We start from the raw sequence: 57,671 nt of genomic DNA on the forward strand, positions 1-57,671 counted from the left end.
AACTCATAGCCACGCAGGCGAATCTCGAGCGGGTCGCCCATGGGGGCGTATTTCATCATGGTGACTTCGGTGCCCGGCGTTAGGCCCATGTCCAAAATATGCTGTCGGAGTGCCTGGTCGTCCGATGCCACCGATGCGACAACGGCGTCCTTTCCTATCTCGAGTGTATCGAGCTTCACGTCCGTGTTCCTCCCCCGGCGCCCACAGGGCGTTGCATTTTGTTTACCTTGGCCAACCGTTTGCCAAGGCTAACCAATTTAACCATGCATGATAGCGCGAACATGCAACGACGTTCAATCGACAGATTGGCGCAGGGGGGATTCTGGGCCATTGCTTCCCAGACGGGCCTGCTGCGGAAACCGAATCCCACTCCGGAACACCTAAACGGGATGGGCTTTCCGGTTGAGGCATCTAGCGGAAACTGCAGCCCGGAATCGGCGCTCAGACTGGGATGCAATTTCCCAATGGAGCCCTCGGGGAAACTGCGGCCCGGAATCTGCTCTCGAAACGGGACGCGGTTTCCCCGAGGACCGAAGCAGCCGCCCGCCCCTCGACAAAATGATCCGTTCCCTCCGTCGCATGCGGAACATCCAAGGAGTGTCCCAGGGTGCCGGCACAATAGGAACGTCCCCAGCTGCCGGCAGCATTTCGCCGCAACAACAAAAGCCCGCGCTGGCAACAAATGTCACCTGCGCGGGCTTGGTGGGCGCTCACAAAGGCACGTTACAGAGGCCCACGTCAGTTATGGATTACCGAACGGCACCGGCACGCGATGCCTCCGTCGGCTTACCAAGCGATGAAGCTTGCCGCAGTCTTAGACTATCGGCGCAATGCCGGCAAAGTGCAGATACAGCGAAATGATTGCCACGACAATGACCACCGCTGCGATCAGCTTGTCGTGCAGATGCGGAAGCACCGGTTTACCGCGGCCTCGCTCGCCCAGCATATAAACGGGAATGGCCGGAGCAAAAAGAATCGTCGTGATCATAACGCCCTGAAGACCCGTCGACCACACCAGGAACAATGTGTAGATGAAGCCGAGCGTACCGAAGAAGCGGGCTTTGCCGACGCTGGGCGCATGCGGCCCGTCCAGATGCTCGTTCTTCCAGCCAATCACCATGTAATAGGCAGCCGAGCAGACATACGGAACCAGAATCGTGTTGACTGCGCAGCTATAGAAGAACTGGTAGGTGCTCGCCGCCACATACGACACGATCAAGAAGAGCTGCGTAATGCCGGAGCTCACGAGAACCGTTACCACCGGGGCGTCGTGCTTGTTCGTCTTGGCAAACGCCAGCGGGAAGGATCCCTGGCGCGCCGCCTCGAACGGCGTCTCGGACGCAATGATGACATAGCCCAGCAGCGCGCCGACCAACGAAAGGATAACGCCAAGGTTTACGATGGCAGCACCAACCGGACCGATTGCGCACTCGAGAATTCCCGCCATGGAGGGCGTTGCAAGCTGTGCCATCTCCTCTCGCGGCATAATGCCGAGCGACAGCATAGAAATAATCAAATACAGGACAAAGACCGCCGCAAATCCGAGCGCCGTCGAGCGACCGACGTCACGCACGTACTTTGCGCGGCCCGAGATGACAACGGCGCCCTCGATGCCCGTGAAGACCCAGACAAGGGCAATCATGGTCGAGACAACCTGCTCGCCAAAGCCAGGACCAGCCGGCTCTCCCCAGAAGTTGTCCATAAAGATATCGACGTTGAACTTGCCCAGGAGCACAATGCTCAGCACAAAGAGTCCCAGCGGCACCAGCTTCGCCAAGGTGACAATCGTGTTAATGCCCGCAGCCTCCTTAACGCCACGAAGCACAAGGGCGGTAAGGAACCACAAAAACACGCTGGCGCAGACGATAGAAAGCAGGTTGTTGCCCGCGCCAAACGCAGGGAAGAAATAGCCCAGCGCGCTAAACAGCAAAAGTGCAAAGCTCACGTTGGAAAGGCATGCGCTGATCCAGTAGCCCCAGGCGGAGTTGAATCCAATGTAATCGCCAAAACCGGCCGCAGCGTATGCATAGATGCCACCGGTCAGGTCGGGACGGGCTTGAGACAAACCGTTGAACACCATCATCAACGCAAAGACGCCAATAAAGCAAATTCCCCACGAGACGATAACCGCACCGGTATTGGCTCCGCCTGCCGCCATATCGCCGGCAAGAGAAAAGATACCGCCGCAGATGCTCGCAGTGATGACCATCATGGTCAGACGGAAGAGATCCAGACCATTGGGGTCGATAATCTCGTCGTTAGAAGTTTTAGAGGCCATTGTATGTGCACCCCCTTCATCATGTGATCGAACGAAAGATGGCCCGGACGTCCCGAATCGGGTGCCGGGCCATCGGTCAAGCGATCATCAGACTGTTACAGCTATCGCGTTAGAAGCGCAGCGACAGGCAAGAAAGGCCGCCGTCGACCTTGCGATACTCGGAGGTGTCGACGACGAGTGTCTTGTAGCCCAGATCCTGCACGGCCTTGAGCACAGTCGGATAGCCCTCGGCAACGATGACCGTACCGTTGACCCAGATGCAGTTGGCGCCGTACGCCTCGTCCTCGGGCACGACGATCTTGTTGTACTGGGCAAAGTCAGGCTTATCGATGAACTCACCAGAGACGAGCATGTTGTTGTCCTCGATGTAGTTGACGCCCGTCTTGAGGTGCAGGACCTCCTCCAGCGGAACCTCAGAACCCTCGAGGCCCCAGCCCTCGAGAATCTCACAGAACTGGCGAATGCCCTCTTCGTTGGTACGAGCGGAGCGACCGACGTAGAAATGGTCACCGACCATCATGACGTCGCCGCCGTCAAGCGTGCCCGGAGAAACGATGTGCTTGACATGCTCGTCGTCAAAGAAGCGACGGACGGCCGGCTCAATCTCGTCCTTCTCGCCGTTGCGGCTATCGGCGCCGGGGTTGGTAATGATGGCGCCGCAGCGAGTGATAACGGCCGGATCTTCGACGAAGCAGCTGTCGGGATACTGCTCGAGTGCCGGCAGCACCGACACGTCAACGCCGCACTGCTCGAGCGCATGCTCATAATCGTAGTGCTCCTCGATGGCGCGCTCGTAGATGGGCTGGCCAAGCTCGGGGGCACTCGTGATGCCATTGCTCAGGGACTTGCCGGGGCGGCGGATGATGACGTGGCTGAACTTGGTCATGATGATCCTCCTTGGATCTCTTAGCAGAGAGCGGGACTTCTTCGCGCCCGCCTTCCTTTCGATGGCTTTATCTTAGGGCGGTTTTCCTGTTTTGTATATTGTATACAATCCTGAACGGTAGGTATTCTTCGGTAAGCGTATTCTTACGTATCGGCGCAAAGTAGCATGATTTAGCCGGTCGTTCTATAATTCAACTGAGCTATTCAAGTGAAACGTATTTGCTTTTAGAAATATACCGTTAAGGAACATAGGCTCATGGAAACGCTCAGAAAGCCCCTGAAGGACCACGTATACGACTATATTTCGAGCCGTATTGACGCCGGCGAGCTTTCGGCCGGCGACCGGCTGAGCGAGCAGGCGATCTGCGATGCCATGGGCGTGTCGCGCACGCCGGTCCGCGAAGCGCTCATCCAGCTCGCAAGCGACGGCTATCTGGACAATCTCCCCCGCCGCGGATTCCGCGTCCGTGGGTTCGATCAGCAAAACGCCGTTGAAGTCTTTGAGATTATGGGGCCGCTCGACGGGCAGGCCGCATATCTCGCCTGTCCGAATCTAACTGACGACGATATTACGCAGCTGAAATTTCTCGTCGGCTCCATGGACCTCGCGATCCAAGGCGGTCTCATCCGTAAGTATGACGACATTCAGCGAGACTTTCACCTTACGTACTTCAACCGCTGTGGCAACGACCGTCTGCGCGATATGATCTCGCAGCTCGAGCGTTGCTTTATCAAGCGCGATTACGAGACTGTTGACCAAGAGACGGCTTGCAAACTGCTCAATAAAGCCAACAACGAACATGCTCATATTCTTGAGTTGTTCGAAGCACGAGACGCGACGGGCGTGCGCGACTACGTTCGCGATGTCCATTGGAACACGGAAAACGCCCAGTTCACCGTTTGGTAGAAATACAACAAGGAAAGCTATCAGACGCCCATCTCACGAGAGTGGATAATCCCCCGTTTTTGTCGAAAAGCAGACCAAAAAATGGGAGATTATCCACTCTCGTGCTGCGCGGTCTAGAAACCGTGGCGCTCCAGGAAGCGGAAGGCTAGGCGGATCCAGGGACGGACGGAAACCTGCTTGTCCTCGTTGTCGACCGCGGTGTTGGCGTTACCGAGCGAAAGGCCGTGGCCGCCCTGGTCAAAGACGTGCATCTCGCATGCGACGCCCTCCTCGGCCATGCGCTGCGCAAACGGGTAGACCTGCGCGACCGGCGCCGTCTTGTCGTCCGAAACGCCCCACACAAAGGTCGGGGGCATCTGGCGCGAAACGTGCGTGGTAGGGCAAATGTCGGCCAGGTGCTCATCGGTCGCCTCGCCGCCCGTCACCATCGACAGATAGTCGTTGAGCAAATCGCGCCCTGTCTTGCCACCCGTCTTGGGCACGCGCAGGTCGATGCGCGGGTCACGCGTCTGCATATCGCGCACATAGGCAAGGTCGAGCAACGGATAGCCCAGCACCACGGCGTCGGGACGAATATCCTCCGGACGAGCCCCGGCAAGGCCCGCGAAAGGTCCGGTCTTCCACTGCGTTGCCAACGAGGCGCAGATCATGCCGCCCGCCGAGAAACCCACGATGCACACGCGCTTGGGATCGACATGCCACTCGTCGGCGTTGGCGCGAACCGTGGCGACCATCTTGGCAAGGTCTGCCTGCGGGTGAGGAAAGCTCACGTCGCCCGTGCCACTTGTCACATAGTTGAGCACAAAGGCCTGGTAGCCGCGGTCCAAAAACGCAAACGCCACGGGATCCTGCTCATGCGGAGCGATATGCGTAAACGCACCTCCGCCGCAGATAATCACGGCAGGGCGGCGGCCATTCGGCTTATCGGGCAGCGGCTCGGCACCCAAATACGTAAACGTCGCCGGATACTCCTCGGTCGGCTCCTCGCCCCACAGCGCATGGTTCTCGACAATCATATGTGCTCCCTTCGCGCAGATTATGCGCCCTTGTTTTTCGCGTCTAAGCGTACCCCACTTGAGCCCGTGGCGAAGAAACACTCCAGCAATAAGTTTCCCTTCAACTGATATATCACATAATCCCAGTTCAGAGGTATCGTTGAGCAGCGTAAAATAGGGGCGTTGACCAAGCCGCGAAACACATATGAAACGTTTCCGGCAAACCAAGCGCGCGATATGCGCCTATTTAAGTTGGAGGCAACTATGGGTCTGCTCGATTCGCTTAAGTCCACCTTCACCTCGACGGGCGAGGCATCCGTTCCGCCCGCAGCAAGCTTCGCCACCCGCGAAGGCGTCATCTACGCCCCCGTCAACGGCGTGCTCGTCAACCTCGATGAGGTTCCCGATGAGACCATCGCCTCGGGTATGCTCGGTCAGGGCTACGGCATCGAGCCCATTACCGGCACCATCTATGCGCCCGCCAACGGCCGCATCGGCGCCACCACCGTCACCAACCACTCCATCGGCATGATCACCGAGGACGGTCTTCGCGTGTTCATCCATGTTGGCCTGGGCACCGTGGAAATGAACGGCAAAGGTTTTGCCCGCTTTGTCGAGATGGGTGACACGGTCAAGGCAGGCCAGCCGCTCATCAGTTTCGACCGCGAGGCCATCAAGGCCGCCGGTCACGAGGACATCGTGACCGTCATCGTCTCCGAGCTCGATCGTCTTAAGAGCATCGACCATGTCGGCGAGTCCGGCACGCTTATCGGCGGCAACCCGCTCGTCAAGCTGGGCGACCCGCTGCTGGTAGCCAAGACCAAGTAGCCAGGCCCCGCGCCACACAGCCAAAAGGCATCTCGTCAAGCGCCCGCGACCATTTGGCCGCGGGCGCTTTTCGTTTGAAAAACCATCCCGTCAATGCCTTATCTGTATAGCCCAAATGAGCCGAGCTGCTAGAATATCGAACTGTATGGATAACTATCATTCAACCGTTATGGGAGGATACGTGAACCGCACCAAAATCGCGCAGCTTTACGCCGATGCCGAGTCGCTTGGCGGCCAGACCGTCACCGTCGCCGGCTGGGTCAAGTCCGTCCGCGACATGAAGAACTTTGGCTTCGTTACGCTCAACGACGGCAGCTGCTTCCGCGATCTGCAAGTCGTCATGAACCGCGAGGCACTCGACAACTACGACGAGATCGCCCATCAAAACGTCTCGGCCGCACTCATTTGCACCGGCACCGTCAAGCTGACCCCCGATGCGCCCCAGCCTTTCGAGCTTTCTGCCACCTCCATCGAGGTCGAGGGCGTCAGCGCCCCGGATTACCCGCTGCAGAAAAAGCGCGCAACCGTCGAGTTCCTGCGTTCCCAGCAGCACCTGCGCCCGCGCACCAACCTGTTCCGCGCCGTGTTCCGCATCCGCTCTGTCGCGGCTGCCGCCATCCACCGCTTCTTCCAGGAGCAGGGCTTTGTCTACGTCAACACCCCTATCATCACCACGAGTGACTGCGAGGGCGCCGGCGAGATGTTCCGCGTGACCACGCTCGACCCCAAAAATCCGCCCCTCACCGAGTCCGGCGAGGTCGACTGGAGCCAGGACTTCTTTGGCAAGCACGCGAGCCTTACCGTGTCCGGCCAGCTCAATGCCGAGAACTTTGCCATGGCCTTTGGCGACGTGTACACCTTTGGCCCCACCTTCCGCGCCGAAAACTCCAACACCACGCGCCACGCCGCCGAGTTTTGGATGATCGAGCCCGAGATGGCCTTCGCCGACCTTAACGACTACATGGATAACGCCGAGGCCATGCTCAAGTACGTCCTTAAGGATGTTATGGCCACCTGCCCCGACGAGCTCAATATGCTCAACAAGTTTGTGGACAAGGGTCTGCTCGAGCGCTTGGACCATGTCGCCAACTCCGACTTCGCCCGCGTCACCTATACCGAGGCCGTCGAAATCCTGGAGCAGGCCGTCGCCGCCGGTCACAAGTTTGACTATCCCGTGAGCTGGGGCATCGACCTGCAAACCGAGCATGAGCGCTTCCTGACCGAGGAACACTTTAAGCGACCGACCTTCGTAACCGACTACCCGGCCGAGATCAAGGCGTTCTACATGCGCATGAACGAGGACGGCAAGACCGTCGCCGCCGCCGACTGCCTGGTTCCCGGTATCGGCGAGATTATCGGCGGCTCCCAGCGCGAGGAGCGCCTGGATCTGCTCGAGGCCCGCATCAAGGATCTGGGTATGAATCCCGAGCAGTACAAGTACTACCTTGACCTGCGCCGCTACGGTTCCTGCAAGCACGCCGGCTACGGTCTGGGCTTCGAGCGCTTGGTGATGTACCTCACCGGCGTGGGCAACATCCGCGACGTCCTGCCGCACCCGCGCACCGTGGGCAACGCCGACTTCTAATCGCCACAGCGCCACCAAACGCGTTCCAGCGCATCACGCCAGCGCCTCTCGGCAAGCCGAGGGGCGCTTTTTTCAACAGCATCCGTCAAGCTTTTGGCAAGTTTTTGGTCAGTTGGGCAGGGCTGTTGAAAACTCGACCCGCCGCTTGCCGACGGCCACCGACCGCCCAGAGTGCTCTGCGCCCCTGGGAAAGCCCCGCGTCCTAGGCTCCATACCGTCGCCACCCAAAACGGAAAGGACGTGGGCGCCATGACCGAAACCGCTGTTGATACTTACGAGACCACGACGAGGGGCGCCGCCTCGATGGCAGCCTATCGCGCCGTTCGCATCCTGCAACTATTAAGCGAAAACACCGGCGAGGACAAGGCCATGCTTTCCGATGAGTTGATCCGGCGCCTCGCCCATCCCGACGACCCCGCCCGCATGCCCATCTCGGCGGCGCGGCGCAGCATCTACACCGCCATCTCCGCACTTCGCCATGCCGGATACGAAATTGAGTACAAGCGCGGCGTGGGCTATCGACTCTTGACCCGTCCGCTCACCGACGAAGAGATCATCCGGCTCCACGGCATGGTCATGCGCAACCGCTCCACGCCCATCGCCATTCGAAAGAGCATGGCGCAGCACCTGGTCGCCATGGCGAGTGCCGACGTTCGCGGCTACCTCGATGCACCCGAGCCTGCTCCAAGCGCAGGCGACAAATCCACCAAGGCCACACGCACGCCCGTCAAGCGCATCGATGCCTGCGAGCTCATCGAGCAGGCCATCGACCACGGAACCACGGTGAGTTTTGATATTTCGAGTGTCACGGCACGCGGAGAGGTCGAAGTGGCACGGATGACACTCCGGCCCTTTGCCATCAAGCAACGAGACGGCATCTCGTATTTGCTGGGAACGGTCTATGACGCGCGAGGCGCCGACGACACGCTGCGTACCGTTGAGATCGGCCGCATGAGAAACGTCACCACACGTCTCCTTGACGGCAAGAAGCTCTTCGCCGTCCTGGACGAGGACGATGCCTCCTCCGCCGCATAAGACCCTCCGCCGCCCATTCGACTACCCGTACCGCCCATCCGATTCTGTATTAAAAAACCCGCCAGGCTGTTGTAAAAATGGACATCAGCGCTACTATAGTTCCACTTGCACTTTGTCCCAGTGCAGTGTTTCCAGCCATTTCTATACTGGGGGTAATGATATGAAGGACATCACCATCAGCCGCAGGAGCCTTCTGGTCTCTGCCGGCCTGCTCGCGCTCGCTCCGCTCGCCGGATGCGGCGGCAACTCTGGTTCCGGCTCCGCTGCCGCCGGTTCCGACTACACCGTCGGCGTTCTACAGCTCACCGAACACTCCGCACTCGACGCCGCCAACGACGGCTTTGTCAAGGCCATCAAGAAGAGCGGTCTCAAGGTCAAGATCGACCAGAAAAATGCCCAGAACGACCAGTCCACGTGTAAGTCCATCGCCGACAAGTTTGTGGGCGACAACGTCGACCTGATCTACGCCATCGCCACGCCTGCCGCGCAGGCCGCCGCCGGCGCCACGGCCGATATCCCCATCGTGGGCTGCGCCATCACCGACTACGCCGCCTCCGGCCTGGTCCAGGACAACGACAGGCCCGGCACCAACGTCACCGGTGCCTCCGACCTCACCCCGGTCGCCGAGCAGCTCGAGATGATGCAGAAGGTCCTGCCCGATGTAAAGAAGGTCGGTCTGCTCTACTGCACCGCCGAGTCCAACTCCGACGTCCAAATCAAGGCCGCCAAGAAGGAACTCGGCAAGCTGGGCCTGGAGTACACCGACTTCACCGTCTCGAGCTCCAACGAGATCCAGTCCGTCGTCGAGTCCGCCGTGAGCAAGGTCGACGCGCTCTACTCCCCCACCGACAACACCATCGCCGCGGGCGCTTCGCAGGTGGGCCAGATCTGCAAGGAAAACAAGCTTCCCTACGTGACTGGCGAGGAGGGCATGTGCATGGCCGGTGGCCTGTTCACCCTCTCCATCAACTACGAGGATCTGGGCTACGCCGCGGGCGAGATGGCCGTCAAGATCCTGAAGGGCGAGGCCAAGCCCGAGGATATGCCGATCAAGCACCTCTCGAGCAAGGACCTGGTCGTCGTCAAGAACGACGAGATGGCCGAGGCTCTGGGCATCGACCTTTCCGCTCTGGACGAGTAACGGCATGCGCGGCGATGTGCCTAGGGCCCATACTCGCGCCGTTGCCGTGTTATTCAATATCTGAGCCACAGGGGCGAACGCCAAAGACCGGCGTTCGCCCTGCTTGTTACGGATGAGACAAAACATCCGGCCACAGCTCTTTCATGCATTGTTACCGCTATCATGGTGACTCACGTGTCCACCCTATCCTAGGAGGTATGAAGCATGCTCATTGCATTGCAGGGCGCCGTTTCGCAGGGCGTCCTCTGGGGCATTATGGTGCTTGGTGTGTTTATCACGTTCCGCCTGCTCGACATCCCCGATATGACCTGCGACGGCAGCTTTGCCCTCGGCGGCTGTGTCTGCGCCGTACTCATCGTCAACAATAACGTCGACCCGCTGCTCGCCGTGCTTGCCGGCATGTGCGCCGGTGCCATCGCCGGTGCCGTCACGGGCATTTTGACCACCGTCTTTGAGATCCCCGCAATCCTTGCCGGAATCCTAACGCAGATCAGCCTGTGGTCCATCAACCTGCGCATCATGGGCAAGTCCAACACGCCCATCCTCGCCAAGGGCACCATCTTCTCGTCCGTCAGCAACATGACCGGCCTGCCGCAGTCCACCGTTGCCATTATCTTGGGCATCTTGCTCGCCGTGGCTATCGTTGCCATCCTGTATTGGTTCTTTGGCACCGAGATCGGCTCGGCACTGCGCGCTACCGGCAACAACGAGTACATGATCCGCGCCCTGGGCGTCAACACCAACTCCACCAAGATGATCGCCCTCGTGCTCTCCAACGCCCTCATCGGCCTCTCTGGCGCGCTTATCTGCCAGAGCCAAAAGTATGCCGACATTGGCATGGGTACCGGCGCCATCGTTATCGGTCTTGCCGCTATTGTTATCGGCGAGGTGCTCGGCCGCCTGCTGCCCGGCGGTCTCACGCAGTTTAGCGTCCGTCTTGCCTCCGCCGTCTTTGGCTCCGTGGTGTACTTCCTCATCCGCGCCATCGTGCTGCAGTTGGGCATGGACGCCAACGACATGAAGCTGCTCTCCGCCGTGATCGTCGCCGTGGCCCTGTGCGTGCCCGTGGTTTGGGAGCGCTACAAGCTCCGCAGCTCCTATACGAGGGGAGATGAGGCAGATGCTTAAGCTCTCGCACGTCAAGAAGACCTTTAACAAGGGCACCGTCACCGAGAAGCGCGCGCTTACCGGCGTCGACCTTACCCTCAATGATGGCGACTTTGTAACCGTGATCGGCGGCAACGGCGCCGGCAAGTCCACGCTGCTCAATATGATCGCCGGCGTGTATCCGCTCGATTCGGGTGTCATCGAGCTCGACGGCACCGACATCTCGCGCCTGAGCGAGTCGCAGCGCGCAAAGTACCTGGGCCGCGTGTTCCAGGACCCCATGCGCGGCACCGCAGCCGACATGCAGATCGCCGAGAACCTGGCCCTCGCCAAGCGCCGTGGCCAACGTCGCGGTCTTTCGTGGGGCGTCACCAAGGCCGAGAAGGACGAGTACGTTGAGTTGCTCAAGCGCTTGGACCTTGGTCTGGACACGCGCCTCAACGCCAAGGTCGGCCTGCTCTCGGGCGGGCAGCGCCAGGCACTCACCCTGCTGATGGCCACGCTCACCAAGCCGCGCCTGCTGCTGCTCGACGAGCACACCGCGGCCCTCGACCCCAAGACGGCCTCTAAGGTGCTCAATCTGACCGAGGAGATTGTCGACGAGAACCACCTGACCACGCTCATGGTCACGCACAACATGAATGACGCCATCCGTCTGGGCAACCGCCTGATCATGATGCACGAGGGCCACGTGATCTACGACGTGGCAGGCGACGAAAAGAAGTCGCTCACCGTGGCCGACCTGCTGCAGAAGTTCGAGGAGGTCTCGGGCGGCGAGCTCGCCAACGACCGCATGCTGCTGAGCTAAAACCTGCCAAAAAGAGACAGATTTATTTTGGTAGGTTTTACCTGCGCAAACGTTAAAACCGCCGCAAAGGGACAGACACCTTTGCGGCGGTTTTCGCATATTATGTCGATAATCCAGCATCAGCAGGGACCACTGGTTAAGAACTAAGGAAACTGCCATGAGAAGACCTCTTCCCCGTCTTGCCTGACCGCCGCACTCCTTGCCGGCGTGCTCGCCGGCGCCCCAGCTTACGTCACCGCGGCCACCCTATCTCAAGTTATCGGCGCGTCCGATGTGATCGAACGGGCTTCTTGATGGGTATCATGGTTGAACGATCATTAGGAGGTTTTCCCTACATGGAATTGTTTGAGCCAATTCTTCATTTCTTTGCACAACGATGGGTCCACAACATCATCTGGGCCGGTATCTTGGCCATCGGCACCGCCGTTGCCGCCAAAATCGCGTCCAAGACCCTGCACCACCTGCTTAACCGCGATGATAACCCGCTCCCAGCATCGAGCATCTTCATCAACATCACACGCGCCGTCATCTGGATGATCGGCGGCAGCTTTATCCTCGACAACTGTTTTGGCATCAACGCAAACGCCCTCGTCGCCGCTCTTGGCGTCGGCGGCATCGCCATCTCGCTCGGCTTTCAGGACACGCTGTCGAACCTTATCGGCGGTATGCAGGTGACCTTCATGGGCATCATCAAGCCCGGCGACAATATCGAGGTCGGCGGCGTGTCGGGCGTGGTCCAAGACATCACCTGGCGCCACACGACCATCGAGGATGCCTGCGGGCAGACCATCATTGTGCCCAACTCCAACATCTCCAAGAACACGCTCGTGCATCTGATGCCCTTTGGGCGCGTGGCCGTGCCCGTTGCCGTAAAGGACACGTCTAAGTGGGCCTCGCTGGACGCGCTGGCAGATGAGCTTACCGACGCCACCAAGGCCGCGGTGCTTCCCATCTCTGGCTTTGACAAGGAGCCGTACGTGCTCTTTAGCGAGATCGGCGACTTTGGCGTCAAGGGCAAAATCATCTTTATCGTCAGCGACGATAGCACCACCTTCACGGCAGCCGACGCCTGCATTCGTGCCATCGCCCCCATCATCGCCTAAACTACCACAAAGGGGACAGGCACCTTTGTGGTAGTTTCGCATCGTGGTACCATGGTTCATATCGTTGTTTAAACGACTAAGGGAGTAGACACCATGGAAGAGGCCTATCGTCAAGCACGCAAGCGCGGCGAGCAGGGACGCCGTCGCGCCATCAGCCAAAGCGAGCACCCATACCTTACGGACCTCGACAGCTTGGTTGCCCAGCTCCCCTTAGGTCAGCGAGAGAGCGTCGGCCTGCGGGATATTCCGCTCGAAATGGTCGTCGGCACGGTTACCAAGGGCCGTCAGTCTGCCTTTTCGTGCAACTTTATGCCCCTGTTGCCATTTAGCACCGAGTTCGCCCGCAAGTGGTCCAACCTCTACGACATCCAGGTAACCGAGGGCTATCGCGACCCCATCATCGTCACCGAGTTCATGCATCGGTTTTACGTCCAAGAGGGCAACAAGCGCGTCAGTGTCCTCAAATTCCTGGACGCTCCAACGGTTTCGGCTAAAGTCACCCGTCTCTACCCCGGCAAATGGGATTCCGTCGAAAGCCGCCTGTACGGTGAGTTCTGCGCGTTTTGGCGCGTCTGCCCCCTATACGAGATCGAGTTCTCGCGTGAGGGAAGCTACGAAACGCTCGCCAAGATGCTCGGTCAGAACCTTATCGAAAAATGGCCGCAGAAAAAGATCGACTACCTGCGCCATACCTTCCTGCTCTTTAAGCGCGCCTACCTGCGCGCCGGCGGCGACCATCTGGACATTACGCCCGCCGACGCCATGCTCGTCTACCTCAACGTGTACAACCAAGACCGCCTGCTGGACACACCGACGGACATCGTCGTAAACCGTCTGTGTAAGATTTGGCGCGAGTTGGTCATTGCCGGCAAAAGTGATGAGGAGAAGGTCGATCTTGTCGAGGCACCGAGTGTCGATGAGGAAGAGGCGCCCGCCAAGTCCACCTCCGGCGTGCTCAACTTCTTTATGGGCAAGACCGTCTACTCGGCGGCCAACCCCCTGCGCATCGCCTTTATCCATGAGTTCCCCTGTGCGACGTCGAGCTGGGACAGCCTGCACGACCAAGGGCGTCAGTATCTCGATGAGCACTTTGGCGGTATCGTGCACACCGAGGCGTTCGAGGACTGTCACAATCCGGACGTGTTCTACGCCGCCGTGGAAACGGCTGTCAAACATGGAGCTAACGTCGTCTTCTCGACCTCGCACCGCCTGATGGAATACACGCTCAGAGCTGCCGTTGAGTATCCCCAGGTGCGGTTCCTTAACTGCTCTATCGGCCTTCCCCACCAAAGCGTCCGTTCGTACTTTGGCAAGATGTACGAGGCCAAGTTCCTCCTGGGCGCCCTTGCCGCCAGTATGGCGGACAACCACCGTATCGGCTACCACGCGTCGGTCTTCGCCTCGGGCGCGCTTAGCGAGATCAACGCCTTTGCCATCGGCGCCTCGCTGCTCGACCCCCGTGCGCAAATTATCCTGACCTGGGGCGATGTGCCCGCCGGAGGCCTTGCCGAGGCCATGTGCCGCGAAGGCGTGAGCGTCATGACCGGCGCTGACATGTCAAAGTCGCTCGTAGACCCTACGGCCTACGGACTCCACCGCCTGGTCGATGGCAAGGTCGTCGGCATCGCCATGCCGGTCTGGAACTGGGGCCGATACTACGAGCTTATCGTGCGAAGCCTGCTGCATGGCACCTGGGATGAGACCAGTGACGACAGCCAGGTTCGCGCCGTCAACTACTGGTATGGCATGAGCTCGGGCGTCATCGACATTCGCTACGCTCCGGGCCTACCCTATCAGACGCGCAAACTGGTGCAGCTGCTCCGCAATGGCATCGTCGAGGGCTCCATCAATCCATTTGGCGGCGAGCTTCATAGCCAAGACGGCGTGGTGCAGATCGAGGGCTTTCCCCCACTGCCGAGCGCGCAGATTGTCGAGATGAATTGGCTGGCGGACAACGTGGTAGGCACCATTCCGCAGCTCGACGATGAGCCGGGAGTTACCGCCCTATGAAGATCCTTGCCATAGCAGATACCGAAGAACGATGCCTTTGGGAGTGCTTTCGCAAGGAGCGCTTTGAGGGTGTCGACCTGATTCTGTCTGCCGGCGATCTGGACCCGGACTATCTTGAGTTTTTGGTCACCGTCATCAACAAACCGCTCATCTACGTTCGCGGCAACCACGACGACCGCTACGCACGTCATGCACCGGGCGGATGTATCTGCGTGGAAGACAGCGTGTACACGTACCGGGGGATTCGCATTGCGGGCCTTGGCGGGTCCATGCGTTATCGCGACGGCGCCAACATGTACACCGAACGCGAGATGTCCAAGCGCATGCGTAAGCTGTCGCGTAAGGTTAGGATGGTCGGCGGGTGCGACATTCTGCTTACCCATGCACCCGCCGCCGGTATGGGTGATCTGGACGATCTGCCGCATCGAGGGTTTGAGTGCTTTAACACAGCGCTTGAGTCCTGGGGGGCCGACTACATGGTGCACGGGCATGTGCACCAATGCTATGGTCGCGACTTTCAGCGTGAGCGCCAGCATGCATGCGGGACAACAATCATCAACGCGTGCGGCTATACGCAGTTTGAGCTGGATGAAGCGCGCTACCCCATCCGTGGCTGGCAGGCAGCCTGGCTCAACTCGCAAACCATGCGCCGCGAGCTCAAACGCCACGAAGCAATCGAGTCTTCAACCGCCAGAACCCCCTGGTAACTGCCAACAACCACCACGAAGGGGATAGGCACCTTTATGGTGGTTTTGCTGACTCGTCCGACCTGTCCATCACGGTGCTTGTGTAATTAACGAGAACACTCATTGTTTTGTAAGGACGGCGCTCACATGCCGTCTTTTTTTGTCAACTTATGCAGTCTCGACCGTGTTGTATGTAGAGGGACCTCGCGAGACGCCTTCCCTATATCCACCACGACCAATTGGAGGTGACACTATGCCTGCACGCCGTAACCGCAATAGCACGCTCCGATGCGATGCCGATCAGATCGAGCGGGAAGCAAAGCGCTTGGTCGACACGTATTCCGACCTCATCCTTCGATTGTGCTATTCGGCCCTTGGATCCGCTGACGACGCTCAAGACATCTGCCAGGACACGCTGATCAAGATTCTCCAACGCACTCAACCGTTCGACTCGCTCGAACACGAACGTGCTTGGGTGATCCGAGTCGCACTGAACGCATGTCGCGATATCGGCCGTACGCACGCGAATCACCCGGTTGTCGACCTCGATTCGCTCCCCGATTTCTGCGCACCCGTAACACATACCGAGCAAGAATTCGCGCAACGCGACTGCGCCATTCTTTCCGCTGTCACGGCCCTGCCTCAAGCACAGCGCATCGCCATCTTTTTGCACTACTACGCAGGCATGAGCATCAGGGAAATCGCAGACGCCGTTCACGCGACGCCAGCTGCAACCGCCCAGCACCTTAGCCGCGGACGTGCGTCACTTCGGCTTTCCTTGAAAGGAGACCACAATGACTACGAATTCGAATGACTATCGCCACGCCCTGGAGCACATTTCGTTTACCGATAATGCGAAGCAGCACATGGCAAACTCGATTGCTCAGTCCGTCGCCTCGAGCGATGCGGCGACCGCTCAAAGCAACTTTAATGGCACGCGACGCAAGCCGCGCATCGCCCGCCATCCCGTAAGAACAGTCGCTCGCATTGCCGCTGTAACGGCAGTCCTCGCTATCGTCATTGGAGGCGCTGGCACGGCTATGGCAACAGGCGTCCTGCCGCTTCCTTCTGACATGCTTTCCGACATCTTTGACGGACCTGCTTCTCAAACCGAGATCATCGACCGTATTGGCCGGCCCGTCGGTGCTAGCTGCTCCAACAACGGAGTCACCGTGACCGCCGACGCCATCATGGGCGACAAGGATATGGTTACCATCGCCTATACGCTTACGTTCGACGATCCCGCTGCCCTGAAAAAGCTTTCCGAGCCGGGCGAGAACGGAACTATCGCCGGAAGTGTCGATGGAAACGTATACGTTGATGGCGAGCATGGCGGCCAAGGCCAATCATGGCTCATTGACAAGAACCCCAATGACTCCAGCATTCAATACTTTGCACAGTTCAGCGTTGAATCACCCGGCCTTATGGGCAGGACCGTCCGCACGCATATCAACTCTCTCGTTGTGCCACGTGCTGGCAAAGAGCTTCCCGAGTATAAGAAAATACTTACGGGCCCATGGGATCTTAAGTTCCAGCTGAATTACGAAGATACATCCGTTACGATTCCCGCGCCCAAATCGGTCAACTTTAACGGCACCAAGGCGACGATTCAAGAGGCCACCGCATCCTGCGTTGGCGTTTCAGTCCGCTACAACATAGATCGTTCCATCGAACACGACAACAACAGCGGCAAGATGTCTCAAAACATGGAGGAGTCTATGGATGCCGTTGGCAACATACCCCTCATCGTGACGTTCAAAGACGGTCATGTTGAGGACGCAACCAGCCACAGCGGCTATTTCGCAAATAAACTGGATAACGGCACCACTGATGTCCACAAGACCTGGCCGTTCTCGCAAGTTTGTGACACAGACAAGATTGCAAGCGTACAAATTGGCGATACGGTCATTCCCATGAATTCGTAACGCTACGCGGCTCGTATATGCACCCGGTTCCGCACTTCGCGTCTAAAGATGCGCTGTCATCGAGCAGCGTGAGCGCAAGGCCGCCCGTATGGTCGGCTGGGAACACCTCGTTGCGCTAAAAACCACCACGAAGGGGACCGGCACCTTTGTGGTGGTTTTGCTGACTCGTCCGACCTGTCCCAACGGTTTGTCTCAATCTGTAACAGGTAGGGCCCAAATAATCGGTTAGCTGTTACAGATCGAGACAGACCACGGATGCTCAGCCGAAAATCTCAATCTGTAACAGGTAGGAACGATTTTGCCCCTTAGATGTTACAGATTGAGATATTTGACAGCTTGAATCGGCATCGCCTACAGCGCGGCGACGACCTTGTCGCCCATCGTCGTGGTGCCGAGGATCTTATCTGCCGGGGTGTTGACATCGGCGATGTCACGGGTGCGCCAGCCCTCGTCGAGCACGCGCGCCACGGCGCTCTCGATCCACGCGGCTTGCTCGCCCATGTCGAGCGCGTAGGTCAGCAGCATCGCCACCGACAAGATTTGAGCCAGCGGATTGGCCACGCCGAGCCCCGCGATGTCAGGAGCGCTGCCAGCGCTCGGCCCAAACAGCGATACGCCATCATCCAGCGAGGCAGAGGCAAGCATACCGAGCGATCCGGTAATCTGAGCCGCCTCATCGGACAGGATGTCGCCGAACATGTTCTCCGTCACCACGACGTCAAAGTCTGCCGGTCGACTGATGAGCTGCATGGCGGCGTTGTCGACGAGCAGGTCCTCAAGCTCCACGTCGGAGTACTCCTCGTCTTGCACGCGATGCACGATCTCGCGCCACATGCGGCTCGTCTCCAGCACGTTGCGCTTATCAACGCTCGTCACCTTGCCGCGACGTTTGCGCGCCGCCTCAAATGCCTGGCGCGCAATGCGCTCAATCTCGTACTCGCGATACTCCATCACGTCGACCGCACGCTGACCGGCCGCACCCGCAGCGCCCGCGCAGGTCACGGATGCGGGCGCCAAAGTCCCACGGCATGTTGTAGCCCATCGTATCGGGGATGTTCACGACCGTGGCACCGGCCTTTACGGCCGCCTCGATAATGCGCACCAGAAACTCCTGATCGGAGCGGCCGGCATCCTCGGCATAAAACTCAACATCGTCAACGAACTTGCGAGCATGTTTGATGGCATGGATCGCTCACTCAATTGCCCTTTCCTCAGTCATATGGAGCTTGTCGCGCAGGTGACTGGTGCTCACACCCAGCCCTGTATGGATACGGGGCCTCTGGGCCGTTTTGAGCGCCTCTGCAGCCACTTCGATATCCCTGTCGACAGCGCGCGTCAGGCCGCATACCGTGCATCGGTCGCCCGCAATCTTGCCAATCTCCTGTACGGAGCGAAAGTCACCAGGACTCGAGATGGGAAAGCCCGCCTCGATAACGTCCACGTTCATGCGCACCAGCTGGCGGGCGATGAAGAGCTTTTCCTCGGTATTCATGCTGGCGCCCGGCGACTGCTCACCGTCGCACAGGGTGGCGTCAAAGATTGTGATTTTGCGGCTTATATGTTCCTCCTGATTGACCGTTTTATGACAGATGGCTTTCAGGAGAGAGAGAAGGCCTAGAGATAGAAAAATACCCGTGTCGCTCATCACGCCTGAAAGCGGCAGACGATAGCGCACCCGGGTACAACAAATCGTTATAGCGAGATTACAACCCTAGCGCGCTATCCAATCTAGTAGCGCTAGGCCTAGGAGCTGTTGCGTGTTCTTAAACATGTTGGGCTCCCTTCGGCCTCGGGTAGTACTACATCGCGCTAAAGTACAACACAAGTAAAACCACCACAAGGGTGCCTGTCCCCTTCGTGGTGGTTTCGTTGACTCAAAAGCAAGAGACCCGGTCCTGCACGAGGCAGAACCGGGTCTCTTTAGCAATGCTTGCTTTGCTCAGGCAGTAACTGTTAGTTACTCAGCCAGGAAGTCGCGCTGGATAGCGGGATCGACCTTGACGCCAGGGCCCATGGTGGAAGACACGGAGATGGACTTGACGTACTTGCCCTTAGCAGAAGAGGGCTTGACACGCAGGATCTCGGTGTACAGGGCAGCGTAGTTCTCGACGAGCTGCTGCTCAGAGAAGGACTTCTTGCCCAGGGGCACGTGGCAGATGCCGTAGCGGTCGGCGCGGTACTCAACGCGGCCAGCCTTGAGCTCGGAGACCATCTTGGCGACGTCCATGGTCACGGTGCCGAGCTTGGGGTTCGGCATGAGGCCACGGGGACCAAGGATCTTACCGATGCGGCCAACCTTGGCCATCATGTTCGGCGTAGCGATAGCGGCGTCGAAGTTGATCTCGCCCTTCTGAATCTGGGCGACAAGCTCGTCGGAACCGATGATGTCGGCGCCGGCAGCCTCAGCCTCGCGGGCCTTCTCGCCCTCGGCGAAGACGGCAACACGAACGGTCTTGCCGGTGCCGTGGGGCAGGGAGATGGAACCACGGATGTTCTGGTCAGCCTTACGAGTATCGATGCCCAGACGGAAGTGGGCCTCGACGGTCTCGTCGAACTTGGCGGTGTCGAGCTCCTTGATGAGCTTGGCAGCCTGAAGGGGGGTGTAGAGCGTGGCGCGGTCGATCTTCTCGGCAGCGGCGTTATAGCTCTTACCATGCTTAGCCATGTGCATTACCTCCTGTGGTTAAACGGGCGTGAGCCCTCCCACATCGTATCGTGTGCCCTATTGCACACATTTAACGGGCGCCCCGGTCGGAGCACCCGTCATTACCTAAAGAAATCGCTACTCAGCGATGGTGACGCCCATGGAGCGGGCGGTACCGGCGATGATCTTCTTGGCGGCGTCAATGTCGTTGGCATTGAGGTCCGGCATCTTGATCTCGGCGATCTTGGTGAGCTGCTCCTGGGAGAGCTGACCAACCTTGTCGGCCTGGGGCTTAGCGGAACCAGACTTGAGGTTCAGCTCCTTCTTGATGAGGTGAGCCGCCGGCGGGGTCTTGGTGATGAAGGAGAAGGACTTGTCCTCGTAGACAGAGATCTCAACGGGGATGATGTCACCCTTCTTGTCCTGCGTCTCGGCGTTAAAGGCCTGGCAGAACTGCATGATGTTCACGCCAGCGGCGCCCAGGGCGGGGCCGACGGGAGGAGCGGGGTTAGCTGCACCAGCAGGAATCTGGAGCTTAATGACGTTGGCAACCTTCTTCTCAGCCATGGTCATTCCTTTCGAATCACGAGTGTGAAGTACTTGCTATATCGTAAGCACGCACGTGTTAGAAGCACTCCTGAGATGAGCAGTCACAGAAGAAGCACGCTCGCGCGAACGGACGAAAACTTAAGCGATGACAGCGACCTGGTTAAAGTCGAGCTCGACCGGCGTCTCGCGGCCAAAGATCATCAGCGTGACCTTGAGCTTGCCAGCCTCGGTGTTAACCTCGGAGACCTTGCCATCAAAGTCGGTAAGCGGGCCATCGGTGACGCGGACGGACGTGCCGACCTGAATATCAACCGAGGTGCGCTTGGGCGAATCGCCCTTACCGGGACGACGAGTCATCTTGTTGTACTCGTCGCGGGAAAGCGGAGCGGGCTTGCCGTTGCCGCCTAGGAAACCGGTGACGCCGGGCGTGTTGCGAACACACGTCCACGCATCGTCATCCATCTCCATGCGAACCAGGACATAACCCGGAAAGATCTTAGAATCCTTGGTCTCGCGCTTGCCACCCTCTTTGATCTCGGTGACGCGCTCCATAGGAATCTCGATATCAAAGATACGGTCCTGCATGCCCATGGTCTCGATACGATGCTCGAGATCGGACTTTACGCGGTTCTCGTATCCGGAGTAAGTGTGAACGACGTACCAACGCTTAGACATGGTTTAGCCCCTCAATCCAGAGAACAGAGCAAGAGCCTCGCCAAAGCCAGCATCGAGCAGAGCGATGACGACGCCGACGACGACCAGAGAAGCGCAAACGACGACCGAGTAGTTCACGAGCTCCTTCTTATCAGGCCACGTGACACGCTTCATCTCGGACTTGACCGAAGCGAAATACTTCTTGGTGCGGGCGAAGAAACCAGGCTTCTCGTTCTTCTTGGACTTCGCAGCCTTCTCGTTCTTCTTGGCAACGGCCTTCTTGGCCTCAACCTTGGAGTTGGCAGCAGCGTTGTTGGCAGGTGCCGGCTGCTGAGCCTTCTTCTTGTTCTTCTTGTTGGCCATTTGGGTTACCTCCGCGCAATGCGCTTATACATGAGTAAACCGTAAGCCCCCAAGTGGGAGCTTACGGAATAATGACTGGCACGCCAGGAAGGACTCGAACCCTCAACACTCGGTTTTGGAGACCGATGCTCTACCAATTGAACTACTGGCGTATGTGACTAGAGACTAGCGAGTCTCTTTGTGCAGCGTGTGGTGACGGCACCAGGGGCAATACTTCTTGATCTCCATACGATCAGGCATGGTCGACTTGTTCTTGGTGGTCGTATAGTTGCGGCGCTTGCACTCAGTGCACGCAAGAGTAACTAGAGTACGCATGTATCCTGAACCTTTCATTTCCGCCCCGTACGGGCACGAGTTGTTACTTTATCAGCTCCACGTAAGTGCTGTCAATGAAAACCTCGAGTCAATTGGTTCTCGGTGGATCCATTCATATTTGGAACACATCAATGAAGCCATCGAGAGCTAATCGACGGTGCATCCAGGACCATTATCGATCCTCTCGACACCAGCAACGGCTCAATATCCATTGCAGAAAAGAACCCGGCACCCATATAAGTGCCGGGTTCTCTAAGTCAGCTATATCAAAGAGCTAATTTACTCAATGATCGTGGAGACGATGCCCGAACCGACGGTGTGGCCACCCTCGCGGATAGCGAAGCGCAGGCCCTCCTCCATGGCGATCGGGTGGATGAGGTCGCCCTCGATGGTGATGTGGTCACCAGGCATAGCCATCTCGGTGCTCTCGGGGAGCTTGACCGTACCGGTAACGTCGGTGGTACGGAAGTAGAACTGAGGACGATAACCATCGAAGAACGGGGTGTGACGGCCGCCCTCCTCCTTGGTCAGAACGTAGATCTCGCCGGTGAACTTGGTGTGCGGGGTAACCGAACCGGGCTTGCAGAGAACCTGGCCGCGCTCGATGTCCTCGCGCTTGATGCCGCGGAGCAGCAGACCGACGTTGTCGCCAGCCTCGCAGAAGTCCATGGACTTACGGAACATCTCGATACCGGTAACGACGGTGTTCTGGGTATCCTTGATGCCGACGATCTCGACGGGCTCGTTGAGCTTGAGCTCACCGCGCTCGACACGGCCGGTAGCAACGGTACCACGGCCGGAGATGGTCATAACGTCCTCAACGGCCATCAGGAACGGGAGGTCGTTGTTACGAGCAGGCGTCGGGATGTACTCGTCGACGGCGTTCATGAGCTCGCGGATAGCGTCCATCCACTTGGCGTCGCCCTCGAGAGCGCCCAGAGCGGAACCACGGATGACGGGGATGTCGTCGCCGGGGAAATCGTACTCGGAGAGGAGCTCACGGGTCTCCATCTCGACGAGGTCGATGAGCTCGTCATCGTCGACCATGTCGCACTTGTTCAGGAAGACGACGATGTAGGGAACGCCGACCTGACGGGCGAGCAGGATGTGCTCGCGGGTCTGAGCCATGGGGCCGTCGGTGGCGGCGATGACCAGGATAGCGCCGTCCATCTGAGCAGCACCGGAGATCATGTTCTTGACGTAGTCAGCGTGGCCCGGGCAGTCAACGTGAGCGTAGTGACGGGCAGCAGTCTCGTACTCGACGTGGGAGACGGAGATCGTAATGCCGCGCTCGCGCTCCTCGGGAGCCTTGTCGATGTTCTCGAACGCAGTGAAGTCAGCCTTGCAGCCCTCGGTCTCGGAGAGAACCTTGGTGATGGCGGCGGTCAGCGTGGTCTTGCCGTGGTCGACGTGACCAATGGTGCCGATGTTAACATGCGGCTTAGTGCGCTCAAACTTCTCTTTGGCCATAAAGCCCTCCTCTAAACAGGTCGTCCCCGGACGGGACTTTGCCTTTATACCATAGTGGCCTCTCAACATACTATTGAGAAGCCACCGTGTTACCTATGGTAGCGGTGACTGGATTCGAACCAGTGACGCCACGGGTATGAACCGTGTGCTCTAACCAACTGAGCTACACCGCCGGATGGAGCCTGCAACCAGACTTGAACTGGTGACCTCTTCGTTACCAACGAAGTGCTCTACCGACTGAGCTATACAGGCACTTGACGGGTGGGAGCTATAGGATTCGAACCTATGTAGGCAGAGCCAACGGGTTTACAGCCCGTCCCCATTAACCACTCGGGCAAACTCCCAATCGTTCAAGTATCCGCAGGTCCTTTGGTCTTTTGGACCGCCGCCCCCGCGAACGAAAAAGATAATACGATGCAACCTTGGGGGCTGTCAACGAAAACCTCTAGATACACGGTGCCGGGCGTATCTATATACCTTTGACCTGCTGTTTTGCCGGGTTTGGATATGAAGGACGCTGAATTTGCATGTAGCGGTGACATTTCCCGAGGGAACACTTTGGCGTAGTGGAGTGAGCCTGCAGAATATTGCTTCGATAACGACTCATTTGCACCTATATATAGGTCGGGATCGGGTTTCCCTGGCTCGACCGAGCGTGGATTTTCTCCCGTTTGAAATCGAGCGTGGATAATCTCCCACTTTTGGCCTGACTTCGAGCCCAAAGTGGGAGATTATCCACGCTCATTCACTAAGCCAGAGTGCTATAAAGCCGCAATCACTCGGGCCAGGACAATGTTGAGCCATAGAGCGGCTCCCCCTTTGTGCGGGGGTAGCGGCTCAAGTAGCACGATGAAAGAAGGTCGAAGAAATACGTTATAGCGTATTTCGAGTAAACGCCGAGTCGATCAATTCCGTTCCCCGCGTTGCCGAGTCGATAGACGCGATCGAAAGATCTCACATTCTCATCACTGCTAAACGCAGTGATGAGAATCTTCCTGCCCGAACGGCAATCAAGATACTCACGCGCCTGCGATGCAAATAGCCCGGAAACCGATACGAGTATTATCAAAGACTGAGAAGCATCCTCGACATTCTTCAATTCCGCGACATTTGCCCCGGCAACTATGCGAACTATTTTGCCTGTATAGAATAGTTCCTGTTGAAACCGTACGAGGTTGGCACTCACATTATTAGTACACCAGATTTCAACGTTTTTGTGCCTCCCTATTTCATCGGCAAGTTGCTTAATAACGACATCTGAAACGCCGCTTTCAACCTCTGCAAACATTTCGATCATGCGCACATCGAGCTCTGCTCTGTACTCCTCATAGCCGAATTCCTCCTCTCGGTGGCTTAAGTCGCTAGGAAAGACTGATTGAGTAAATGACTCTTTCAAATCTCTGAGAGACTGATAACCCAACCGATTGCAGAAACGTCGAACGGCAGAGCGCGTAACGAAAGCGTCGCGAGTTATCGCGACAACATTGATTTCGCTCGAGCGCCTAAGGTGAGCAATGAGATATTGGGCAATGGCAGCGTCGTTAGATCCACACTCGCTGTTGATGATGGAGCTAATGCGATTGAGCACATCAAAGCCATTGATATTCACCTGATCCCTCTTTCCATTCTCCTCAAAATCATGATTCATTTATTGAATCAATCAGCTTCGGTCGTTCTCCTATGATTCAAAACAGTTGACGTCATCTTAATCGTAATTCCGCCACACGTATCCACCGTGTTGAATGATGGAAAGGGGATTCATGGGCAACGTGAACAACATGCCGTTTCTCTGGGGTTCCGCCACGGCGTCTTATCAGTGCGAGGGTGCCTGGAACGAAGACGGCAAAGGCCTTGGCGAGTGGGATTTCTTTAGCCACACAAGCAATAAGAACATCAACCATGTTGACGGTGATGTATCTTGCGACTTCTACCATCGCTATGAAGAAGATATCCGCATGATGAAAGAAGGCGGACAAAACACCTATCGCTTCTCTCTTTCATGGAGTCGAATCATCCCCACGGGTATCGGCGAAGTGAATGAAGAGGGTATCGATTTTTATAATCGGGTCATTGATTGCTGCCTCGAAAATGGCATAGAGCCCAACGTTACGCTGTTCCATTACGATCTGCCATTCACGCTTGCTTGCAAAGGCGGATGGCTGAACAACGACATGGCAGAGTGGTTCTGCAAATACGCCAAGATTTGCTTTGAGCGCTTTGGAGACCGCGTCAAAATCTGGGCTACCGTTAACGAGCCGCATTTCTACAGCTACTGCGTAAACATGTTGGGCAACTATCCCCCCAATCGATCGCTCGACGTTCAGTCGTACATGCAGTTTCAGTACAACCTGATGCGCGCAAGCGCACTCGCAGTCCGAACATATCGTCAAATGGGCTACGACGGCATCATCGGCGCCGTCCACGATGGCGGCGTTGTCGAACTCGACCCGGCAACCGAGCACCCTGATGACGTATTTCGATACGCAGACTTTTTCGCCAATCGCATGATTCTGGCACCAGCGCTTCAGGGTCAACTGCCGCCAGAAATGGACGAAATCCTTGAAAAACTTGGCGTCTCGCTCTATCGATCCCCAAATGACGTAGAAGAATTCAGAGACGGTAAAGTCGATTTTATTGGACTCAACGTGTATTGCCGAGAGTATGTAACCGACTGGCACGGTGGAGAGCTTGCCGTTTCGGCGAACAATAAGGGCGGTTCGAGCAAAAAGGTCGAAGGAAAATGCATTGCGCCCTTGTTTGAAAGCGCCCGCGACAGCAATGTTCCCCGCAATAAATGGGGCCGCGAAATACTCCCAGGTTGCATGTATTCAACCATCATGGATGTCCACGAGCGCTATGACGCGCCCCGCATCTTTATTACGGAAAACGGACATGGCGCCTATGAGCAACCAGACGCAGACGGAATGATCCACGATGATGACCGCATCGAGCTTCTGGGCCAGTTCATCGAGCACATGATGAGGGCCAAGCGCGACGGCGCGCGCGTTGAGGGCTACTACCTCTGGTCGACGATGGATCTGTATAGCTGGATCAACGGCTACGAAAAACGATACGGACTTGTCCATATCGACTTCGAGAACAATCTGGAACGCACCCCCAAAAAGAGCTGGTATTGGTACCGAGACCTTATCTCGAAGTATCAGGAGCAGGAAGGTTAGGAGAAAGAGATGAAATATCAGGCAATGTCCGAAACAGTCCTAAAGGCTGTTGGCGGCAAAGAGAACATTACATCGGTAACTCATTGTGCGACGCGCCTTCGCATCGACGCACGAGACACCTCGATCATCGATCTCCAGCTCGCCAAATCGGCCGATCAGGCGCTCGGGGCAGTAGTCAGCGGTGGCCAGCTTCAGGTGATCATCGGCCCCAACGTCACCGAGGCTTACAACGACTTCCTCGACTTCGCGGGAATCGAAGTCGGCGGTGGCACGGTTGCCGACGATGCCCAAACCGCCAAAGACCTTGCAGAAGGCATTAAAAGCGGTAACACCGCCATGGGCTTGATTGAGAAATTCGGGAACGTCTCTGCACAGGTATTCATGCCCATCGTCCCGGCGCTCATCGTTGGCGGACTCATTCTTTCGATCAAGAATCTCCTGGTCAATTATTGCGGATTGAGCACCGATAGCGGAACCGCCCAGGTCCTGTTGGCGATCTTTAGCGCTTCGTTTAGCTTCTTGCCCGTTTATCTTGGTTATCAGCTCGCAGCCGTCATGAAGATGCAGCCCATCATGGGCGCATTGCTGGGCGCGATCATGATCAGCTCGTCCATTAGCGGTGCTGAGGGTCTCGACTTTCTTGGCATCCCCATCCCGACGAATGACTACTCGAGCACGGTGGTGCCAATCGTACTGGGCGTCGTGTTCATGTACTTCGTCGATCGCGGTCTTCAGAAAATAATCCCCGACGTTACCAAACTGTTCTTGAAGCCGCTGCTCACCATGATCATCGTCGTGCCTGTCGAGCTGATTATCCTTGGCCCCGCCGGCAGCATGATGGGCTACGCGCTGAGCGATGCCGTCACGTGGCTTATGGACAACGTGGCATTTATCGCTACTCCGATCCTGGCAGCCCTTAACCCCTATTTCGTCATGCTCGGTCTCGATAAGGCTTACATCGCAATCGAAGTTACGAGCCTGGCGCAGCTCGGTTGGGCACCCATTATCTTTGGATTCATCTCGAACCTCTGCATTGGCGGCACGAGCCTCGCCCTGGCAACTGCCATGAAGGGAAACAAAGAGAAGAGGGGTATGGTCACCACGGTTGCCGTCACCGCACTCTGTGGCGTAACCGAGCCCGCGTTCTACGGTTGCCTCATCGAGCGTCCCCGCCTGCTTGTCGGCACGGCAATCGGCGCGCTCTGCGCTGGACTCCCTGCAGGCATCTTTGTTCTGAAAGAGTATGTTGCGGGAGCATGCCCCGGCCTTCTTTCGGCACTCATCTTTATCGCTCCCGATGGGTCCATGGGCAACTTCGTGCTGGCATGCGTTGTCGCCATCATCGCCATCGTCGTCTCCTTCATCGCTGCACGCGTGATCATCAAGAAGAACCCCAGCTATATTGAGTAGATGCCCGCTGTTTGCATTGGGGACATCCTCGGCAGACCATTAGCAAGAACCCAAGAAGTTCCTTAGGAGCTCGATTAATCCATTCGGATTCCTGAGGCACAAACGACCCCGATTCCACAATGAAATCGGGGCCGTTGTTTCTAAAGCCGTCGATAGACAATCGGCGTTTACCTTAGCTCCCTATCCAAATTAATTATCCACGCTCGTTCTCCGGTCGGGAGATTTTCTTCGTTCGCGTGTCCAGAAATCCACGCTCGAACAGGACCCCATGTCCGCACCCGCCCTTGTCTCGATCTGTAACAGCAAGAGGCCTATTCCGCTTCTACATGTTACAGATCAAGATATTCCTAAAACACCCTAAGTTTCATCTCAATCTGTAACAGTTAGATGCCAAATATCGGTCTTGTTGTTACAGATTTAGACAAACTAGAGGACGAGACAAACCAAAAACGGGATGGGCGCCAACCCGATGGCACACCACCTACAAAGAAACGGGCCCTGTCCCACAGGGGAACAGAGCCCGAAACTTTCATGGAGCCAGTGACAGGAATCGAACCTGCAACCCACTGATTACAAATCAGTTGCGCTACCGTTGCGCCACACTGGCACACTTGGCGCTTTCGCGCGAAGCCTGTTAAGGATAAAGGAATTGAAGACGGGGCGCAACAGGCCCTTCGACCGACCACATCTCAAAACTATTCGCCAGAACGAATAGTTTTATCCGTTCGCCAAAACCAAAAACTATTCGTTTTGGCGACGGCAACCCACAGTCCATTGATTACAAATCAACGGGCCGGCCAATTGGGAAACGGGTCTCTATGGATAATCCCCTACCGTCCGCGCAGGGCCTTAAGCTTGGCCAGGGCATCGGGACTCAGGCGGCTGCCCAGAGTCATCTTGATCTGCGGGGCCTCCTCGGCCTCGTGAACGTCGTTATCAATCTGTTTGATCTCGTCCACCAGCATACGGCTCGAGATGCGCGTGACGCCCTTCCCCATGACGACAGCCTGGATCGTGCCGTCACTCGATACCACGGAGCACGCGCGGCCTTCCTCGCGTGCCTCGATGCAGAGCTTCTGCACCACGGTATCGGCAGAGACGCCCGTCGGCGAGAACTCGATGCGCACGCCGCGGGCCGGTAGGTTGGGGCGCTCGTTGGAGATGTTGCCCGCGCCGTCGAACACGATCACGGCCTCGTAACGGCCCTGGGCAAACGCCGCGACATCGTTGATAAGCGCAGTACGAGCCATATCGTGGACGTCGCTGGAATATGGATCGTCGGAATGGTCGTAGACGAGCTTTTCGTAGCGCGGCGTGCAGTGAATCACGTTGTAGCCGTCGACCACCAGCAGCTCGGGCTTATTGGAGTGCACCGTCGAGACCGGATCGGCGATGGCCTGCGCAAACGCATTGCCGCCCACACCATAGGTCGCGGCCGAAACGATCGGCTTGGCCGAGCCCTCGCCAAAGCGCTTGGCCTTGGACTTGGCGCGGTTCTTCTTGGACATGCGCTACTCCTCCCCCATGAGCTCGCCGGCATTGCGGCGCAACCACTCAAAGCACAGCGCAGTGGTCGCCTGGGCAACATTGAGACTCTCGGTCATGCCGCGCTGGGGAAGCTTGGTCAAAAAGTCGCATTTCTCAAGCACCAGGCGCGAGATGCCGTCGCCCTCGGAGCCCATGACGAGCGCAACGCGGCCCTCGAAGGGAGCATCCCAGCAGCTGCCCTCGGCGTGCTCGGAAGCACCGCCCACCCAAAAGCCGGCGGCCTTGAGGTCGTCGAGCGCTCGAGCGATGTTGGGAACCTGTGCGATGGGCAGATGCATAACGGCGCCGGCAGAGGTCTTGTAGCTGCCGACGGTCACACCGGCGGCGCGCTTGTTGGCAATGATGACGCCCGCCGCGCCCACGACCTCGGCAGAGCGCACGATGGCGCCAAAGTTACCGTCGTCGGTCACGTGGTCGAGCACGACGACAAGAGCCGGACCCTCGCCCGCGCGGTCGAGGATATCGGCAACATCGGCATAGGGGAAGTTGCCCACCTCGAGCGCAATGCCCTGGTGAGCGCCATGGCTCGACAGCGCATCGAGCTGCGCGCGCGGCACATACTTAATGCGGACACCCGCGGCGTTGAGATCGTCGACCAGGCGCGACAAGGCAGCATCGCGCTCCCCGCCCTCGGCGATGAGCGCGCACTTGACGGGAAAGCCGGTGCGCAGGGCCTCGGCGGCAGCACGGCGACCTTCGATAAACTCGCCCTTGGGGACCTGAATGTTGTCGCGGTTGCGATTTCGCTGCGGACGCGCAGCCTGGGCTTGGGAGCGCTCGCGCTGGCCCTTGGAAGCGGCAGCGCGGTCATTGCGGCGAATCGGGCGCGAGCCAGAAGCAGCCTGTTTGCCACCACGAGGCGCACGCTTGCGATTGTCGGCCATAAAGCGACCTCCTAAATACGACTATCAAACGAAACAAATAGACCGACCGCCCGAGGTGCGGCAGATTGCCTTGAAAGAGGAGGGCATAGACCTTGAGGTCATGCCCGACGATTGAAAGGCAAGGTGCCGTGGCTCGGGCGGTCGGCACGGGTTTTCCAAGTGTCCGAGATGGCCGTGAAAGAGGAGCGACGCGTACTTGAGTACGCGAGCGACGGTTTGAACGGCAAGGTCGGGTGCTTGGGAAACCAGCAGGGATTAGAGAGTCTTGATACGGGTGCCAGCTGCAGTATCTTCGATCGTCAGACCCAGGTCCTTGAGCTGATCGCGGATGGCATCTGCCAGATCCCAGTTCTTGGCGGCGCGGGCCTCGGCGCGGGCCTCGAGAATCTTGGCAGCGGCCTCGTCCACATCGTCGCCCGTGTAGGCGACCAGGCCGGCGGCAACGCCTAGCAGACCCAGCGGCAGCTCGACCTTGGGCTCGGGGAGCTCAACGCCAAACGTATCGAGCAGCTCGACCAGCGTATCGGCGGCGGCAAGCGCGGCGGCCTTGTCGGCAGCGTCGCCCGCCTGCTCCAGGTACTGGTTGCACTCGGTCACAAAGCCAAAGACGGCACCCATGGCACCAGCGGTGTTAAAGTCGTCGTCCATGCACTCCTTAAAGGTGGCACGGGTCTCAGCGGCCTTGGCGGCAAACGCCTCGGATGCTGCCTCATCGGCATCGGCCGTCGCATGGTTCGCGGCCCAGCGCAGGTTCTCGACCGTACCGGCGATACGCATGAGCGAGTTCTCGGCACCCTCCAGGCGCTCCCAAGAAAAGTCAAGCGGCGAGCGATAGCTCGTCTGCAGCATCAGCAGGCGCAGGGCCGCGGCAGAGTGCTGTTCGAGCACCTCAGCCAGCGTAAAGAAGTTTCCGAGCGACTTGGACATCTTCTCGCCGTCGACCAGCAGCATGCCCGTGTGCATCCAGGTGTTGGAGAAACCCTGGTGCCAGGCGCAGGTGGCCTGGGCGCACTCGTTCTCGTGATGCGGGAAGGCAAGGTCGGAGCCGCCGCCGTGGATGTCGATCGGGGTGCCCAGGTAGCGATGCACCATGGCGGCGCACTCGGTGTGCCAACCGGGACGGCCCTCGCCCCAGGGGCTCGGCCAGCTGGGCTCGCCGGGCTTGGCGGCCTTCCACAGGGCAAAGTCGAGCGGGTCGTTCTTGTCCTCGTTCTCCTCGATGCGCGCGCCAACCATAAGGTCGTCGATGTTGCGGCCCGAGACCTGACCATAGTTGGGATCGCTGCGCACGGCAAAGTACACGTCGCCGTTATCGGCGGCGTAAGCGTGACCCTGCTCGATAAGCGTCTTGATCATAGCGATCATGGGGCCGATCTCCTTGGTGGCGCGGGGGCGCACATCGGGATCGAGCACGTTGGCGGCGCGCATGACGCCGATGAACTTGTCGGAGAACTCCGTCGCGACCTCGGCGGCCGTTCGGCCCTGCTCGTTGGCGCGCTTGATGATCTTGTCATCGACATCGGTGAGGTTCTGGGCGAACGTGACCTCGTAGCCGCTCGCGATGAGCCAGCGGCGAATCACATCGAAGCTGATGAACGTGCGGGCGTTGCCGATGTGGATGTTGTCGTAGACCGTGGGGCCGCACACGTACATGCGGACCTTGCCGGACTCGATGGGCTGGAACTCTTCCTTTTTATGGGTAGCGCTGTTGTAGATACGCATTCGTTACTCCTTAACGGTTTTCTGTAGCAGGCAGACGGCCCAGGCGCCAATTCCCTCGCCTTGGCCTTCCCAGCCGAGCTTTTCGGTCGTAGTGGCGGCAACGCCCACGTTTTCGACGTCAACGCCCAGGGCATGGGCAAGGTTGGCGCGCATGGCATCGCGGTGCGGGGTGATCTTAGGCTGCTGGCAGGCAATGGTGCAGTCGGCATCGACAAACTCAAAGCCCAGCTCGCGCGCATAGTCCATCACGCGAGCGAGCAGCACCATCGAATCGGCACCCTCGTAGGCGGGATCGGTGTCGGGGAATAGCTTGCCGATGTCTCCCCCGCGGCAGGCTCCCAGAATGGCGTCTGCCAGCGCGTGTGCAAGCACATCGGCATCCGAGTGGCCCAGCAGGCCGCGCTCGTAGGGGATGTCGACCCCGCCGATGATACATCGACGCCCCTCCACCAAACGGTGGACGTCGTAGCCGTGGCCAATGCGCAGGTTACTGAACATGGGGAAGGTCCTCTCCCTCGGCCATACGGCCAAGCAGAATCGCGGTTACGGGACGCAGGTCCTCGGGCACCGTAACCTTAAGGTTGTCGCGCGGACTCTGGACGCAGCGGACGCGTCCACCCATGCGCTCAACCAGCGATGAATCGTCGGTACCGATAAAGCCCTCGGCGATGGCTGCGGCGTGAGCGCGCTTCATGGCGTCGACGCTAAAGATCTGCGGCGTCTGCGCGGCCCAATAGAGCTCACGCGGCGGCGTCTCGACGATATTATCGCCGTCGACGATCTTGAGCGTGTCGATCGCGGGCTGACCGCACACGACACCGTCGAGGGCGCGGTCGCCCACAAGCACGTCGATCGCATGATCGATGGCCTCGGTCGTGATGAGCGGACGGGCGCCGTCGTGGATGGCGACGTACTCAAAGCCCGCCGGCACCGCGTGCACGCCGGCGCGGGTGGAATCCTGACGAGTATCGCCGGCATCGGCAAAACTGATGGGCGTGTCATAGTCAAACGGGTCGATGGCCAGGCGGCGCATCTCGGCACGGCGCTCGGCAGGGCACACCACCACGATGTGGCCGACCTTGTTGCTACGATCGAACGCGCGGATGGACCAGCTCATGAGCGGACGGCCCGCCACGTTAACGAGCTGCTTGCCGCCGGGATTTCCAAAGCGCTGGCCGCTGCCGCCGGCAACGACCACGGCGCATACGGGCGCCATTATGCGTTCCCCTGTTTGGTGCCCTTCATGCGGTACAGGGAGTCCGCAAGAATGGCAGGGTTGTTGACGCCAAAGTCGCCCAGGCGCTCCGGATCCTCGCTGATGTCATCCATGAGCTCCTGCAGCGAGCCGTACTCGTCGACGATCTTCTCGGCCACGCCGTCGCGCACAACAGACACGCGCGAAAGCGTGCGCAGGCCCAGCGGCGTCATGACGGAGTCCTCGTCCAGGTCGTCGTAACCCAGAACCGCCGCCACATGCTGTGGGTCGGACAGGTCCTTAGGCGTCATACGGCTCAGGTTGGCGCGGATCTTTTCGGCATTGGCCTCGGAGGAATCGCTCGCATAGTCGCGAATCATCAGGTCGTACTCGGTATCCATGCTGGAGCCGGCGAGCTGCTCGAGCTGCATCTGCACGAGCTTGCCCTGGTTGCCCAGCTTGACAATGCAATCCTTAAGTTCGGTCTTTGCCTGCTGCATGATCTCGAAGCTCGAGAAAATCCCGGTAATGTCGGCGAGCGTAACGTAGTCGTCGAGCTCGAGGGCCGTCAGGCGCAGCAGGGAGCGGTCGAGCGACTGACGGGTAGTCTGGAGCGTGGCGACGAGCTGGTTGACCGAGCTCATGATGGTGGTGACGGGCTGGATCTCGTAGCTCTTGCCGTGAACGTACACGTTGACGACGGCACGACGGGCCGAGACCGAGATCACGATGGCATCCGTGAGCACCGACATGCGGGCGGCGGTGCGGTGACGCATGCCCGTCTCACTCGTGGCAAGCGAGGGATCGGGATTGAGGTGGAAGTTGGCGCGCAGGATCTGGGTGAGGTCGCCGTCGATGACGATGGCGCCGTCCATCTTGGAAAGCTCGAACAGGCGGTTCGAGGTAAACGAAATGTTGAGCGGGAAGCCGTCGTTACCAGCAGCGAGCACGTTTTCGGTGTCGCCGACGCAAATAAGAGCGCCCAGGTGACCAGCAATGATCATGTCGAGGGCGGTGCGGATCGGCTGGCCAGGTGCCGTCAGGCGGATGGCCTGTTCCATACGCTTTTGCAGCTCGTTCTTATCCAAGGCATCGCTCCCATCGCATACGCTCCATAAACGCTAAATAGTTTCTCACGGTTTGTCCCCGCGGCGCTCGCGAAATCCGATGCTTACAGAATGAGCGAACACCGCTGAGAGCCTCAACCCAAATGAGCTGTTCATGTGGTAGCATCGGGATTCACATGAATGAGGGAGTAGTCGCGTGACCGGGTTCGCCTCCGGTGGCGCGGCAAGTCAACATACTGGCCGACACGGTCTGGCTTGCCTTAATGAACGAGACTCGTGGTTGTACGCGCGGCGCGTACGCCACGGGTCTTTTTTGTTGCTCCCCTGTCAGAAGTACACGCGGGTTCGCCCGCAAGGAGGGAGCCAAACCATGGGACTCGTAGAGCTCGTGCTGCTCGCCATTGGCCTTTCGATGGACGCCTTTGCCGTATCCATCTGCAAGGGCCTTGGCATGAAGAAGATCAACCTTAAGGTCGCCGTAGTGCTCGGCCTGTTCTTTGGCGGCTTCCAGGCCGGCATGCCCGTGATCGGATGGGCGCTTGGCAGCCAGTTTATGGGCATCATCGGCCCCATCGACCATTGGATTGCCTTTATCCTTTTGGCCTTCATCGGCGGCAAAATGCTGTGGGAGGCTTTTACCGAGGACGAGGATGAAGGCGACGGCAAGAATGCCGAAAAGATTGAACTGAGCGAGTACCTGATCCTCGCCATCGCCACTTCAATCGACGCCCTGGCCGTGGGCATCTCGTTCGCCGCGCTTTCGGTCGACATCGTTCCCGCTGTATCGCTTATCGGCGTCACAACGTTTATCTTCTCCGTCGCCGGCGTAGCGATCGGCCACACCTTTGGCGCGCGCTACGAAAAACCTGCCACCATCGTGGGCGGCATCGTGCTCATCCTCATCGGACTTAAGATCTTGCTTGAGCATCGGGGGATTTTGGCGCTGTAACGCCAAACACAATCGCTCAAAACTCAACGCCAGTACAAGGCCTCATGCAAAGTTTTGCATGAGGCCTTTTCGTGCAGACTTTTGCATGTCATACTGATATGCAAAAGTCTGCACGTTAGGAGATCGCCGTGAATACCCTTCCCATCACCACACCGCGCCAAGCTGGCATCTACGTGCGCCAGGCACGCGAGGCTCAGGGTCTCACCCGTGCCGCCCTCGCCAAAACGGCCAGTGTTTCAGAGCGCCTGCTCGCATCGCTCGAGCTAGGAGACGCCACCGGCATTCGACTCGACAAGTTGCTGTCCGTCTTTAACGCACTCGGCATAGGTCTCTTTGCGCAAAGCGATAACGACTCCATCGCATCGCCCTCCGAACATCCGACGACGAAAGCGGACCTCCCTATCGCGAACTCGAATGCCCTGCCAAAGCCAAGCGTAGGCAGACGACCCGCTCGACAAGGAACGCCATCTTCCTATGGTGCCTTGCTGGCCCAAATCGCAGCCGAGCAAGGCCTTTCCGACACTTCAGACGTCTCCTTTGACTGTAAGGTTGTGAAATAAATGGCAGAGATGGAGCTTGCGACCCTCATTTGTGGCGAAATCGCAGGCACTCTCCGGCAAGACGAGCATGGACTCTGCAGCTTTGTATACGCCCCAACCTATCGCGGAGCACCACTATCGCTTACAATGCCGCTTTCCAATCGCACGTATGGCCATAACATCGTCCGCCCGTTCCTATTTGGCCTTTTGCCCGACAGCCAAGAGCAGCGTCGCGCTATTGCCGCCGAGCATGACGTTGCATCCAACAACCCCGTCGCCCTCTTGTGCCATATCGGTCTTGACTGCGCAGGGGCCGTTCAGTTTTGTCGAACCGATCAATTAGGCGCCGCCCGCGGCAGGGTCTCGGCATACCGCCCGCTTACCAATTCTCAAATCGCTCACAAGCTCAAAGCAATTCGCGATGACGAAAGAGAGACATGGATGGGCTCCAACGAAAGCTGGTCCCTGGGCGGCAACCAAGGCAAATTTGCACTAGCTTGGCATGATGGCCAATGGTGCGAATGTCTAGGGTCATCCCCCACTACCCATATCTTCAAAAATGGTGTCGTTGGGTTCAAACATCAGGCCTTAAACGAATTCGTCTGCATGAAAACGGCTCGGCGTGTTGGCATTCCAACTGCCAACGTCTCCTATTGCACATTTGAAGACGAAGCCGCGCTCGTCGTTGAACGGTACGACAGAATTGTCAATAGCAGCGGAAATATCGAAAGGCTGCATCAGGAGGACTTTTGCCAGGCGCTCGGTGTATTGCCAAGCCAGAAATACACCGCCGACGGAGGACCAACCACACGAGACATCCAAGAACGACTGATTAACACAGTCCCCCACCACATGAATCTTGTGCTTTTTACCTATATGTTGTTCTATAACGCCATTATCGGAGCGCCTGACGCACACGCTAAAAACTACTCGCTCATCCTAGGTAAAGGCACAAACGCAGCGCTCGCACCCATGTACGATGTCGCATCGGGCTTGGCGTACGAGCGTATGCGCCGCCGGGCGCGCCTTGCCATGAGCGTTGGCGGCGAAAATCGAGTGGGGCGCATCGGTCCAGGCGCTATCCGCCGATACCACGGTATGGGCGACCCCGCGCTGGAGGCGGCGCTCACCGATGCCGGGCTATCCGAGAAGTTTTGCTTTGCGACCATGATGGACCTCGCCTACGAGGTGCCCATTTGCATGGAAGAGATCATGGACGAATACGCCGACCTGCCCGGCATGGCGGACCTGCGCGAGCACATGCTCGGCCCCGTCCGCGAAAACTGCCAGCGAACCCTCGACCTCATCAGGGCGGATATGGGCTAGACGCCAATCAATTTCCCATTTCTTAAAAGAAGAGAGGGGACACCTGTCGCAAAAGACCGGGTACCCCCTCTCGTAATGTCATTTGCAATCCGCTAGCACGTGGCTCGGACTGCTGCTAGCGCAACCTTTACGCGGCGAGGCGCTTGAGCACGTCGATGAGCAGCTCGTAGAAGCGCTCGGCAGAAGCGAGCTCCATGCTCTCGTCCGGGGTGTGGACATCGGAGAGCGTCGGGCCCACGGCGATGGCATCCAGGCCGTGCAGGGCCTCGGCAAACAGGCCGCACTCAAGGCCGGCGTGAATGGACTCGATGCGCAGCTCGGAGCCAAAGAGCTCGCGATAGCTCTCGACAAAGACGTCGCGGACCGGCGAATGCTCGGCATAGCTCCAGCCGGGATACTCGAACTCAAACTTGGCGTCGAAGCCCAGGACATCGGCAAGCGTCTGCAAACGATCCTTGAACTCGTTCTGCAGCGAGGTGATCGAGGAGCGCGGGGAAAGCATGATCTTAACCTCGTCGTCAGAGGTGGCAACCACGCCGATGTTGGAGGAAACCTCGACTGAGCCGTCGGTGGCGACGTTGCGGCGAATCACACCATTGGGGGCAAGACGCAGAGCGCGGATGAGGGCAAGCGCGGACTTCTGGTCCATGGCCTCGACCTCGGCGTCGTCGGCAATCTCGACGGTGCAGGTAAAGCCGGGGTCGAAGACCTCGAGCTCGGCAGTGACGTCGGCGATGATGTCCTTTGCGATCTGGGCCGCGGCCTCGGCGGCAGCGTGGTCGGCATAGACCAGAACAGCCTTGCACTCACGGTTGATGGCGTTGTCCTTGGTGCCGCCGTTAAAGCTCACGATGGCGGGCTCGCCGGCAACCATCAGGCGGTCGATGATGCGGGCCATGATGAGGTTGCCGTTGCCGCGCTCCAGGTGGATATCGCTGCCGGAGTGGCCGCCCAGCAGGCCGGAGATGTCGAGCGTGAGGGTGCTACCGGTCTTGTGCTCGCGCGCGATGGGGCAGGTGTAGGTAACGACGACGCCGCCGGCGCAGCTGACGGTGGCAACGCCCTCTTCCTCGGAGTCAAGGTTAATCATGGTGCGGGCGCTAATCTGGGACTTGTCGAGCGTCTCGGCGCCGACCAGGCCAGTCTCCTCGTCGGTGGTGAATACGCACTCGAGGGCGGGGTGAACGATCGAATCGTCATCGAGAACAGTGAGCATAAGCGCGACGGCGATACCGTTGTCGGCGCCCAGAGTGGTGCCGTTAGCGGTGAGGACGCCGTCCTTGACGACCAGGTCAATACCGTCGGTCGTAAAGTCGTGCTCAACAGAGCCCAACTTGTCGCACACCATATCGATGTGGCCCTGCAGCATCACGGTCGGAGCATTCTCGGCGCCGGCAGAAGCGGGCTTGCGAATGATGACGTTGTAGACCTCGTCCTGGTACACATCGAGGCCGCGCTCCTTAGCAAACGCAACCAGGAAATCGCTGATGCCCTTCTCGTTGCCAGACCCACGGGGGATCGCGCTGACCTCCTCAAAGAAATGGAACAGTTGGGCGGGCTCGTAGCCGGTGATCTTGTAATCCATGGTGCCTCCTTGGCGCAACTGGTTAGACAGTAAGACATGCGACTTGTATATTCCCAGACTTTGCGTGCATAAACCAGTCGAAAACGCCGAGCGCCCTTGCATCATCGGCTAACGGCGGGGAAACGCCACTTTATCAAGGTAAAGCAAGCTAGACGGGCCGTGCAGAGGGAACGTTGGACCCCCCAACCAACCTCAACGCCTGTTGAACATTAATGCATACACCATTGGTGTGTTTAATAAGATTCTTGTCCTCCGTCACGACGTAATCGGCATCAATGCGATTGGCGACGCCCAGCATCAGGTCGTCCTCAAAGTCATTGTGGTGGTACTTGAACACAAAGGAGTCGAAGACCTCGTCTGCACCGACCGGGGCGATGAGGGCTAGCTCGCGCATCTGTCGAACGCATGCCCAGGCCGTTTCGTCTGCCGCCGCAATGGCGTTATCGCTCAGTGAGCCAGTCTTTCTTCGGCACTCCTGCTTGATTGCCGCCGAGACAAGATATGAAACGTCTTTGACCGAAAGCGACGAGGCAAACAGGGCAATCCGCTCCGAGGCGTCGGCAATCTCGATCAGATGGACGACATTTGCCGTACGGTCGGACCTGCCAGAAAAATAATCCATCCATACGTTGGTATCGATTAACAGCTTGAGGACGCCTTCTGTGCTCATAGTTCCACCCACTCGGGATAGCGCTCCGCCATGGCCTCCTCATAGAGGTCGTCATAGTCTCCCGAGAACTCAGGGATGGGGATGCCGTATTTGAGGCACGAATCGCGAACGATATGGCTGCCTTGCGCGGCCCTTGACTCCATGCGCCGGGGCTCCACTCCGTCAGAAACCGGAGCCGCCGCGTCTCCCTTCGAGGGCATGCGTCCGTTAACGACCAGATACTCCCAAAGTGTCCGAACGGCTTGTGACGGCGTCATGCCAATATGAGTCAGGACGGCGTCTCCCGCCTCTTTGAGCTGGCGATCTATACGCACGTTCATCTGAACTGGCCGCGTGTCGAGTATTGACGTAGGCATATCAGCTCCTTTGCTATACTATATCTCGATTTTAGTATAGCACGGCAGATTGAAGCGCATTTCAATAGAAATGAGGGCGCTTCCTTATCGGAAACGCCCCCGTTATACAAGGTATGTTCAATCCCTACAGCGCACCAGAGCCGGCTTGCATCATGCCACCGGGGCCCGAGCTCACGCCACTGCTCACAGGCGCGGCGTTTCCGGTGTGCGGCGCCGCCGGAGCGGTATCGCCACCGAGCGTGCCCGCCGGACGCGGTGCCGGGATCTCGCCCGTGCCGTGGCTAAAGACAAACTTGCCATCGGCCACGTCGCACAGGACGGTATCGCCCTCGCCCCACTCGCCGGCCAGAAGCTCCTCGGACAGCGGGTCCTCGATGAGCTTTTGAATAGCACGACGCAGCGGACGTGCGCCATTGGTAAGATCGGTACCCTCGGCCACAATCTTGTCGTAGGCCGCATCGGTGAGCTTGATGTTCATGCCGTTTGCGATCAGGCGCTGGCGCAGATCGTCCACCAGCAGGTGCGCGATCTTGGTGAGATTCTCGCCCGTGAGCTTCTGGAACACCACAATGTCGTCGATACGGTTGAGCAGCTCGGGGCGGAACAGGCGCTTGAGCTCGCCCATCGCGCGGCCCTTGATTTCACTCGACGTGAGACCCTGCTCGCCGGTGGTGCCAAAGCCAACGCTCGCATCCTGTGCGATCTCGCGGGCGCCCACGTTGGACGTCATGATGATCACGGTGTTGCGGAAGTCGACCGTCTTGCCCTGGCTATCAGTCAGGCGGCCCTCCTCCAGCACCTGCAGCAGGATGTTGAAGATGTCGGGGTGCGCCTTCTCGATCTCGTCGAACAGCACGACCGAATACGGGTGACGACGAACGGCCTTGGTAAGCTGACCGCCCTCGTCGTGACCCACGTAACCCGGAGGGCTACCGATGAGCTTGGAGACCTCGAACTCGCTGCCGAACTCCGACATGTCGAAGCTGATGAGCGCGTCCTTGCTGCCAAAGAGGTACTCGGCGAGCGTCTTGGCGAGCTCGGTCTTGCCTGTGCCGGTGGGACCCAGGAAGATAAAGCTGCCGCCGGGGCGACGCGGGTCCTTGAGCGGCGAACGGCTGCGGCGCACGGCCTTGGCGACGGCCTCGACTGCCTCATCCTGACCGATGATGCGCGTCTTGAGCACGCTTTCGGTCTGCAGCAGGCGCCGGCTCTCGCTCTCGGTGAGCGAGGAAACCGGCACGCCAGAGGTCACGGACACGATGTCGGCGATCTGACTCACGTCGATGGTGAGCGGGCTGGCGTCGAGCTCGGCGGTCCAGGCGGCCTTGGCTTCGGCGAGTTCAATCTCGGCGGCCTTCTGCTGCTCGGTGATCTCGGCGGCCTTGTTCATGTCATCGCTCTCGGTGGCCTCCTGCGCGGCGGCCTTGAGCTCCTCTATACGCTGCTCGGCCTCGCGCACCGGCTCGGGCGCGCGATTCGCGGCGATGCGAGCGCGGGCACCGGCCTCGTCGATGAGATCGATGGCTTTATCGGGCAGGAAGCGATCCTGGATGTAGCGGTTGGAAAGGTTCGCGGCGGCCTCGATAGCACCCTGCGTATAGCGCACATGGTGGTGCTCCTCGTAGCGCGGCTTAAGCGCGGTCAGGATCTTGACCGTGTCCTCGACGCTCGGCTCCTCGACATCGATGGTCTGGAAGCGACGCTCGAAGGCCGGGTCCTTGGTGAGGTACTTGCGGAATTCCTCGGCCGTGGTGGCGCCGATAATCTGGAAGGCACCGCGCGCGAGTACGGGCTTGAGCATGGAGCTCGCATCGATGGAGCCCTCGGCAGAACCGGCACCGATGATGGTGTGCATCTCGTCGATAAACAGGATGACGTCGTCCGCTTCGGTGGCCTCCTGGATCACGTTCTTGAGGCGCTCCTCAAACTCGCCGCGATACTTGGCACCCGCCACGAGACCCGGCAGGTCGAGCGTCCAGATATTCTGGTTCATGAGGTTCTCAGGCACGTTGCCGGCTGCTATCTGCTGAGCCAGGCCCTCGACGATGGCCGTCTTGCCCACGCCGGGATCGCCCAGGATGAGCGGGTTGTTTTTGGTGCGACGCGAGAGGATTTCCATCATGCGCTGGACTTCCTTTTCGCGACCAATTACAGGGTCGAGCTCGCCGTCGCGCGCCTTCTGCGTGAGGTTGGTCGCGAACTGCTTGAGCGTGTCGGTGCCACTCCCCTTTTGCTGAGAGGCATCCGAGCCGCTAAAGAACGGCAGGCCCGCACCGGGACGCCCGGCACCGGCACCGGCGAGCGGACGCTTCTTGTCCTGGTCCTTGGCGGTGAGTTTCTCGATAGCCTTTTTAATGGAAGCAGACGACACGCCCAGGCGCATGAGGATGTCCATGGCCATGCCGTTGCCCTCTTCGACGATGCCGATCAGCAAGTGCTCGGTCGAAACGTAGGTCTGGTTGTTCTCGCGTGCCACGCGGAAGGAGCGCTCCATCACGCTGATGACGAGCGGCGTAAAGGCGAGCTTGGCAGCCTCGGTCTCCTCGCTGGGCTCGGGAACCGTGGTCTGGACCTCTTTGAGGGTATCCATGATGTCATCGTAGGAGATGTCGAGCGAACGCAGCGCCTCGGCGGCAATGCCCTCGTCCTCCTTGGCAAGCGCGAGCAGCAGGTGCTCGGTGCCCACCTTATTTGAGTGCAGATCGAGCGCCTCCTGCTTGGCCATGGACATGACCTTGCGCGCGCGATCGGTAAAACGGTCTAACATGCTAGTTCCTCTTAGACGAGCTAGTTTTTCAAACGCAAAGCGCCACTCGTGGCGGCGCTTTGGTCTCTTTACCCATATGGAGTATATGTTAACCGTTGGGACCTTTCCTGCCCGTAGCCGCGCGACAACGTCTACAAAAAAGGAATTGCCAGGTGCCTCTGCATCGGCCCAACGAGCGTGGATTTTCGGACACCCATTCCACGAGCGTGGATAATCTCCCGTTTTGAGCCCGTAAACAGGCCAAAAACGGGAGATTATCCACGTTCATGTTTTGCGGATCAGTTTCATTTGCACCAATTAGCTGGTGTGACGCCAGCGAGAGTCGGTGAGGGTTCTCGCCACGCCCAGGCCAACGGGCAGAAACGCCACAATGAGCACTGCACGCACAAACCAGCCGAGCATATTGACCGTGTCGAAGGTGCACATGTAATACATCGAGCGATACAGATACAAGCCCGGCACCATAATGACAATCGATGGCACCGTGAGGGCGATACGTGGGTAGGTGAGCTTGATTTCGGCTAAGCTCGCGAGCAGGCCCGATACCAGCGCACCGATAAACGCTGCCGCCTCGGGAGGCATACCTAAGCTCAGGCCCAGGAAGGGAAACAGCGCCGGCGCATCAACAAGGGTCAGACGCAAGGTATTGGACACGGCGCCGATCAGCCCAGCTGCCGCGGCCATCTTTACCGGGCTGTTGAACATCACCGAGAAGCCGAATACGCCAACAAAGCTCATCACCACGCGCAGGAGCGTAAGGGCAAGCGGCGAAAGGCCGAGCGGGGCAAAATCATCCGGTGCCAGCCCCACACACTCGGCAACCATCCAGCCCACAAGGGTCGCCATCACAATAATCGACACGGCATACGAAAGACGCTCAATGCCGCTTCGCATATCGAGCTTAGCGATGTCGAGGCCTGCCGTAATGAGGGGAAAGCCGGGAATCACAAAGAGCATGGCGCCGATATAGCCTTCTTGGTGCGACATTGCCCCCGGTACGACCTGGCCAAGGCCGAGCAATGTCAGCAGATACGAAACGCAAGCGAGCGCAACGCCAATCGTCAGCGCGCTAAACTGGCCAAGACCCTGCTTGAGAATATGAGAGCGAGCAAAGTTGCCAACACCAGCGCCTACGAATGCGCAGGCCATCTCGATAGGGCCGCCGCCGAGCAAAAAGACGAAGGCGCCGCAAGCACAAGCTGCCGCAAGGCCCTGTTGCCAGGGAGAGTAATCGGGTTTTGAACTCTCAACGGTCTTGAGCATCTCGTGGTATTCGTGCACGGTAAACCGGCGCCCATACGTCTCGATTTCCTTTAGGAAGCTCTCCATCATCCAAATGCGATGGGTATTGACTCCCGTTGTGGGCAGGCTGACAACCTCGTTAAAGCAGTGGCCATCTTCGATGCAGGTGCACTCAAACGACAGAAGACTTAAGTCAACGTGGACGGTGACACCGAGTACGGCGGCAACGCGATTCATGGTATCGCGTACACGCCAGGCACCCGTTCCGCTCGCGAGCATAAGCATACCGGTGCGGCAGATGATGGATGACTTATCGGTGAGCGGTGCATCGACGGCAAGCTCATCGCCTGCCGTCACGATCTGGTGCCAGTCTGTTTTCATATGGAGTGCGCCGGCACGAACACCGTGGTGCATGGGGGCTCTCGAAAGCAGCGAGTCAAGGCGCGAAGACTGTGGGGGCTCCGTTGATTCGTCCTCAACCTCATCAGTCTCTTCATCGACCAGATCAAATGAGTCAAGCGATGCCGGCTCGCGACGATCGATTAGCTCCTCATCCTCATCGTCAAAGTAATTGAACTGATCGAGCATGTCCTCTTCGATTGCACGCTCGCTCGCGTCGTCCATATAGACGCTCCCTTCCTACCGACTAACCCCCATCCTAGGCAGCAACGGCTAAAGGAAACATAAAAGAGACGGCTGCCATGCGAGCCATGTGCTCAATAGCCGTTGGGTAGTCGTTTAAGAACGTCCCCAATGACTATTGACGGCCAAGGCAACGCCGATGTATTGGCAACGTCAGCGAGCGGGCCGCATTTGAGACAAGGTGACGTGAAACGAAAGGGCGCTGACCTTCTGGTCGCGCCCTTGAAATTGAACGTCAGATTGTCCAAATGCGGCCCGCGCAGTGTCGAGCCGTTACGCGGTTCGTAGAACCGCGTAACTAGTTAGTACATCTTTGCGCCGGCGGGGATGGAAGCGTCGAGCTGGATCAGATTGAGACGCTCCTCGCCCTCCTCCTCGTGGATAGCGCTGATGAGCATGCCGCAGCTGGGAATGCCCATCATCTTGCGCGGAGGCAGGTTGGTGATGGCGAGCAAGGTCTTGCCGACCAGGTCCTCGGGCTCATAATAACCGTGAATGCCGGAGAGGATGGTACGATCGGTGCCGGTGCCGTCGTCGAGCGTAAAGTTCAGCAGCTTCTTGGACTTCTTGACGGCCTCGCACGCCTTGACCTTCACAGCGCGGAAATCGCTCTTGGAGAAGGTATCAAAGTCGACGAACTCCTCAAACAGCGGCTCGACGGCAATCTTGGAATAATCAACCGTGGGCTTGAGCGGCTTGACGAACGGGCTCGCGGTGTTGCCGGCCTCGGCAGCCTTGGCGGCAGCGGCACCGGACTGGAAACCCTTCTCGGGCTTCATGTGCGGGAACAGCAGCACGTCGCGGATGGAAGCCTGGTTGGTGAGCAGCATGACCACGCGATCGATACCGATGCCGATGCCGCCCGCAGGAGGCATACCGTACTCGAGGGCGCGCACGTAATCCTCGTCGTACTCCATGGCCTCGTCGTCGCCGCCAGCCTTCTCGGCCATCTGGGCGGCAAAGCGCTCGGCCTGGTCGACCGGGTCGTTGAGCTCGGAGAACGCGTTGGCGTACTCGTGACCGGCGATAACCAGCTCAAAGCGGTGCGTCAGGCGCGGGTCGTCCTCAAAGCGCTTGGCAAGCGGGCTGACCTCGATGGGGTAATCGCACACGAACGTGGGGTTGACGATGGTGTCCTCGCCCAGCTCATCGTAGATCTCGGCGATAATCTTGCCGGCGGTCCACTCGGGCTTAATCTCCAGGCCCTTCTCGCGCGCGGCAGCAGCAAGCTCCTCGACCGGCGTATCGATGGTGACCTGTTTGCCGAGCACGTCGGAGACGATGTCGGTCATGGGACGGCTGGCCCACTCACCAGAAAGGTCGATGGTCTGACCCTGGTACTCGATGACCTCGGGGTTGCCGATGGCCTTGTTAGCCGCCTTAATGACACCCTGGGCGAGCGCCTTCATGCCCTCGAGGTCGGAGAAGGCACGATAGGCCTCCATCGTGGTGAACTCGGGGTTGTGGGTAAGGTCCATGCCCTCGTTACGGAAGATACGGCCGATCTCGAACACGCGCTCAAAACCGCCGACGATGCAGCGCTTGAGGTGCAGCTCGGTAGCAATGCGCAGGTAGCACTCCTGATCGAGCGCGTTGAAGTGCGTGATGAACGGCTTAGCCGTAGCGCCGCCCTGGATGGTCTGCAGGATGGGGGTCTCGACCTCCATGTAGCCGTCGGACTCCATAAAGCGACGGAAGGTGGAGAGAATCTGCGAACGCTTACGGAACGTCTCGCGAACGTCGTCGTTGGCGATCAGGTCAACATAGCGCTGGCGATAGCGGGTCTCCTTATCGGAAAGACCGTGGAACTTCTCGGGCAGCGGACGAACGGCCTTGGCAAGCAGGGTCGCGCTCTTAGGGGCAACGGAAAGCTGGCCGCGCTGGGTGCGCACAACCACGCCGGTCACGCCCAGGATGTCGCCCAGGTCGAGGGACTTGAGCGTATTCCAGGCAGCCTCGTCCATGTCGTTGATGCGGCAGAACAGCTGAATCTCGGCAGTCGCATCGCGTACGACGATGAACATGATCTTGCCCTGACCGCGCTTGGCGACCACACGGCCGCCGATCTTCACGACGTCCTCGGTGTCCTCGCCATCGGCAAGCTCGGCGTACTTAGCCTCGATATCGGCAACGTAGTCCTCAAGCTCAGAGTGCTCGGGATAGGGGTTCTGGCCCGCCTCGAACAGGGCGGCGCGCTTGGCCAGGCGGGTGGCGCGCTCGTCGTTGAGCGTCGATGCCTGATCTGCGGCGTTCTGGTTCTCTGCCATAAGTTAGCTCCTCGAACTAAAACGCTCCCCAGGATTCGGTCCCAGGGAGCGAAAACATACCTTTACGCGGGACCGTGGTCTAGCGTGCAATCTTGGCGATGGTGTAGACGCGAGTCTTGCCGGAAGGCGTAACGACCTCGACGGAGTCGCCCTCGCCGTGACCGATGATGGCGTGGCCGACCGGAGACTCGTTGGAAATCTTGTGCTCGAGCGAGTTGGTCTCGGTGGTACCGACGAGCGTGACTTCCATGACCTCACCGTTGGGATCAATCAGAGAAACGGTGGAACCGATGGAGACGGTCAAATCACCTGTGGTGGCAGCAACCTGAGCGTTGGCAAGGATGGCCTGGATCTCGGCAATACGAGCGGCGTTCTGGGCCTGCTTGTCCTTGGCGGCATCGTACTCGGAGTTCTCCGAAAGGTCGCCGAACGCGCGGGCTTCCTTGATGTCCTCGACGATCTCCTTGGCGTAATCGCCCTCACGCCAAGCGAGCTCCTCGACGAGCTTCTGGCGGCCCTCAGCGGTCAGTACGATCTGGCTTGCGTCCATACGGATATCTCCCCAACTCTGATCAAACAATCAACTGTCAACAAAACGAAAAAGACCGGCTAGCCTGCGGGCAAGCCGGTCAGGTGCTCACCCCAAAGGGATGGGACTACTCTGCGTCCGCGTCGCTGTCCTCTGCCTGCTTCTTCTTGGCAGCAGCGAGCTTGGCCTCGAGCTCAGCGATCTCCTTGTCCTCCTCGGACTGCTCGACCACGACCTCCTCGGCCTGCTTGGTCTCGGCCTTATCGTCGCCCTCCATACCCTCACGGATATTCTTGACGGTAGAGCCGAGGGACTTGCCGAGCTTCGGCAGGTTCTTGGGCCCGAAGATAATCAGGACAACGACGAGAATAATGATGAGCTCAGGAGCCCTCAGTCCAAACATGTAGACCTCCACAATACAGCGAGACAAGCTCGAATGAGTATACCGCGGGTATCGCGGTATCACAACAATAGCTAAAAAAAGGGACCGCAAGAAGCGGTCCCTCCTCATGCTCTGGTCGGGTTGACTGGATTTGAACCAGCGACCCCTGCGTCCCGAACGCAGTGCTCTACCAAACTGAGCCACAACCCGTTAGCTCGACTATAGTAACAAAGATTTCCGTCGTGTGCTAGAGAAATTTTTACTTCTTTGGCACTTCGATGCGAACCGTGTTGGGAATGAGCTCCGTCGCGCAGGACCACCAGCCGTTTTGCAGGGCAGCGTCGGCAAGCCCCTCAGCCGTGGCGACGGTGTCGCAAATGGCAAACGAGCAGGCGCCCGATCCGCACACATCTACAGCAACGGTGCCGCCTTGTTTACGCAGCCAATCGAGAACCGTTTGTATCTGAGGCTCCATCTGTGCGGAAATGACACCCAGGTTGTTATGGATGAGCGCATATGCCGTCTCAGCATCACCAGCACGCAAGGCAGAAGCTATCGCGCCGGGCTTGTCTGCAGGCACCGGGGCCTCGTCAAAACGTCGATAGGCTTCAATTGTCGAAACGCTTGCCTCGCGCGGCTTGACCAACACGACGGGCGTTGCGGGCAGCACGGGATACTCAGTTGCCAGCACGTCTCCCCCACCTACGTAGAACGAAGGGCTCGCGTGCAAAAAGAACGGGACGTCAGCACCAATGCCCCGCGCAATGTCGTCGAGCGCGGGGTCGGTGCGATCAATTCCCCAGAGCTCCGCCAAGGCGACAATGACCGCGGCCGCATCCGTCGAGGGACCGCCCAAGCCGGCGCACAATGGAATGCGCTTCTCAATCGTCACGCAGATGTTTGCCTCGCGACCATAATGCTCGGCCATAGCAACCGCAGCCCGATACGCCGTATTCTTTTGCATGGGAAAATCTGATGCCGGAACCGTCTGGACGGTCAGCGCCTGTGCCGGCGTAACCGTCACGGTATCGGAAAGACCGACAGCTGCCATCAGGGAATCGACCCTGTGGTAGCCGCGGTCATCGCGCTCGGTATGAACCCCCAGGTAGAGGTTAATCTTTGCCGGCGCGGAAAGAGTCAGGGACCGATCGGTCACCGCTAGTGCTCCTCGAGCTGATTGCCGAGCGGGGTAAAGATATGCTCGCCGCTCTCGGGGTCGAACAGCTCGACCTGACCGGTGAGGACATCGATATACTGGTAGGACTGACGCGACTTGCGGCCGCGGCGCTCGTCAACCTCGACGATAAAGACTGCCGGATGGACGCTCTTGATGGTGCCCATGCGCTCGACGACGCGGGTGCGGCCCATGTTGGCCTTCACCTTAACGCGATCGCCCACCATATCGGTCAGCTTCTCGTGGATGTCGTCGACGTGATTGACTTCCATCTCTTCCATGAACAGGGCCTCCAGAAGATGCAATTCAAAAAGGGGATAATACCCCTAAGATAGACAAAACTCTAATACTATAGCACCCTGTTGCGACCACGCGCAAGTAGCTAATTTGGCTACTTACAGATTGTCGGTATCGAGGACGATGGTGAACGGACCGTCGTTGACCAAGTCGACTTTCATATCGGCGCCAAAGATGCCGTGCGCCACGTGTTCGACATCTTTGCGAACGAGCGTCAAGAAGTACTCGTAGAGCTCGTTGGCAACATCGGGGGCGCCGGCATCGGTAAACGATGGGCGGCGGCCGTGACGGCAATCGGCGAACAGCGTGAACTGCGACACTACGAGAACCTCGCCGTCGACATCGGCAAGTGCCAGGTTGGTCTTGCCGTTCTCGTCCTCGTTAATGCGCAAGCCGCGGAGCTTGCCCCACAGCTTATCAGCCTCGGCGCGCGTGTCGCCGTGGCCCACGCCCAACAGCACCAGATAGCCGCGCCCAATTTTGCCCACGCACTCGCCGTCGACTGTCACGCCGGCATTGAGTACGCGCTGCACCACCGCACGCACGGCTTACTCCTCGCCCGTCAGTTTGGCGGATAGGTGCTCGAGCGCATGGAATCGATGGCTGATGGCGTTCTTCTCGTCCGCCGTGAGCTCGGCCATAGTCTTGCCCGGCGTATCGACCGGCAGGAACAGCGGGTCGTAGCCAAAGCCGTGATCGCCGCGGCCCTCGTGCGCGATAACGCCCTCACAGGCGCCCTCGCCATAGGTGACCAGGCCGTCCGTATCGATGAGCGCAACGACGCTCATAAAGCGCGCGGTGCGGTCCTCGTCTGCCACGCCTTCCAGATTCACGAGCAGCTTGGCATTGTTGGCGGCATCGTCGCCGTGAACGCCCGCGTAGCGCGCGCTATACACACCGGGCTCACCGTCCAGCGCGTCGACGACCAGGCCCGAATCGTCGGCAATGGCCATGAGCCCCGTCTCTTCGACGGCAGCCTGCGCCTTGATGATGGCGTTCTCCAAAAACGTCGTGCCGTTTTCCTCGGGGTCCTCAAATTCGCCCAGCTGGCCGAGCGCCACAAAGCGCACCTCGGGCATGACCTTGCCCAAAATGGCCTCGATCTCGGTGAGCTTATGGGCGTTGCCCGTTGCCACGACAATGGTCGCCGCCGGGTCGAGGGTGTCGATGTCGATCTTCTCAAGTGCCATGAGTGGTCTCCTTGTCTCTATAGCAATGCCGCGCCGAGGGCGACGAGGGCCTCCGCCTCTCCCCTCTCAATCAACGGCAGTCTTATACTTCGACGTTTTCCCAGATAAAACCTGCCAAAATAAACCTGTCCCTTTTTGGCAGGTTAGGCGAGGGCTTGGCGCTGAAGCTCGATGAGCTCGGCGATGCCCTTGTCGCCCAGGTCGAGCAGGGCGTTGAGACGCTTGCGGTCGAAGGGCGCCTGCTCGCCGGTGCCTTGGAGCTCAATCATCTCGCCGGTGTCGGTAGCGACGAGATTCATGTCGACCTCGGCGTGGCTGTCCTCGGAATAATCGAGGTCGAGCATGGTGTTGCCGTCGACAACGCCCATAGAGATGGCGGCAACCTGGCCCGTGAGCGGAATGCGCTCGATCTTGCCGGCCTCGACCCACATAGCAAGAGCATCATGCAGCGCCACCCAGGCACCGGTAATGCTCGCCGTACGCGTGCCGCCATCCGCCTGGATCACATCGCAGTCGACGGTGACGGTGTACTCGCCGAGCGCCTTCATGTTGACGACGGTACGCAGGCTACGGCCGATGAGACGTTCGATCTCCATGGAGCGGCCCTTACGCTTGGTATACTCGCGCTTGCAACGCTTACCGGTCGATGCCGGCAGCATGGCATACTCTGCGGTTACCCAACCGGCCTTGGCGCCCTTGCGCCAGCCCGGCACGCCCTCCTCAATTGTGGCGGCACACAGCACGCGCGTGTCGCCGAACTCAGCCAGGCACGAGCCGTGGGCATGTTTCATAACACCACGGGTGAGCTTGACGGGGCGCAGTTCATTGGCGGCACGGCCGTTGGCGCGGTTGACCTGCATGTACTCCATAGAAATATCCTTTCGGCAGAAGAAGAGGGCAAGTCTTTGGACGGTAACCCTACATCTATTTCAGTTCGTCGATATCAATATGTTCGATGCTCTTGAGCGGCTGGCCAAAGATAAAGCTACCCGCCACCGCAAACTCGGCAATGTTATCGGCCGTCGTCGCAAAGCGATGCTGAGGCTCGGCAGCGTCGCCCGCCAGCTGCTCGCGGCGCGTGAGGATATCGGTCAGCTCGCGCGTAGTCTCCTCGGCGGAACTCACCACACGCACCCCGGGCCCCAGCGCATGGCGAATAGGCCCCACGAGCAGCGGAAAGTGCGTACAGCCGAGCACCACGGTATCGATTCCGCGATCGCGCAGCGGCTCAACCGTGGCACCCACCAGCGCTCGCACGGCTGGCGTATCGAAGATGTCCTCGTTCTCGAGCCACTGCTCTTGCAGATGCGCGCCCGAGGCGAGCTCGTGTTCGACAACCTCGACAAAGCTCGAGGCAGGACAACCGTATACATCGACGCCGGCATCTAGATCCTGAATGGCGCGCGTGTAGGCGCCCGAGCGAATGGTGAGGTTGGTGGCGAGCACGCCCACGCGACGCGAACGGGTGCTGTTGATTGCCGCACGGGCACCCGGCGCGATCACGCCGATCACGGGAACGTCGAGCACCTGCTGGGCCAGACGCAAGGCCGCAGCTGTCGCCGTGTTGCAGGCGATGACCATAATCTTGACGTCGTGCTTCGACAGCCAACGGCCCGCCTGCAACGCAAACGAGCGCACCTCATCCTCGGTGCGCGTGCCGTAGGGGCAGCGTTTGGTGTCGCCGAAGTAGTAGACGGACTCGTGCGGCAGCACCGTCGCGATGGCGCGCGCAACCGTCAGACCGCCCAAACCAGAATCGAACACGCCAATCGGGCGCGTGTCGCCTGTCGGATTCTCGATATCGGACATTACCTCACCAGTCTCTCTCGAAAAGACATGTCCAAGTGCGGCGACGCCGCGCTACGAACGCGCCGCGACCAGCAGCTCTGCCGTCGCCGCCCAACCGTCGACAATTTTGCCGCGCGTAACGAAAGCGTTCTCGCAAGCAGCCAGGAACTCGGGCGCGCCGGCGCTCGTCAGGCCATTCTCGACCAGGCAGAACGTGCCCACGTGATCGGCCATGTAGAAGTCGGACTCGGAATCGCCGAGCGCGAGCGTCTCCTCGCGCTCAATCCCCAGGTGCTCGCAGAAGCGCGCGATGGCAACGCCCTTGTTGAGGCCGGCGGGATTGATGTTAAACGCGCGACCGTCCTCGACGCGATCGAGCTCGAGCGTCGTCGGCTTGGACAGATGCGTCAGGTGACCGTTACAGGCCCACACCAGGCCGCAGCCGGCCTCGTCCAGGATGGCCTGGACCTCATTGTCGGGCACATCGCCGCGCATGCCGACGGTGACCTCGCGGTACTTGTAGCCGGTCGACATGTCGTTGTGATACTCGATCTTGTGCGGCCAGCGGGCAAGAATCTTCTCGCACACGCCGGTCTGCTCGATCACCTGGTGCGGAGTAAGGCCGCAGGCGGGGTCGTAAGGCATGTCGCCAGTCAGATACTCCCAATCGTTGGCTTTGAGGTCGTACATGACCAGGCCGCCCATCTCACCGATGTAGGAGTTGAGGCCGAGCACGCGCGCATCCTCGTGGATCATGGTACGGTTGCGGCCCGAGGTGGGAACCACCTGAATACCAGCGCGGGCAAGTGCCACGACGGCCTCGACGAGTTTGGTCGAGGGGTTACCGTCGTTGTCGCGCAGCACGCACGAGCCGGGCGCGAGCATCGTGGCATCCAGGTCGGTAAAGACGTACTTGACCTTGGCCAAGCGCTCGCGCATCTCGCCCGAAAGCTCGGCAACGGTCGGCAGGGTGTTGTGGGACATGGTTACTCCGTTTACGTAGAAGGGTTTGGACTTGGACGGCATGTTTTGATTGAGGGAACACGCTTATGGCGACAGCGCACTCAGGGCGCCGCCGCCATCATGGTTCATTAGTCAAACTGGGTAACATCGATCAGGCGATTGGCCAGCGAAAGGTCGCTCTCGATGGGCACGAACTCGTCGCCCACGTGCATGAGCTCCTCGTCACCCTTTGCCAGCAGCAAGACAATGGTGGGAGCATCGGGGTTGACGTACTCCTCGCGCGCCGCCTTGAACGCCGCATGCACAGCGGCTTCGCGGTCGAGGATGATCTTGTTCGGCGTATCGTCGGGAACATGCTCGGCAAGCTCGCGACAGACCTTCATCGGGTCCTCGTGAGCCGGGTCCTCGTTGGCAAAGATCATCAGGTCGGAATATGGTGCGGCCTCGCGCGGAAGCTGCTCGCGGCGCTCCTGCGCCTTGCCGCCGGCAGCGCCAAACACTGCAATGACTGGACTAGTGGGAAACGCGCGCTTGACCGACGAGAAAAGCGACCGGAACGAAAGCTGGTTGTGAGCGTAGTCAACGACGCAGATCACGCGGCCGTCCTTCGACTCCACGACCTCCATACGGCCCGGCACACGCAGTTTGGAGAGGCCCTTCTTGATAGCCTCGATACCGATGCCGATCTCGCGCGCAGCGGCGATAGCGACCAGCGCGTTTTCCACGTTAAAGTCGCCCGCGATGCCCAGCAGGACCTTCTCCCCCGCCTCGGACTCGTCGGCACACAGGCCATGCAGGTTAAACTCGATGTTAAAGCCGACCATGCGCACATCGCTCGCCCACAGGCTTGCCTCGGGATGCTCGACGCCAACGGTCACCAAGCGCTCGGCCGTCGACGCTGCCTCCAACACACGGTCAACCTCTTCGGTGCCCAGGTTCACCACGGCGGTCTTTGCCTGGTCAAAGATCCTGAGTTTGCTCTCAAAATAATCCTCAAACGTGGGGTGTTCGATCGGCGAGATGTGGTCACGCCCGATGTTGAGGAAGCACGCCACGTCAAACGGCAGATTCTCGACGCGTTGGTACTTGAGCGCCTGGCTCGAGACCTCCATGACCATGGACTGGCGACCGGACTCACGGCAGTTGGCGATATGGCGCCAGACCTCGGGGGCCTCTGGCGTGGTATTGGTGCTCTCGTAGCACTCGATGCCATCGTCGGTACTCACCGAGCCGATCATGCCGCAGGACTCGCCCGCCGCTTTAATAATCGACTGGAGCATAAAAGCGGCCGTGGTCTTTCCCTTGGTACCGGTGATGCCCACGATCTTGACGTCGTGGTCGGGACGGTCGTAGACCTCCGGCGGCAACAGGGCCATGGCCGTGCGAACGCTATCAACAACCAGCATCGCAGCACCGCTCTCCTGCGCCAGCGGCTCCAGAGACTCGACCAGCGACTCCTCGCACACAAATGCGACGGCGCCCGCATCGAGCGCCATGCTCAAAAACGCGGGCTTAAAGGCAGCACCTTTGCAAAAGAACACGTCACCTGCCGAGACCGCGCGCGAATCAAACGAGCAGCCGGTCACGGCACGCTCGTCAACCTGCTCTGATGCGCGCAGCTCACCGCACACATCGAGAAGCTTGGCAAGCGTATCGACCGTGGTCACGGTCGCGGAATCCGAATGGTGCATCTTTCACCTTTCTCAGCCATTTGGCAGGGACGGTTTTTATAGTAACTGAAACGCACCCACGCAAAAACGGCTCCCGGAGGAGCCGTTACGCGCAGGCGTTCGTAAGCCGAGGCTAGGCAGCCTGAACAGCGGGCTGGTCCTCGTCGATAAAGAAGCGCTTGTACCACACCAGGAACACGAGCGGCGTATAGATCTTGCGCTGGAAATCGCCCTTGCCCGCAAAGTGCAGATCGAGCAGGTGCATGAGCTCGTCGGTATCGAAGAACTCGCTTGCCCACGGCGCGGTGAAGTACTCCTTGACATAGTCGTACCACTTTTGCTCGCGCAGCCAGTAGACAATCGGCACCGGGAAGCCCACCTTGGGACGGGTGGCCCACTCATCGGGCAGCGACTTGTTGGCAGCGTGGCGGAGTACCTGTTTGTTGCCGTTCTCGTTGATGCGGTAGCGGTCGGGAATATGCTCGGCGAACTCCATGACTTTGCGGTCCAGGAAGGGCACGCGCAGCTCCAGCGAGTGCGCCATGCACATCTTGTCGGCCTTGAGCAGAATGTCGCCCGGGAGCCACATGTTCATGTCCAGGTACTGCTTCTTGACCAGCTCGGGCTGACCTTTCACGCGCGCATAGATGGGAGCGGCAAGCTCGAAGGCGCCATCGCCGGTGTTGTACTCGGGCTTGAGCACGCCGTCGACCTCGCGCTCCGGCCATACCAGAGCCTGTCCCAGGAACGACTTCTCGGGGATCTCGGCACCCTTGACCAGGAAGTTATGTCCCTTGAAGTACGGCATATGCAGCGCCAGGTTACCGAGCGCGCGACGGATGGGCAGCGGCACCATCTTTTTGTACTTGCGGACTGGGACCGTGTCCTCGTAGTAGGCGTAGCCGCCAAAGAGTTCGTCGGCGCCTTCGCCCGAAAGCACGACGGTGACGTCCTTGCGGGCCATCTCGGCCAAGAACCACAGCGGCACGGAAGACAGGTTGGACTGCGGCTCGTCCATGTGATACTGGATGTCCTCGAGCGCACCGAAGAACTCGTCGGCGGTTATCATCTTGCGGACATTCTCGACGCCGAGCTTGTCAGAAAGTTCCTTGGCGTAGTTGGTCTCGTTGAAGTTCTTGTAGTCAAAGCCCACCGAGAAGGTCTTGTCGGGCATGAGGCAAGCGGCGATGTAGCTGGAGTCGACGCCGCCGGAGAGGAACGACGCGACCTTGACGTCGGCGATGCGATGGGCCTCGACGCTCTCGTGCACGACCTCGTCCAGCTCGTCGACGTACTCCTCGAACGGCTTCTCGACGGCAGAGTAATCGCAATCCCAGTAGCGCTCGATGTTCATCTTGCCGGTCGGAATATCGACGGTAAAGTAGTGCGCCGGCGGCAGCTTGTAGACACCCTCGAAGAAGGTCTCCTCAGTCGCCGAATACTGCAGCGTCATGTACGGACGCAGGGCCTTTTTGTTGACCGCCTTGTGGAAGTGCGGGTAGTCCAGGAAGCTCTTGATCTCGGAACCAAAGAGCACGCCCGGAGCGCCGTCGCCCGCATCGGCCATGGGATAGTAGTAGAGCGGCTTGATGCCAAAGATATCACGGGCGCCAAAAAGCTTGTTCTTCTTCTTGTCCCAGATGACGAAGGCGTACATACCGCGCAAGCGATCGAGTACTGCCTCGCCCCACTCCTCGTAGCCGTGCAGAAGGCTCTCGGTGTCGGCGCCGCAGTGGAACTTGTAGCCCTTGGCCTCGAGCTCGGAACGGAGTTCTTGGAAGTTGTAGATCTCGCCGTTGAAGACAATGACGACGCTACCGTCCTCGTTGGCCATAGGTTGGGCGCCAGCCTCGGTCAGGTCGAGGATCGACAAGCGGCGGAAGCCGAGGGCAACGCGGCCGTCGATAAACTGACCGCCCATGTCGGGACCACGATGGACGATGCGGTCCATCATCTTGGTGAGCACCTCGGATTGGTTATCCGTCCCACCGACAAAACCGACAAAACCGCACATATACTATCCCCTCTGCTGTTGCTGGGCATCAAATCGAATCAGTAGCTTTTGAGTATACCCGAGGGCGTAAAGAGGGGCGGAATGTTCAGGCAATCTCAACTGAATCAGCTCCGCTGTGACACGCGTCGGTTACCTTTAATGGATATGAGGTGAATGAGGCGATTGTTTTGCTATACTCTCTCCGCACGGGCGATTGGCGCAACGGTTAGCGCAGGTGCTTTACACGCACAAGGCTGGGGGTTCGAATCCCTCATCGCCCACCATTGAATTGGAAACGGTCCTCGCAAGGGGACCGTTTTTGTTTGGGCCCAGCGCATGGGATTCGAACCCGACAGGGTGCGAAGCTGAGGAAACGCGAAACGTTTTCCAGCGCAGCACGCGAGGGCCGCAGGCCCGAAGCGAAAGCGGGCGGCGTCAGCCGCACGCGACATCCCTCATCGCCCACCACTGATTTGATAGGCTCCCAGCTATGGGGGCCTTTCTTTTTTGGGCCCAGCGCATGGGGTTCGAACCCGCCAGGGTGCGGAGCTGAGGAAACGCGCAAGCGTTTTCCAGCGCAGCACGCGAGGAGCGGAGCGGCGAAGCGGGGCGCGGGCGGCGCCGGCCGCACGCGGACATCCCTCATCGCCCACCACTGAATTGTTAGGCCTCCAGCGATGGAGGCCTTTCTTTTTTGTGCCCAGTGCATGGGATTCGAACCCGCCAGCACGTCTGTCACAAAGGCCGTGGCCAGAAAATGGCAAAAATGAGTACTGCTACCTTGCTTACAACATATCAAAAGATAGTATTTGCTTAAGTTACGCAACATATGTCCATTATAAGGACTAATAATTGGATCAAAATCGTACATTCATCGCCATTTCGACTAGCTATCTGGCCTTATTAGTCCAAAATTGCTGCTACCAAATCGATAACAGTACTCATATTTGATGTTTTTTGACCAGCAGGTCTCCCCGCCTTAGCAAATCTAAGGCAAAACGGGCTCCAGACCGCTGAATCATGCCACATAGGGCACGTCCGCAGTCCGG

52 protein-coding genes, 7 tRNA genes and 1 pseudogene (1 of these 60 only partly in view) are annotated in these 57,671 nt (G+C 58.9%); 18 read left to right on the forward strand and 42 right to left on the reverse strand.

Translation table 11 applies throughout. From position 1 onward, the window contains the following. The 3 genes from feoB to DW037_RS00565 all read right to left on the reverse strand — a co-directional run. Positions 1-179, reverse strand: the 5' end (the start) of a protein-coding gene (feoB, locus tag DW037_RS00555) for a ferrous iron transport protein B (RefSeq protein WP_117629245.1). It extends 2,182 nt beyond the left edge of the window; 179 of the gene's 2,361 nt are visible here — the first part of the coding sequence; it begins with the start codon at positions 177-179; its stop codon lies beyond the left edge, outside the window. Between the two features lie 635 nt (positions 180-814). Next, positions 815-2,278 carry a basic amino acid/polyamine antiporter gene (locus tag DW037_RS00560; protein WP_117583088.1) on the reverse strand — a complete coding sequence of 488 codons (1,464 nt, stop codon included), beginning with the start codon at positions 2,276-2,278 and terminating at the stop codon, positions 815-817. Positions 2,279-2,387: 109 nt separating this feature from the next. Next, positions 2,388-3,164, reverse strand: a complete 777-nt coding sequence (locus DW037_RS00565; RefSeq protein WP_117583089.1) for a dimethylarginine dimethylaminohydrolase family protein — start codon at positions 3,162-3,164, stop codon at positions 2,388-2,390. A gap of 255 nt (positions 3,165-3,419) precedes the next feature. Here DW037_RS00565 and DW037_RS00570 point away from each other — a divergent pair, with 255 nt between their 5' ends. Continuing rightward, positions 3,420-4,070: a GntR family transcriptional regulator gene (locus DW037_RS00570; RefSeq protein ID WP_117583090.1), complete on the forward strand. Its 651-nt coding sequence runs from the start codon at positions 3,420-3,422 to the stop codon at positions 4,068-4,070. A gap of 113 nt (positions 4,071-4,183) precedes the next feature. Here the strand turns inward: DW037_RS00570 and DW037_RS00575 are convergent, their stop codons facing one another. Beyond that, positions 4,184-5,086 (reverse strand): alpha/beta hydrolase, encoded by a 903-nt coding sequence (locus DW037_RS00575; RefSeq protein ID WP_118372629.1) that lies wholly within the window; start codon positions 5,084-5,086, stop codon positions 4,184-4,186. Between the two features lie 243 nt (positions 5,087-5,329). Between DW037_RS00575 and DW037_RS00580 the strand changes: the two genes are divergently transcribed. From DW037_RS00580 to DW037_RS00630, 11 genes are all read left to right on the forward strand, one after another. Further along, entirely contained in the window at positions 5,330-5,893 is a 564-nt protein-coding gene (locus DW037_RS00580; RefSeq protein ID WP_229057941.1) for a PTS glucose transporter subunit IIA, read from the forward strand. 181 nt (positions 5,894-6,074) lie between these two features. Then, a complete protein-coding gene (asnS, locus tag DW037_RS00585; RefSeq protein ID WP_118372630.1) occupies positions 6,075-7,478 on the forward strand; it encodes an asparagine--tRNA ligase in 1,404 nt (467 codons plus the stop codon). Between the two features lie 249 nt (positions 7,479-7,727). Next, on the forward strand, positions 7,728-8,513 hold the full coding sequence (locus tag DW037_RS00590; RefSeq protein ID WP_118372631.1) for a hypothetical protein: 786 nt from the start codon (positions 7,728-7,730) through the stop codon (positions 8,511-8,513). 160 nt (positions 8,514-8,673) lie between these two features. Further along, positions 8,674-9,654, forward strand: coding sequence for an ABC transporter substrate-binding protein (locus tag DW037_RS00595; protein ID WP_118372632.1), 981 nt, complete (start codon positions 8,674-8,676; stop codon positions 9,652-9,654). A gap of 204 nt (positions 9,655-9,858) precedes the next feature. Beyond that, entirely contained in the window at positions 9,859-10,782 is a 924-nt protein-coding gene (locus DW037_RS00600; RefSeq protein ID WP_118334752.1) for an ABC transporter permease, read from the forward strand. Next, a complete protein-coding gene (locus DW037_RS00605; RefSeq protein ID WP_022093887.1) occupies positions 10,775-11,569 on the forward strand; it encodes an ABC transporter ATP-binding protein in 795 nt (264 codons plus the stop codon). Before DW037_RS00600 ends, DW037_RS00605 begins: the two co-directional genes overlap by 8 nt. A 335-nt stretch (positions 11,570-11,904) precedes the next feature. Continuing rightward, positions 11,905-12,672, forward strand: coding sequence for a mechanosensitive ion channel family protein (locus tag DW037_RS00610; protein WP_117736547.1), 768 nt, complete (start codon positions 11,905-11,907; stop codon positions 12,670-12,672). Between the two features lie 93 nt (positions 12,673-12,765). After that, the gene (locus DW037_RS00615; RefSeq protein ID WP_118372633.1) at positions 12,766-14,682 is read left to right on the forward strand and encodes a BMP family ABC transporter substrate-binding protein; all 1,917 of its coding nucleotides are present in this window, start codon (positions 12,766-12,768) and stop codon (positions 14,680-14,682) included. Beyond that, positions 14,679-15,389 carry a metallophosphoesterase gene (locus tag DW037_RS00620; protein WP_117817093.1) on the forward strand — a complete coding sequence of 237 codons (711 nt, stop codon included), beginning with the start codon at positions 14,679-14,681 and terminating at the stop codon, positions 15,387-15,389. The genes DW037_RS00615 and DW037_RS00620 overlap by 4 nt, the downstream gene beginning before the upstream one ends. A gap of 232 nt (positions 15,390-15,621) precedes the next feature. After that, complete coding sequence (locus DW037_RS00625) at positions 15,622-16,182, forward strand: RNA polymerase sigma factor (protein ID WP_117583099.1); 561 nt, start codon at positions 15,622-15,624, stop codon at positions 16,180-16,182. Next, on the forward strand, positions 16,163-17,293 hold the full coding sequence (locus DW037_RS00630; RefSeq protein WP_118372634.1) for a DUF4179 domain-containing protein: 1,131 nt from the start codon (positions 16,163-16,165) through the stop codon (positions 17,291-17,293). The genes DW037_RS00625 and DW037_RS00630 overlap by 20 nt, the downstream gene beginning before the upstream one ends. A gap of 351 nt (positions 17,294-17,644) precedes the next feature. Here DW037_RS00630 and DW037_RS00635 read toward each other — a convergent pair whose 3' ends face one another. From DW037_RS00635 to DW037_RS00695, 13 genes and pseudogenes are all read right to left on the reverse strand, one after another. Next, positions 17,645-18,295 carry an isocitrate/isopropylmalate family dehydrogenase gene (locus tag DW037_RS00635; RefSeq protein WP_233502585.1) on the reverse strand — a complete coding sequence of 217 codons (651 nt, stop codon included), beginning with the start codon at positions 18,293-18,295 and terminating at the stop codon, positions 17,645-17,647. Beyond that, positions 18,219-18,938: pseudogene (locus DW037_RS00640) on the reverse strand (hypothetical protein). The gene DW037_RS00635 and the pseudogene DW037_RS00640 overlap by 77 nt, the downstream one beginning before the upstream one ends. 312 nt (positions 18,939-19,250) lie before the next feature. After that, positions 19,251-19,958, reverse strand: coding sequence for a 50S ribosomal protein L1 (rplA, locus tag DW037_RS00645; protein WP_089572518.1), 708 nt, complete (start codon positions 19,956-19,958; stop codon positions 19,251-19,253). 117 nt (positions 19,959-20,075) lie between these two features. Then, positions 20,076-20,504 carry a 50S ribosomal protein L11 gene (gene rplK / locus DW037_RS00650; RefSeq protein ID WP_022093893.1) on the reverse strand — a complete coding sequence of 143 codons (429 nt, stop codon included), beginning with the start codon at positions 20,502-20,504 and terminating at the stop codon, positions 20,076-20,078. A gap of 120 nt (positions 20,505-20,624) precedes the next feature. After that, complete coding sequence (nusG, locus tag DW037_RS00655) at positions 20,625-21,161, reverse strand: transcription termination/antitermination protein NusG (protein WP_006234984.1); 537 nt, start codon at positions 21,159-21,161, stop codon at positions 20,625-20,627. A gap of 3 nt (positions 21,162-21,164) precedes the next feature. Further along, positions 21,165-21,503 (reverse strand): preprotein translocase subunit SecE, encoded by a 339-nt coding sequence (secE, locus tag DW037_RS00660; RefSeq protein WP_117635375.1) that lies wholly within the window; start codon positions 21,501-21,503, stop codon positions 21,165-21,167. Positions 21,504-21,579: 76 nt separating this feature from the next. Beyond that, a tRNA-Trp gene (locus DW037_RS00665) sits at positions 21,580-21,655 on the reverse strand. A 13-nt stretch (positions 21,656-21,668) separates the two neighbouring features. Then, positions 21,669-21,818, reverse strand: coding sequence for a 50S ribosomal protein L33 (gene rpmG / locus DW037_RS00670; protein ID WP_022093895.1), 150 nt, complete (start codon positions 21,816-21,818; stop codon positions 21,669-21,671). Positions 21,819-22,097: 279 nt separating this feature from the next. Then, the gene (gene tuf, locus DW037_RS00675) at positions 22,098-23,288 is read right to left on the reverse strand and encodes an elongation factor Tu (RefSeq protein ID WP_118372635.1); all 1,191 of its coding nucleotides are present in this window, start codon (positions 23,286-23,288) and stop codon (positions 22,098-22,100) included. A gap of 96 nt (positions 23,289-23,384) precedes the next feature. Next, positions 23,385-23,461 (reverse strand) — tRNA-Met (locus tag DW037_RS00680). A gap of 3 nt (positions 23,462-23,464) precedes the next feature. Next, a tRNA-Thr gene (locus tag DW037_RS00685) sits at positions 23,465-23,540 on the reverse strand. A 10-nt stretch (positions 23,541-23,550) separates the two neighbouring features. Continuing rightward, positions 23,551-23,632, reverse strand: a tRNA-Tyr gene (locus DW037_RS00690). 431 nt (positions 23,633-24,063) lie between these two features. Beyond that, positions 24,064-24,897, reverse strand: coding sequence for a MurR/RpiR family transcriptional regulator (locus tag DW037_RS00695; protein WP_158550969.1), 834 nt, complete (start codon positions 24,895-24,897; stop codon positions 24,064-24,066). Positions 24,898-25,048: 151 nt separating this feature from the next. Here DW037_RS00695 and DW037_RS00700 point away from each other — a divergent pair, with 151 nt between their 5' ends. Both DW037_RS00700 and DW037_RS00705 read left to right on the forward strand, forming a co-directional pair. Next, on the forward strand, positions 25,049-26,467 hold the full coding sequence (locus DW037_RS00700) for a glycoside hydrolase family 1 protein (protein WP_117635377.1): 1,419 nt from the start codon (positions 25,049-25,051) through the stop codon (positions 26,465-26,467). Positions 26,468-26,476: 9 nt separating this feature from the next. Next, positions 26,477-27,877 (forward strand): PTS transporter subunit EIIC, encoded by a 1,401-nt coding sequence (locus DW037_RS00705; RefSeq protein WP_117646058.1) that lies wholly within the window; start codon positions 26,477-26,479, stop codon positions 27,875-27,877. Between the two features lie 532 nt (positions 27,878-28,409). On the opposite strand, the gene DW037_RS00710 is transcribed toward DW037_RS00705, so the two are convergent. The 7 genes from DW037_RS00710 to disA form a co-directional block, all read right to left on the reverse strand. Further along, positions 28,410-28,484 (reverse strand) — tRNA-Thr (locus tag DW037_RS00710). A gap of 223 nt (positions 28,485-28,707) precedes the next feature. Next, complete coding sequence (locus tag DW037_RS00715; protein WP_055309418.1) at positions 28,708-29,385, reverse strand: NYN domain-containing protein; 678 nt, start codon at positions 29,383-29,385, stop codon at positions 28,708-28,710. Between the two features lie 3 nt (positions 29,386-29,388). Then, entirely contained in the window at positions 29,389-30,309 is a 921-nt protein-coding gene (rlmB, locus tag DW037_RS00720) for a 23S rRNA (guanosine(2251)-2'-O)-methyltransferase RlmB (protein WP_117563795.1), read from the reverse strand. 255 nt (positions 30,310-30,564) lie between these two features. Then, complete coding sequence (gene cysS, locus DW037_RS00725; RefSeq protein ID WP_118372636.1) at positions 30,565-32,031, reverse strand: cysteine--tRNA ligase; 1,467 nt, start codon at positions 32,029-32,031, stop codon at positions 30,565-30,567. A 3-nt stretch (positions 32,032-32,034) separates the two neighbouring features. Beyond that, positions 32,035-32,529 (reverse strand): 2-C-methyl-D-erythritol 2,4-cyclodiphosphate synthase, encoded by a 495-nt coding sequence (gene ispF, locus DW037_RS00730; protein WP_006234975.1) that lies wholly within the window; start codon positions 32,527-32,529, stop codon positions 32,035-32,037. Beyond that, positions 32,519-33,247 carry a 2-C-methyl-D-erythritol 4-phosphate cytidylyltransferase gene (ispD, locus tag DW037_RS00735; protein ID WP_117769324.1) on the reverse strand — a complete coding sequence of 243 codons (729 nt, stop codon included), beginning with the start codon at positions 33,245-33,247 and terminating at the stop codon, positions 32,519-32,521. Before ispD ends, ispF begins: the two co-directional genes overlap by 11 nt. Continuing rightward, a complete protein-coding gene (gene disA, locus DW037_RS00740) occupies positions 33,247-34,287 on the reverse strand; it encodes a DNA integrity scanning diadenylate cyclase DisA (protein WP_369831362.1) in 1,041 nt (346 codons plus the stop codon). Before disA ends, ispD begins: the two co-directional genes overlap by 1 nt. Before the next feature lie 376 nt (positions 34,288-34,663). Between disA and DW037_RS00745 the strand changes: the two genes are divergently transcribed. The 3 genes from DW037_RS00745 to DW037_RS00755 all read left to right on the forward strand — a co-directional run bounded on the left by DW037_RS00745 (position 34,664) and on the right by DW037_RS00755 (position 37,107). Next, the gene (locus DW037_RS00745; RefSeq protein ID WP_118372637.1) at positions 34,664-35,242 is read left to right on the forward strand and encodes a manganese efflux pump MntP family protein; all 579 of its coding nucleotides are present in this window, start codon (positions 34,664-34,666) and stop codon (positions 35,240-35,242) included. Between the two features lie 128 nt (positions 35,243-35,370). Continuing rightward, positions 35,371-35,802 (forward strand): helix-turn-helix domain-containing protein, encoded by a 432-nt coding sequence (locus tag DW037_RS00750; protein WP_158571890.1) that lies wholly within the window; start codon positions 35,371-35,373, stop codon positions 35,800-35,802. Further along, the gene (locus DW037_RS00755) at positions 35,803-37,107 is read left to right on the forward strand and encodes a type II toxin-antitoxin system HipA family toxin (RefSeq protein WP_117635967.1); all 1,305 of its coding nucleotides are present in this window, start codon (positions 35,803-35,805) and stop codon (positions 37,105-37,107) included. 127 nt (positions 37,108-37,234) lie between these two features. Here DW037_RS00755 and DW037_RS00760 read toward each other — a convergent pair whose 3' ends face one another. From DW037_RS00760 to asnB, 18 genes are all read right to left on the reverse strand, one after another. Next, complete coding sequence (locus tag DW037_RS00760) at positions 37,235-38,692, reverse strand: aminoacyl-histidine dipeptidase (protein WP_117635966.1); 1,458 nt, start codon at positions 38,690-38,692, stop codon at positions 37,235-37,237. A 148-nt stretch (positions 38,693-38,840) separates the two neighbouring features. Beyond that, positions 38,841-39,362: a PIN domain-containing protein gene (locus tag DW037_RS00765; RefSeq protein WP_117635965.1), complete on the reverse strand. Its 522-nt coding sequence runs from the start codon at positions 39,360-39,362 to the stop codon at positions 38,841-38,843. Further along, positions 39,359-39,718 (reverse strand): type II toxin-antitoxin system RelB/DinJ family antitoxin, encoded by a 360-nt coding sequence (locus DW037_RS00770; RefSeq protein ID WP_099432102.1) that lies wholly within the window; start codon positions 39,716-39,718, stop codon positions 39,359-39,361. Before DW037_RS00770 ends, DW037_RS00765 begins: the two co-directional genes overlap by 4 nt. Before the next feature lie 124 nt (positions 39,719-39,842). Further along, positions 39,843-42,485: an ATP-dependent Clp protease ATP-binding subunit gene (locus DW037_RS00775; protein ID WP_117635964.1), complete on the reverse strand. Its 2,643-nt coding sequence runs from the start codon at positions 42,483-42,485 to the stop codon at positions 39,843-39,845. A gap of 297 nt (positions 42,486-42,782) precedes the next feature. After that, on the reverse strand, positions 42,783-44,351 hold the full coding sequence (locus tag DW037_RS00780) for a threonine/serine exporter ThrE family protein (protein WP_199408686.1): 1,569 nt from the start codon (positions 44,349-44,351) through the stop codon (positions 42,783-42,785). A gap of 320 nt (positions 44,352-44,671) precedes the next feature. Continuing rightward, positions 44,672-46,636: a lysine--tRNA ligase gene (gene lysS, locus DW037_RS00785; protein ID WP_117635963.1), complete on the reverse strand. Its 1,965-nt coding sequence runs from the start codon at positions 46,634-46,636 to the stop codon at positions 44,672-44,674. 79 nt (positions 46,637-46,715) lie between these two features. Next, positions 46,716-47,186, reverse strand: a complete 471-nt coding sequence (gene greA / locus DW037_RS00790; RefSeq protein ID WP_006234960.1) for a transcription elongation factor GreA — start codon at positions 47,184-47,186, stop codon at positions 46,716-46,718. Between the two features lie 106 nt (positions 47,187-47,292). Next, positions 47,293-47,568, reverse strand: a complete 276-nt coding sequence (gene tatA, locus DW037_RS00795; RefSeq protein WP_022094895.1) for a twin-arginine translocase TatA/TatE family subunit — start codon at positions 47,566-47,568, stop codon at positions 47,293-47,295. Between the two features lie 112 nt (positions 47,569-47,680). Then, a tRNA-Pro gene (locus DW037_RS00800) sits at positions 47,681-47,757 on the reverse strand. A 49-nt stretch (positions 47,758-47,806) separates the two neighbouring features. Next, positions 47,807-48,703, reverse strand: a complete 897-nt coding sequence (gene ispE, locus DW037_RS00805) for a 4-(cytidine 5'-diphospho)-2-C-methyl-D-erythritol kinase (RefSeq protein ID WP_233503094.1) — start codon at positions 48,701-48,703, stop codon at positions 47,807-47,809. 2 nt (positions 48,704-48,705) lie between these two features. Then, positions 48,706-49,002, reverse strand: a complete 297-nt coding sequence (locus tag DW037_RS00810) for a Veg family protein (protein WP_006234957.1) — start codon at positions 49,000-49,002, stop codon at positions 48,706-48,708. Positions 49,003-49,116: 114 nt separating this feature from the next. Then, positions 49,117-49,563 carry a D-aminoacyl-tRNA deacylase gene (gene dtd / locus DW037_RS00815; RefSeq protein WP_117635962.1) on the reverse strand — a complete coding sequence of 149 codons (447 nt, stop codon included), beginning with the start codon at positions 49,561-49,563 and terminating at the stop codon, positions 49,117-49,119. A 3-nt stretch (positions 49,564-49,566) separates the two neighbouring features. Then, positions 49,567-50,208, reverse strand: coding sequence for an RdgB/HAM1 family non-canonical purine NTP pyrophosphatase (rdgB, locus tag DW037_RS00820; protein ID WP_117635961.1), 642 nt, complete (start codon positions 50,206-50,208; stop codon positions 49,567-49,569). A 143-nt stretch (positions 50,209-50,351) separates the two neighbouring features. Further along, positions 50,352-51,077 carry a ribonuclease PH gene (rph, locus tag DW037_RS00825; RefSeq protein ID WP_117635960.1) on the reverse strand — a complete coding sequence of 242 codons (726 nt, stop codon included), beginning with the start codon at positions 51,075-51,077 and terminating at the stop codon, positions 50,352-50,354. 55 nt (positions 51,078-51,132) lie between these two features. After that, on the reverse strand, positions 51,133-52,017 hold the full coding sequence (gene murI / locus DW037_RS00830; protein ID WP_117635959.1) for a glutamate racemase: 885 nt from the start codon (positions 52,015-52,017) through the stop codon (positions 51,133-51,135). A 51-nt stretch (positions 52,018-52,068) separates the two neighbouring features. Next, the gene (locus DW037_RS00835; protein WP_117635958.1) at positions 52,069-52,980 is read right to left on the reverse strand and encodes an HAD family hydrolase; all 912 of its coding nucleotides are present in this window, start codon (positions 52,978-52,980) and stop codon (positions 52,069-52,071) included. A gap of 107 nt (positions 52,981-53,087) precedes the next feature. Beyond that, entirely contained in the window at positions 53,088-54,650 is a 1,563-nt protein-coding gene (locus DW037_RS00840; protein WP_118372639.1) for a Mur ligase family protein, read from the reverse strand. 112 nt (positions 54,651-54,762) lie between these two features. Then, positions 54,763-56,643 (reverse strand): asparagine synthase (glutamine-hydrolyzing), encoded by a 1,881-nt coding sequence (asnB, locus tag DW037_RS00845; RefSeq protein WP_117563808.1) that lies wholly within the window; start codon positions 56,641-56,643, stop codon positions 54,763-54,765. A 187-nt stretch (positions 56,644-56,830) separates the two neighbouring features. Between asnB and DW037_RS00850 the strand changes: the two genes are divergently transcribed. Beyond that, positions 56,831-56,906: transfer RNA gene (locus tag DW037_RS00850), tRNA-Val, on the forward strand. Positions 56,907-57,671: the final 765 nt, after the last annotated feature.

This window comes from Collinsella sp. AF39-11AT (assembly GCF_003474585.1).
In the GTDB taxonomy this organism is placed as follows: Bacteria; Actinomycetota; Coriobacteriia; order Coriobacteriales; family Coriobacteriaceae; genus Collinsella.

Excerpts from the sequence above, each read along its gene's own strand:
- DW037_RS00765 (WP_117635965.1), bottom strand. The coding sequence starts at position 39,362 with ATGAGCACAGAAGGCGTCCTCAAGCTGTTAATCGATACCAACGTATGG.
- DW037_RS00630 (WP_118372634.1), top strand. The coding sequence starts at position 16,163 with ATGACTACGAATTCGAATGACTATCGCCACGCCCTGGAGCACATTTCG.
- DW037_RS00775 (WP_117635964.1), bottom strand. The coding sequence starts at position 42,485 with ATGTTAGACCGTTTTACCGATCGCGCGCGCAAGGTCATGTCCATGGCC.
- DW037_RS00600 (WP_118334752.1), top strand. The coding sequence starts at position 9,859 with ATGCTCATTGCATTGCAGGGCGCCGTTTCGCAGGGCGTCCTCTGGGGC.
- rpmG (WP_022093895.1), bottom strand. The coding sequence starts at position 21,818 with ATGCGTACTCTAGTTACTCTTGCGTGCACTGAGTGCAAGCGCCGCAAC.
- nusG (WP_006234984.1), bottom strand. The coding sequence starts at position 21,161 with ATGTCTAAGCGTTGGTACGTCGTTCACACTTACTCCGGATACGAGAAC.
- DW037_RS00780 (WP_199408686.1), bottom strand. The coding sequence starts at position 44,351 with ATGGACGACGCGAGCGAGCGTGCAATCGAAGAGGACATGCTCGATCAG.
- rph (WP_117635960.1), bottom strand. The coding sequence starts at position 51,077 with ATGGAGTACATGCAGGTCAACCGCGCCAACGGCCGTGCCGCCAATGAA.
- tatA (WP_022094895.1), bottom strand. The coding sequence starts at position 47,568 with ATGTTTGGACTGAGGGCTCCTGAGCTCATCATTATTCTCGTCGTTGTC.
- tuf (WP_118372635.1), bottom strand. The coding sequence starts at position 23,288 with ATGGCCAAAGAGAAGTTTGAGCGCACTAAGCCGCATGTTAACATCGGC.
- DW037_RS00620 (WP_117817093.1), top strand. The coding sequence starts at position 14,679 with ATGAAGATCCTTGCCATAGCAGATACCGAAGAACGATGCCTTTGGGAG.
- DW037_RS00705 (WP_117646058.1), top strand. The coding sequence starts at position 26,477 with ATGAAATATCAGGCAATGTCCGAAACAGTCCTAAAGGCTGTTGGCGGC.
- DW037_RS00590 (WP_118372631.1), top strand. The coding sequence starts at position 7,728 with ATGACCGAAACCGCTGTTGATACTTACGAGACCACGACGAGGGGCGCC.
- lysS (WP_117635963.1), bottom strand. The coding sequence starts at position 46,636 with ATGGCAGAGAACCAGAACGCCGCAGATCAGGCATCGACGCTCAACGAC.
- rplK (WP_022093893.1), bottom strand. The coding sequence starts at position 20,504 with ATGGCTGAGAAGAAGGTTGCCAACGTCATTAAGCTCCAGATTCCTGCT.
- DW037_RS00570 (WP_117583090.1), top strand. The coding sequence starts at position 3,420 with ATGGAAACGCTCAGAAAGCCCCTGAAGGACCACGTATACGACTATATT.
- disA (WP_369831362.1), bottom strand. The coding sequence starts at position 34,287 with ATGGAACAGGCCATCCGCCTGACGGCACCTGGCCAGCCGATCCGCACC.
- greA (WP_006234960.1), bottom strand. The coding sequence starts at position 47,186 with ATGGACGCAAGCCAGATCGTACTGACCGCTGAGGGCCGCCAGAAGCTC.
- DW037_RS00755 (WP_117635967.1), top strand. The coding sequence starts at position 35,803 with ATGGCAGAGATGGAGCTTGCGACCCTCATTTGTGGCGAAATCGCAGGC.
- DW037_RS00565 (WP_117583089.1), bottom strand. The coding sequence starts at position 3,164 with ATGACCAAGTTCAGCCACGTCATCATCCGCCGCCCCGGCAAGTCCCTG.
- DW037_RS00580 (WP_229057941.1), top strand. The coding sequence starts at position 5,330 with ATGGGTCTGCTCGATTCGCTTAAGTCCACCTTCACCTCGACGGGCGAG.
- secE (WP_117635375.1), bottom strand. The coding sequence starts at position 21,503 with ATGGCCAACAAGAAGAACAAGAAGAAGGCTCAGCAGCCGGCACCTGCC.
- DW037_RS00810 (WP_006234957.1), bottom strand. The coding sequence starts at position 49,002 with ATGGAAGAGATGGAAGTCAATCACGTCGACGACATCCACGAGAAGCTG.
- rplA (WP_089572518.1), bottom strand. The coding sequence starts at position 19,958 with ATGGCTAAGCATGGTAAGAGCTATAACGCCGCTGCCGAGAAGATCGAC.
- DW037_RS00575 (WP_118372629.1), bottom strand. The coding sequence starts at position 5,086 with ATGATTGTCGAGAACCATGCGCTGTGGGGCGAGGAGCCGACCGAGGAG.
- DW037_RS00595 (WP_118372632.1), top strand. The coding sequence starts at position 8,674 with ATGAAGGACATCACCATCAGCCGCAGGAGCCTTCTGGTCTCTGCCGGC.
- DW037_RS00840 (WP_118372639.1), bottom strand. The coding sequence starts at position 54,650 with ATGCACCATTCGGATTCCGCGACCGTGACCACGGTCGATACGCTTGCC.
- cysS (WP_118372636.1), bottom strand. The coding sequence starts at position 32,031 with ATGCGTATCTACAACAGCGCTACCCATAAAAAGGAAGAGTTCCAGCCC.
- DW037_RS00770 (WP_099432102.1), bottom strand. The coding sequence starts at position 39,718 with ATGCCTACGTCAATACTCGACACGCGGCCAGTTCAGATGAACGTGCGT.
- DW037_RS00745 (WP_118372637.1), top strand. The coding sequence starts at position 34,664 with ATGGGACTCGTAGAGCTCGTGCTGCTCGCCATTGGCCTTTCGATGGAC.
- DW037_RS00610 (WP_117736547.1), top strand. The coding sequence starts at position 11,905 with ATGGAATTGTTTGAGCCAATTCTTCATTTCTTTGCACAACGATGGGTC.
- DW037_RS00715 (WP_055309418.1), bottom strand. The coding sequence starts at position 29,385 with ATGTCCAAGAAGAACCGCGCCAAGTCCAAGGCCAAGCGCTTTGGCGAG.
- ispF (WP_006234975.1), bottom strand. The coding sequence starts at position 32,529 with ATGTTCAGTAACCTGCGCATTGGCCACGGCTACGACGTCCACCGTTTG.
- DW037_RS00560 (WP_117583088.1), bottom strand. The coding sequence starts at position 2,278 with ATGGCCTCTAAAACTTCTAACGACGAGATTATCGACCCCAATGGTCTG.
- DW037_RS00760 (WP_117635966.1), bottom strand. The coding sequence starts at position 38,692 with ATGGATTACAAGATCACCGGCTACGAGCCCGCCCAACTGTTCCATTTC.
- rdgB (WP_117635961.1), bottom strand. The coding sequence starts at position 50,208 with ATGGCACTTGAGAAGATCGACATCGACACCCTCGACCCGGCGGCGACC.
- DW037_RS00615 (WP_118372633.1), top strand. The coding sequence starts at position 12,766 with ATGGAAGAGGCCTATCGTCAAGCACGCAAGCGCGGCGAGCAGGGACGC.
- ispD (WP_117769324.1), bottom strand. The coding sequence starts at position 33,247 with ATGGCGCCCGTATGCGCCGTGGTCGTTGCCGGCGGCAGCGGCCAGCGC.
- DW037_RS00625 (WP_117583099.1), top strand. The coding sequence starts at position 15,622 with ATGCCTGCACGCCGTAACCGCAATAGCACGCTCCGATGCGATGCCGAT.
- DW037_RS00700 (WP_117635377.1), top strand. The coding sequence starts at position 25,049 with ATGGGCAACGTGAACAACATGCCGTTTCTCTGGGGTTCCGCCACGGCG.
- murI (WP_117635959.1), bottom strand. The coding sequence starts at position 52,017 with ATGTCCGATATCGAGAATCCGACAGGCGACACGCGCCCGATTGGCGTG.
- asnB (WP_117563808.1), bottom strand. The coding sequence starts at position 56,643 with ATGTGCGGTTTTGTCGGTTTTGTCGGTGGGACGGATAACCAATCCGAG.
- rlmB (WP_117563795.1), bottom strand. The coding sequence starts at position 30,309 with ATGGCCGACAATCGCAAGCGTGCGCCTCGTGGTGGCAAACAGGCTGCT.
- DW037_RS00605 (WP_022093887.1), top strand. The coding sequence starts at position 10,775 with ATGCTTAAGCTCTCGCACGTCAAGAAGACCTTTAACAAGGGCACCGTC.
- DW037_RS00835 (WP_117635958.1), bottom strand. The coding sequence starts at position 52,980 with ATGTCCCACAACACCCTGCCGACCGTTGCCGAGCTTTCGGGCGAGATG.